Origin of the sequence: Pantoea rwandensis, assembly GCF_002095475.1 — a bacterium.
GTDB lineage: Bacteria > Pseudomonadota > Gammaproteobacteria > Enterobacterales > Enterobacteriaceae > Pantoea > Pantoea rwandensis.
In genome coordinates this window covers 1-50,371 of sequence record NZ_MLFR01000036.1, presented here as the reverse complement: position 1 = coordinate 50,371, position 50,371 = coordinate 1, and the positions used below count along the sequence as shown (strand labels likewise).

Sequence of the window (50,371 nt, the reverse complement as noted above, 5' to 3'; positions counted from 1 at the left end):
CGATAGACGAGTATCTGCACGCCAGATTGGGCATTGGGTCGATAGACGAGTATCCGCACGCCAGATTGGGCATCGGGTCGATAGACGAGTATCCGTGCACCACATTTTTCATCGGATCGAGAGGCCGTTTTCCGTAGGGTGCGCATTCATGCGCACCGGGAAATCAACCTGGTCCACTCACCGAATGGCGTCTTACCAACGTCGGGCTAAACATGTTGGTCACTTCCGGCATTTCGGTGCCGTTGGCTAGCGCCAGTGCCAGCTGTGCCGCCTGCTGTGCCATGGTGACGATTGGATAACGCACCGTGGTCAAACGCGGGCGCACATACCGCGACACCAGCACATCATCAAAACCAATCAGCGACATCTCTTCCGGCACACGAATGCCATTATCGCTTAACACCGCCAGCGCACCGGCCGCCATTGAATCGTTGTAACAGGCCACCGCTGTGAACTGTTTACCGCGCCCCAATAATTCAGTCATCGCCTGCTCGCCACCCACTTCATCCGGCTCGCCCCACGCCACTAAACGATCGTTAGACGGCAGTCCGTGCTCTTTCAGCGCATCGTAATAGCCTTGCAAGCGGTCTTCGGAGTCGGAAATCGGGTGAGTCGAGCAGATAAAGGCGATTTGCGTGTGCCCTTGCTGAATCAGGTGGCGTGTCGCCAGCCAGGCTCCGTAACGGTCATCAAGCGCAATACAGCGTGACTCAAAGCCTTTCAGCAGACGATTGAGCAGCACCATACCGGGCACCTGCTTCATCAGTACTTCTAAATCCGCATCAGGGATTTTCTTAGCATGCACCACTAAGGCGTCGCAACGATGGCGCATCAGTTGCTCAATCGCCTGGCGCTCTTTTTGCTCGATGTGGTAACCGTTACCAATCAGCAGGAAGTTGCCGGTGGCACCTGCCACTTCATCGACCGCTTTCACCATCGCGCCGAAAAACGGATCGGAAACGTCACCCACCACCAGCCCGAGCGTTTCGGTGGATTGCTGCGCCAGGGCGCGTGCGTTGGCGTTCGGGTGATACTGCAACTGCTCCATTGCCTGGGTCACGGCGAGGCGTGAACTCTCGCTGGCTTTGGGCGAATTATTGATGACACGGGAAACGGTCGCGACCGATACCCCTGCCATGCGGGCAACATCCTTAATGGTAGCCATGCGATTACTTGCATCCGGGAAAACGTTTACACATCCCCCCAGTGTTACGGAAAACACTACCTGTAGCAACCCGTCAGAATGCCAGCGCTGTCGCAAAAGCGCGGAAATTAAGGGGATTCAGCCAGCCTTTAGCACGCCAACCCCCTCATGGTATGCTGCTATCCATTATTACACCTGTCTGCCGGATCCATAACCATGAAAACTCGCGTGCCGCACCTGGCGCACTGGGGCGCTTTTACTGCCGTCACTGAAAATGATCGCCTGATTGGCTGCGATCCCTTTTTTGCTGACGCCGACCCTTCACCGATGCTCAATACCATCCCGGAACTGGTCTACTCGGATAAGCGTATCCGCCAGCCAATGGTGCGTCGTTCATGGCTTAAATCCCGCGAGAACAGCGACCGCACGCTGCGTGGACGTGAAGATTTTGTGGCCGTGGATTGGGATACCGCGCTGGACCTGGTGGCTGAAGAGAATCGCCGTGTGCGCGATCGCTATGGCGCTTCCGGTATTTTCAACGGTTCTTATGGCTGGTCTTCAGCGGGCCGCGTTAACCATGCACGTACTTTGATTCGCCGTTTCTATTTTCAGGGGGGCGGCGGTGTTGATCAGCAGGGTAACTACAGCTGGGGCGCGGCGCAGTTCTTCCTACCGTATGTGATTGGCACTTATATGCCGCTCACCGGCCGCGTTACCGATTGGCCAGATGTGGTTGAACATGCGGATATCTTTATCGCCTTTGGTGGGCTGGCCCTCAAGAATGCCCAGGTGGCTTCGGGCGGCGCTGGGCAGCACAGCCTGAAACCAGCACTGGAGCAGCTCACCGCCAAAGGCACACCGATTATCAACATCAGCCCGATGCGCGATGACTGCCCAGCCTTCGTCAATGCCGAGTGGATTCCGATTCGCCCGAATACTGATGTGGCGCTGATGCTGGCGCTCGGTTTTGAGATTACGCGTCGCAATGCGCTGGACGAAAGCTTCCTTGCCAGCCACTGCACCGGTTGGCCGCAGCTGCGTGAATATCTATTAGGTGAAAACGACGGACTCGCCAAAACGCCGGAGTGGGCGAGTGCCATCACCGGGATTCCGGCGGCGCGTATTGCGTTGCTGGCACAACAGCTGATTGGCAAACGCAGCTTTATCACCTGTTCTTACTCGGTACAGCGTGCCCATCGCGGTGAACAGCCGTACTGGATGATGATTGCGCTCTCCTCAATGCTCGGACAGCCAGGCTTGCCGGGCGGCGGCTTCTCCTTTGGTCACGGTTCGATGAACAGCGTCGGCAATCCGCGTCAGGAAGGGCCCGCGCCGATGATGAGTACCGGGCCAAATCCCGGCAACTTCTCGATTCCGGTGGCGCGCATCAGCGACATGCTGCTTAATCCCGGTCAGCCCTATAACTTCCAGGGCGAAACCCTGCACTATCCCGATATCCACCTGGTGCACTGGGCAGGCGGCAATCCTTTCCACCACCATCAGCAACTCAATCGCTTAGTTGAAGGCTGGCAGCGCCCGGACACCGTGATCGTGCAGGATATTGTCTGGACCCCGGCGGCGCAGATGGCGGATATCGTTTTACCGGCCACCACCACGCTGGAACGCAATGACATCGGTGGCTCCTCGCGTGATCGCTTTGTCTTTGCGATGCATCAGGCGGTGAAACCTCAGCATCAGGCGCGCAATGATTTCGATATTTTCGCGGATATTGCCGATCGTCTCGGTTATCGCGATGTGTTCACTGAAGGGCGCAATGAGATGCAGTGGATTGAACACCTGTATCAGCAGTGCGCGGTGGCCCATGCGCGCAAAGATATTCACTTCCCGGAGTTCGGTGAATTCTGGGAGCGCGGCTTTGTTGAGATCCCGGAAGGCGGTAAACCGTATGTATTTATGGACGATTTCCGCGCTAACCCGATCGCGCATCCGATCCAGACCGCCAGCGGAAAAATTGAGCTGTTCTGTCAGACTATTGCCGATTACCAGTTGGACGATTTCGCCGGTCACCCTGAGTGGCGTGAGCCGCAGGAGTGGTTAGGTGCGCCGCTGAGCGAAGATTTCCCGCTGCATATGATCTCAATACAGCCTTCAGATCGTCTCCATAGCCAAATGGACGCTACGGCGACGGTGCAGGCAAATAAAACCGCCGGGCGTGAAACCCTGTATATGCATCCGCAGGATGCGAGCGTGCGTAACATTGTGGATGGCGATGAAATTGAAGTCAGTAATACGCGTGGTCGTATGTTGGCAGGGGTACGGCTTACCGATGGCTTAACACCCGGCGTGGTGATTATCTCCACCGGCGCCTGGTTTGATCCCGGATTCGGCCGCGCATGGCAACCGTGGGACCGCGCGGGCAACCCGAACGTGCTGACGCTGGACATCGGCACCTCATCGTTAACCCAGGGACCTAACGCCATGAGTTGCCTGGTGGAAATCAAAAAACACCTGATGTGAATGGGGTGCTAACAATCTCACTGCTGGTTACATTTTGCGGGTAACTGTTGCGTTTGAGAGATGGTTTCCCATCGTGCCACCTTGCTAAAGTCAGGGTCCCAGAGGTATTGATGGGTGAACATCAAAAAGTTTTCTTGATTACACCGACCTGCGCAGATGCGCAGGTTTTTTTTGCCCGCACGTTTCGCTAACGAACTGATACACAGTTTTCCTGTCATCACGTCGTACCTTTCTTTATAACTGCAGTTAATAAGCTTGGATTACTCCTCTACCGCAGCGGAATGCTATGCCCCCGATTAAAAAATTTCTGGGAAAAGACCAGATTAAAGCCCCGTTTAACCCTTTTCGTTTTCGCCTGATTTGTCTGGGTGTGTTGAGCTGCATGGTCGTGTTGCTGATCTTCGTCGGTGACCTGCAACTGATTAAGCATCCGATGCTGGAACATGAGGCCGATCAGCGTTCGTTGCGCACCGTCACGTTGCCGACCAGTCGTGGCACATTGCTGGACCGTGACGGCCAGGCATTGGCGCTGAGCGTGCCGGCGCGAGACATCATTGCTGACCCCATGCGTGTGCTGGAAGCTAACCCCGATTTCAGTAATGCCAAGTGGACTTACCTTGCATCGGCGTTGAATTTGCGCCCGGAAGAGTTGCGCGATCAAATCACCGCGAATCCCAAGAAGCGCTTTCTTTACCTTGGCCGGAAAATTGAACTGGGCATTGCAAAAGATATTGCCGAGTTGCACCTCAAGGGCATCAGTTCGGTCTATAACGACAGCCGTTTCTACCCAATGAGTGAAGCGGCCGCGCCATTAATTGGCATTGTCGGTGCTGACAGTACCGGTCTGAATGGGCTGGAGAAAGGCTTTGATCATGTGCTGCAAGGCGAGCCGGGCAAAGAGGTTTATCGCCAGGACAAAGAGGGCAATATCGTGGCGATGCTGGATTATGAGCCGCCCAAACAGCCACCAACCGTTCAACTGAGCATTGATAAGTTTGACCAGTTCACGCTCTACAGCAAACTGCGTGATGGTGTATTGCTGAACAAGGCTGATTCGGGTGCGGCGGTGTTGATCAAAATTGATACCGGCGAAATTCTGGCGATGGCGTCCTATCCTTCGTTCAACCCTAACAACTACGAGAATGCCACACCCGCCCAGATGCGTAACACCGCGATCAATGACAGCTACGAGCCAGGATCGACGGTAAAACCTTTGGTGGTGTTAGAGGGATTGGAGCGTCATTTAATCCGCCCCGACTCCGTGCTGGATACCTCGCCTTACACGGTAAACGGCCACCTGATCCGTGACGTCGGCCATTGGCCGCGACTGACGGTGACCGGCATCCTGCAAAAATCGAGTGATACCGGCGCCTCACATATTGCGCTGGCAATGCCCGCCGACGCGCTGGTGAATACCTATCAGGCCTTTGGTTTGGGTAAACCCACGGGATTAGGCCTGACAGGCGAAAGCGTGGGGTATTTCCCGCTGCACCGTCAACGCTGGGCGGATATCGAACGTGCGACCTTTGCTTTTGGTTACGGCTTGCGTGTGACGCCGCTGCAAATCGCGCGTGAATACGCCACTTTAGGCAGCTATGGCATATACCGTCCTCTCTCGATTACCAAAGTGACACCGCCAGTGGTGGGCACCCAGGTGGCGAATCCAGTGACGGCAGAAATCGTGGTACATATGATGGAGAGTGACGTACTGCCGGGGGGATCTGGTTTACGTGCCAATGTGCCGGGCTATCGTCTGGCGACTAAAACCGGTACCGCTGAGAAAATGGGCACCACCGGCAAATATGATGGCGGCTACGTCAACTACACCGCCGGTGTTGCGCCGGCCAGCCATCCTGAAGTGGCGCTGGTGGTGCTGATTAACCATCCTACTGCGGGTGACCACTTCGGTGGTACGGTGGCGGCACCGACCTTTGGCAACATTATGGGGCCGGTGCTGAAGCATATGAACATCGCGCCAGATGCGATCTATAGCAAGCCACCTTCGGATAAATCTTAATAAAATCAGTGTGTAACTTTACAGTCGTGCTTTTCACACCTCGTTGCATTTCGCCGAATTCCGTTGCGATTTGCCGCTGTTATCTCTGATGGCTTTGAGCGACGATAAAAGTCCCAGAGGTATTGATTGGTGTGAAGATCGGCTGCTGCGGCAGCGATACCTGTCTTCAGGTATTCACCCTGTTCGGTTGCACCGACCCACGCAGATGCGTGGGTTTTTTTACCTGAAATTTACCGCTGAGCGAACTCGCTCACACCTCTTGTCTGAGTCTTAACACTTCCCCGCCAACATAAAAATATCTTGCCGTGTAACCTGCATGTAACGCACCGCGATGCCGCATTCCATTTCGGTTCGCCAGCCCCTGGCTGTGTTGGTAGCACGGCTTTGGGGCGTTTTTTATTGTCATTCGTTGAGGTTTGTCCCGATGCCAAAAACCAAAGACCGAACGCCTAAAGGCGAGGGCCGCTCCTCGGCGTTCCAGTTGCGTATTCATCCGGAGCTGCACGATCAGCTGCGTGAAGTCACCGAGGATGAAAACATCACGCTATCGTGCTGGTTGAAAGATCTGGCGCGCCGTGAACTGCGCCGAAGAGGGATTGAGCCTAAAGGTTAACGGTATCGCTAAAAATTTCGTCATGAATCCTGTGCGGTAATCCGGCGGTCGCCATAAATGGCGACCCTACAGACGACGTAGGGTGCGCATTTATGCGCACCATCGATAAAAACCCGCGAAAAGCTAAATTTCACAGCCATTTATGGCACGAAAGGTTTACCATTTTCCTTTGGAAAATATATTTTACGCAACCTTAACAACCGCCGTCTTGCTCCCTCCCTACAATGATTTTTTGCATGCCATCACATCAGAATTATTCCTCCTTCTATCCAGAGAAAAATTATGCGCCTGAAACTTCTTTCTGCCAGCGTGGTATTTTTACTGGCAGCCTGTGACCAGGGTGGAGCAAAGCCCGCTGCATCCGCCACACCCCAGGTGGGTGTCATTGCCCTAAAATCTGAGCCCGTTACGCTGGTGACTCAACTGCCCGGGCGCACCACTGCGGTTCGTACCGCGCAGGTGCGCCCGCAGGTCAGCGGCGTCATCGAGAAAATCCTGTTTACCGAAGGCGGTGAAGTGAAAGCGGGCCAGCCGCTGTATCAGATTGATCCGGCGACCTATAAAGCCGCTTATGACAAAGCCATGGCGACCTGGCAAAACGATGCCATGGTGGCAAAACGCTATCAGCCGCTGGCTTCTGCCCATGCCATCAGCCAGCAAACCTATGACGATGCGGTGGCCGCAGAACGTGAAGCGCAGGCCGATGTGGAAACTGCCAAGGTGAATTTGGATTACACGCTGGTGAAAGCGCCAATCTCGGGCCATATCAGCCGCTCGCTGTATACCGCTGGTGCGCTGGTGACCAACGGACAGACCGACTATCTCGCGACCATTACCCAACTTGATCCGATCTATGTCGATGTCAGTGAATCCTCCACCGATCTGCTGCGTCTGCGCCGTGCGTTGGCCGACGGCAAGATTGCCAAAGTGGATGACAATACCGCTGCGGTTGGCCTCTCTCTGGAAGACAACAGCCAGTATGGCCAGCAGGGAAAACTGGCGTTCTCGGAAGTGAACGTGGATACCGCCACGGGCACCGTGGTACTGCGTGCGGTGTTCCCAAATCCACATGACGAACTGCTACCAGGCATGTACGTACACGCCAGTTTCCCGCAGGGCATTCAGCAGCAGGGGATTCTGGTGCCGCAGGAGTCGATCATGCATGACTCGAAAGGCCAGCCGTATGTGTATGTGGTGAAAGGCGACAACACCATTGAGCAGCGCAGTATTCACACCGGTGAAATGATCAAAGGCGAATGGCTGGTGACATCCGGGTTGAGTGAAGGTGAAAACGTAGTGGTGAATAATCTGCAAAGCGTACGTGCTGGCGTTAAAGTCACCACCACTGCGGCAAACACCAATGACACCCCATCCGCGAGCGCGGTCAGTCTGTCGATGACTGACGCAGCGGCACAATAAGGGGGCGGTATGTCTAAGTTTTTTATTGAACGCCCGATATTTGCCTGGGTTATCGCGATTATCGTGATGCTGGTGGGCGGGATTGCGGCCATCAGCTTGCCGGTCAATCAGTATCCCAATATCTCACCACCGGCGGTGTCGATCTCGGTGACCTATCCGGGAGCCAGCGCCGAAACCACGCAGAACACCGTGGTGCAGGTGATTGAGCAGCAGCTGAACGGCCTGGATGGCTTGCGCTATCTGGAGTCAAGCAGTGCTTCGGACGGCAGTGCGCAGATCATCGCCACCTTTAACCAAGGCATTAATCCCGATATCGCTCAGGTACAGGTGCAAGACCGTGTATCGCTGGCGGAGTCACAGTTGCCCACCGACGTGACCCAACAGGGTATCCGCATCCGTAAGTACCAGAAGAACTTCATGATGGTCATCGGGCTGATCTCCAAAGATGGCAAGCTCACCAACGGCGACCTCGCCGACATGCTAGTGTCGAAACTGGAAGACCCGATCTCCCGTACGCCAGGCGTCGGTGACTTTATGGTGCTGGGCTCGGAATATGCCATGCGCATCTGGCTCGATCCCGCCAAGTTGTACAAGTACAACCTGATGCCGAGTGATGTCTCCACCGCCATTGATAACCAGAACGTGCAGGTGTCATCCGGTTCACTCGGTGGGTTACCGACCATTCAGGGCGCGAAAACTCAGGCCACGGTACTGGGTAAAACACGCTTCACCACCGTACAGCAGTTTGAGAATGTGCTGCTCAAGGTGAACAGTGACGGCTCACAGATTCGCTTGAAAGACGTTGCCAGCGTGGCGCTCGGTCCGCAAGCCTATGGCATTGACGCGACCATGAATGGTCAACCGGCGGCAGGTATAGCATTGCGTCTGGCCACCGGCGCTAATGAGCTGGATACCGCCAAAGCGGTGCGACAGACCATTGCCGATCTCAAAGACTCACTGCCGGATAATGTTGAAATTCAGTATCCGTATGACACCTCCCCGGTGGTCAGCGCCTCGATTGAAGAAGTGGTGAAAACGCTGATCGAAGCGGTGGTGCTGGTGTTCTTCGTGATGCTGCTCTTCCTGCAAAACCTGCGCGCCACCCTGATTACGACCCTCGTGGTCCCCGTGGTGCTGCTCGGCACTTTTGGCATCCTGTCAGCCTTCGGTTACAGCATCAACACCCTGACGATGTTCGGCATGGTGCTGGCAATAGGGCTATTGGTGGATGATGCCATCGTGGTGGTGGAGAACGTCGAGCGTGTGATGCATGAAGAGCACCTCGATCCGAAAACCGCCACCATCAAGTCGATGCAGCAGATACAGGGCGCACTGTTTGGTATCGCGCTGGTGCTGTCGGCGGTACTGCTGCCCATGGCGTTCTTCTCCGGCTCGACCGGGGTTATCTACCGCCAGTTCTCTATCACCATCGTTTCGGCGATGGCGTTGTCGGTGATCATGGCGCTGATTTTCACTCCTGCGCTGTGCGCTACCTTACTCAAACCTGCAGCGGCGGAGCATAAGACCACCGGTTTTGCCGGTTGGTTTAACCGTAAGTTTGATAGCGGCGCGATGCATTACACGCGCGGCGTCAGCAAAGTCATTTCCCGTCGCGGCCTGTTCCTGGTGATCTACCTGGTGATCGTCGGCGTGACGGGCTTTTTGTTCACGCGTGTACCGACCACCTTCCTGCCCGCAGAAGATCAGGGTTTGATGATGGTGCAGATGACGCTGCCGGTTAACTCTTCTTCACAGCGTACCCAGCAGGTGATCAACGACCTTAATGCGTATCTGCAGAAGAACGAAGCCTCGGTGGTCACCACCACCTTCGGTGTCGCGGGCTTTAACTTTGCCGGTCGTGGCCAGAGTAACGCCATGGCGTTTGTGCGTCTGAAGGATTGGGGCGATCGTACCCACAGCGGACAGAGTGTGCAGGATCTGGCAAATCGCGTGATGGCGCACTTTGCCAATTACAAAAACGCCAAAATCTTTGCCATGGTACCGCCTGCGGTCATGGAGTTGGGTAACGCCACCGGTTTCGATCTCTATCTGCAGGATACCGGCGCGCATACCCACCAGCAGATGATGGCTGCCACGCACCAGTTAATCGATCTGGCCAATAAAGATCCGCATCTGGCGCAAGTACGTATGAACGGGCTGGAAGATGAGCCGCAGTATCAGCTGGAAATTAATGACGAGAAGGCCAGCGCACTGGGTCTGAGCATGACCGATATCAACAACACGCTGTCGGTAGCGTGGGGTTCCAGCTATATCGATCAGTTTATGTATAACGGCCGTGTGAAAGAGGTGTACCTGATGGGGAAAGCCGATTCGCGCGTCACGCCGTCCGATCTCAATAAGTGGTACTTCCGCAATACCAGCGGCACCATGGTGCCATTTTCCGCCTTCGCCAGCGGCAAGTGGGTTTATGGCTCGCCACACTTCGAACGCTTTAACGGCCTGACCTCCGAAGAGATCCTTGGATCGCCAGCGGCCGGACAGAGTACTGGTGAAGCGATGAAAGCGGTGGAACAGTTAGCGAAGCAGTTGCCAAAGGGCTTCCGTGTGCAATGGTACGGCATCTCTTATGAGGAGCAGGCGTCAGGCAACCAGACCACGCAGCTATATATCATCTCGATTCTGGTGGTGTTCCTGTGTTTGGCAGCGCTGTATGAGAGCTGGTCGATACCGTTCTCGGTGATCATGGTGGTGCCGCTCGGTATTCTCGGGACTATCAGTGCCGTTCTGCTGCGAGGGTTGCAAAACGATGTGTTCTTCCAGGTGGGCCTACTCACCACGGTCGGACTGGCGGCGAAAAACGCCATTCTGATTGTGGAGTTTGCTAAAGAGTTGCATGAACGTGAAGGCAAAACGCTGGTTGAGGCGGCGGTGGAAGCAGCCAGACTGCGCATCCGTCCAATTATCATGACCTCGATGGCGTTTATCCTCGGCGTGTTGCCGCTCACCATCTCTAACGGCGCAGGTGCCGGTAGCCAGCACTCGATTGGTACGGCGGTGGCGGGCGGTATGATCACCGCCACCTTCCTCGCCATCTTCTTTGTGCCGATGTTCTACGTGGTGGTGTCGCAGTTCTTCGCCCGTAAGAAAAAAAACGCGATCGTCGCCGAAGAGAAACCGTAAGCCGCTGATTGGTCGCCATAAATGGCGACCCTACATGTGTAGGGGGCGCATTTATGCGCCCCTTGCTGATGGCCGCAGAGAGTGGATGACGCATTTATGCGCTCCTTGCTGATGGCCGCAGAGAGTGGATGACGCATTTGTGCGCCCCTTGCTGATTACCGCAGAGAATAAACATGAACACTAAAACTTTCCGTATGGCGCTGCTGCCGCTGGCCATGGTGCTGGCGGGCTGTACGCTGGCACCGCATTACAGTCGCCCATCAATGCCAGTGGATGCGAAATACGATCAGCCTACGCCAGTGGGCAACGTGGCAGATTTGCCGTGGCAGAACTTCTTCAGCGACGCCACGATGCGCAATCTGATTCAGCTGTCGCTTGATAACAACCGCGACCTGCGCGTCGCGGCATTGAATGTCGAAGAAGCCCAACAGAGTGTGACGGTGCAGCGCGCCGCGTTAATGCCGTCGATCAACGCCACGGCGAGCCAGACTTCGGCGCATGAACCGGCTAACCTCTATAACACCAAAACCACCGGGGCGGTGACCTATCACGAGTTGAACGCCGGACTGGGCGTCACCTCGTGGGAGCTGGATTTCTTTGGCCGTCTGCAGAGCCTGCGTGATGAGGCGCAGGAGACCTACCTGTCTACGGCGGCCACTGAACGCGCCACCCGCATCTCGCTGATTTCGGAAGTGGCGACGGCCTGGCTGACCTTGAGTTCTGATAACGATCTGCTGCACCTGGCGCAAAACACGGCGAAAAGTCAGCAGGAGTCCTATCGTCTGACGCAACTCAGTTATAACGGCGGCGCCAGTAGCGATCAGGATCTGGCCCAGGCAGAGAGCACCGTGCGGGCTGCTCAGGCGGATGTAGCGAGCTATACACGTCAGGTACGTCAGGACGTGGATGCACTGCGCTTGCTGGTGGGCACCGATCTCCCCGCCACCTTGCTGTCTCACGCTACGCTCGATGCCAACTGGCAATTCCCGGCCACGCCTGCGGGCTTGCCGTCGGACCTGTTAACGCGCCGTCCGGATATCATGGCGGCGGAACACAGCCTCAAAGCAGCGAATGCCAATATCGGCGCGGCGCGTGCCGCCTTCTTCCCGAGCATCACGCTGACGGCCTCCGGTGGTTCCACCAGTAGCTCGCTCGGCAGTTTGCTGGGCGGCGGCACGGGTGCCTGGTCGTTCGTGCCATCGATAAATCTACCCATCTTTGACGGCGGCAAAAACGAGGCTAACCTCAACATAGCGCACATCGAGAAACGCATTGAAATTGCTGACTATGAGAAGGCGATTCAAACCGCATTCAAAGAGGTGAATGATGCGCTGGCCGGTCAGGATACCTGGCGGGATCAGCTGACAGCGTTGCAACAGGAGGTCGGCGCGAATCAGCGCGATTACGACTATTCCGAAATGCGCTTTAAGCAAGGCGTAGACAATTATCTCAATGTATTAGTGGCCCAGCGATCGCTTTACAGTTCGCAGCAGTCGCTGATCAGTGCGCATCTGGGCCAGCTGAGCCAGAAAATCACCTTGTATAAAGCGTTGGGAGGCGGTTGGAAGGCCTGAAAGCCTTAACGTTACCCTTACGGTTTCTCCATGGAAATTCCATGGCACTTCAGCTGATAATACAAGCAGTGATGATTTCCTTTGAAATAATCCCCTGTCATTGCAGGGGATTTTCCTTTTTCCTGTTTATCTGAAGAGTCCGATGACAATTAATTCTCCTCGCAGATCGCGTTTCCACTGGCTTAAATGGCTACTCATTTTACTTGTTGTATTGGTCGTGGCTGGCGTGATTTGGCGCGTGGTGGGAGGACATGGCGGTGCGCCAGGTGGCATGCCGCCAGGGGGAGGCAAAGGGGCTCGTGGTGGTCACCGTGGTGGAGCGGGGGGGCCTCCGGGTATGGCAATGATGGGCGGGGGGGCCACGCTGGTGCACAGCGGTGTGGCGACAACAGCCGATGTACCGGTATATCTCAATGCGCTGGGTACGGTGATCCCCAATGCTAGCGTCACCGTTACCAGCCGTGTTGCAGGTCAATTGGAAAAAGTGTTCTTTAGCGAAGGGCAAAAAGTGCAGGCCGGTCAACTGCTGGCACAGATTGATCCGCGTAGCTACCAGGCGACACTGGCGCAGTATCAGGGCGATCTCAATCAGAACCAGGCGCTGCTCAAAAGCGCTGAACTAACACTGGCACGCTATAAAAAGCTGGCGGCGCAGGATTCGTTGTCACGTCAGGATCTCGACACCCAGACTGCCACCGTCGGCCAGTACAAAGGCGCCGTGGCGGCCGATCAGGCGCAGATTGCCAGCGCCAAGTTGGATATTGAGTATGCGCGCATCACTTCGCCGGTCAGTGGCCGCGTAGGGTTGCGTCTGGTCGATCCCGGTAACATGGTACAAACCACCGACACCACCGGGATTGTGGTGGTGACGCAGATGCAGCCTGCGGCGGTGACTTTCAGCGTGCCGCAGAGCAACATCTCACAGTTGACCAAAGCCTTGCACAATGGACAGAGTTTACCGGCTGTCGCCTTTGATCAGGACAACAGCATCCAGCTGGCCCAAGGTGCCGTCCAGTTCATCAGCAACCAGATTGATACCAGCACGGGAACCATTGAGCTGAAAGCTACCTTCCCAAATGAAGATGAGTCACTCTTTGCTAACCAGTTTGTTAACCTGCGCCTGCAAACCAATATCCTGAAAGGTGCCACGGTCATTCCTGCGCAGGCGTTGCAGCTGAGTAGCGACGGCAGCTTTGTGTTTGTGATTAGCAAAGACAATACCGTCACGCGTAAAGCCGTCACCACGGGTCCAGCGTTTGGTGAAGATCAGCAGGCGATCCTCAAAGGCGTTGAGCCGGGCGATCGTCTGGTCACCGAAGGTATCGATCGCCTGACCAACGGCAGTAAAGTGTCGCTGGCTGATGACAGTAAAACCGCTACAGCGACGCAAAAATGAATCCGTCTCGCCTCTTTATCCAGCGTCCCGTTGCCACCATCTTGCTGATGGTTGGCGTGCTGATTGCCGGGATCTTTGCTTATAAATTCCTCTCCACCTCGGCGCTGCCGCAGGTGGATTACCCGACTATTCAGGTCACCACCTTGTATCCAGGCGCCAGTCCGGATGTGATGGCCTCGTCAGTGACCTCACCGCTGGAACGTCAGCTGGGGCAGATGGCCGGTTTAAGCCAGATGACGTCCACCAGCTCCGGCGGTTCTTCGATCATTACCCTGAAGTTCAGCCTCGATCTGTCGCTGGATGTTGCCGAGCAGGAAGTGCAGGCGGCGATCAATGCCGCTAATAACCTGTTGCCGACCGATCTACCCAATCCGCCGACCTATAAAAAGGTCAATCCGGCAGACACGGCGGTGATCACCCTGGCGGCCAGTTCCGATAACCTGCCGCTTACGCAGGTGCAGGATCTGGTGAATACCCGCGTGGCGTTGAAGCTCTCACAGATCAACGGCGTAGGCATGGTGACACTGGCGGGTGGTCACCAGCCTGCCATTCGGGTGCAGATGGACCCGAAAGCGCTGGCGGCGCATAACCTGTCATTGGAAGACGTCAATACGTTGATCAGTAACAGCAACGTCAATGGCTCTAAAGGTGGCTTCGATGGCAAATACCACTCCGTTACGATCGACGCCAACGATCAGCTGCGCACCGCCGATGAGTACGGCAACCTAATCATCACCTATCAGAACGGTGCCGCACTGCGCCTGAAAGACATCGCACACATTGAACAGGGACCGGAAAACAGTTTCCAGTCAGCCTGGGCTAACAACAGCCCGGCGATTGTGATCAGCGTGCAGCGCCAGCCGGGTGCTAACGTGATTCAGGTAGTGGATAGCATCAAAGCGCAGTTGCCGACCTTGCAGGCCGCGCTGCCCGATGGCGTGAAGATGACGATTTTGTCGGACCGAACTCAAACCATTCGTGCCTCAATCAGCGATGTGCAGTTCGAACTGATGCTGTCGGTGGCGCTGGTGGTGATGGTCACCTTCCTGTTCCTGCGTAATGTGGCGGCCACACTGATTCCGAGCGTGGCAGTGCCACTGTCGTTAATTGGTACTTTCGGCGTGATGTACCTCGCTGATTTCAGCCTGAATAACCTGTCGCTGATGGCCTTAACCATTGCCACGGGCTTCGTGATTGATGATGCGATTGTGGTGGTGGAAAACATTTCACGACGGCTGGAAGAGGGTGAAACCCCGATGCAGGCCGCGTTGAAAGGTTCGCAGCAGATTGGCTTCACCATCATCTCTCTGACCTTCTCGCTGATTGCGGTGCTGATCCCGCTGCTGTTTATGGGCGATGTGGTGGGGCGCTTGTTCCGCGAATTTGCCATCACGCTGGCGGTGTCGATTTTAGTGTCGATGGTGGTGTCACTGACGCTCACGCCGATGCTGTGCGCCTATCTGTTGCAGCATATCCCGGAAGAGAAGCAGTCGCGCTTTTCACGCAAAGGCGGCGAGATATTCGATAAACTGGTGCGCGGCTATGACCGTCTTCTGACCGTGGTATTGAACCATCAGAAGTTGACGCTGCTCGTGGCGCTGGCGACCTTCGCGCTGACGGCGCTGCTGTATATTGCCATCCCCAAAGGTTTCTTCCCCACTCAGGACACTGGCCTGATCCAGGGCGTCACCGTGGCCTCGCAGGATGTGTCGTTTAGCGAGATGTCGAAGCGTCAGCAGGCGCTGGCGAAAGTGATTTTGCAGAACCCGTCGGTGGACAGCCTGTCATCCACCATTGGCATCGATGGCAGTAACACCAGCCTCAACAGCGGCCGCATCCAGATCAACCTCAAGTCGTTTGATGAGCGCGATGACAAAGCCGATGTGGTGATCAAGCAGTTACAGCAAGCGGCGGCGCAGGTGGCGGGCATTCAGCTCTACTTGCAACCGGCGCAGGATTTGACGGTCAACGATCAGGTCACGCCGAGCCAATATCAGTTCACTCTTGATGATGCTGACAGTGAAAATCTGGTGAACTGGACGCCGAAGATGGTGGCTGCGTTGCAAAAGCGTCCGGAATTCAATGGCGTGGTGAGTAACCTGCAAGATCAAGGACGCGTGGCCTATGTGGAGCTGAATCGGGATAAAGCCGCACGCTATGGTATTACCGCCTCTGACGTCGATACCGCGCTCTACAACAGTTTCGGTCAGCGCTTGGTCTCCACGATATTTACCCAAGCCAACCAGTACCGCGTCGTGCTCGAGGTGGCGCCGCAGTATCAGCAGTCTCCAGCCTCGTTTGATGATGTTTATTTGCCGGTGAGCAGCAGTAGTTCAACCTCGTCTACCAGTAGCACCAGCACCAGCTCGACCACCAGCAGCTCAAGCACGGATTCGGACAGCGATACGACCACCACCACCGGCATGGTGAAACTGACCTCGATTGCTACTATCCACGAGCGTACGGGATCGCTGATGCACATGCGCCTCAATCAATTCCCCGCGGTGATGGTGTCGTTTAACCTCAACAGCGGCTATTCACTGGAAGATGGACAGAAAGCGATTGCGGAAGTGACGCAACAGTTGAATCTGCCGTCCAGCATCACGCTGCGCTATCAGGGGGAAACCTCGGCGTTCCAGAGCGCGACCGGCAACACGCTGTGGCTGATTCTGGCGGCGCTGATCACCATGTATGTGGTGCTGGGCATTCTTTACGAGAGCTTTATCCACCCCGTCACTATTCTTTCAACGCTGCCGTCGGCGGCCGTGGGCGCACTGTTGACGCTGCTGCTGGCGGGCACCGAGTTCAGTTTGATTGCGCTGATCGGGGTGATCCTGCTGATCGGTATCGTGAAAAAGAACGCGATTATGATGATCGACTTCGCGCTTGAGGCTGAAAACAAGCAGGGCATGAGTGCGCGTGATGCGATTCATCAGGCCTGTCTGCTGCGCTTCCGTCCGATTCTGATGACCACCATGGCAGCACTGCTTGGTGCGCTGCCGCTGATGCTGGCTTCAGGCTCGGGTGCAGAGCTGCGTCAACCGCTCGGTCTGGTGATCGTCGGGGGTTTGATTGTCAGCCAGGTCCTGACGCTGTTCTCCACGCCGGTGATTTATCTGTGGTTTGATGGCATCGCACAGCGCGGCAAGCGCTATATGCAGCGTAAACAGCAGCAGGCGCGGAGCGAGGAATGAACTTAACAAGGCTGTTTATCTTCCGCCCGGTCACCACGTTGTTGTTAACGTTGTCGATCATGCTGCTGGGTTTGCTGGGTTATCGGTTATTGCCGGTAGCCCCGCTGCCGCAGGTGGATTTCCCGACCATTATGGTCAGCGCCAGCTTGGCCGGTGCCAGTCCAGAGACCATGGCAGCGACCGTCGCCACGCCGCTGGAGCGCTCACTGGGGCAGATTGCGGGCGTCACCGAAATGACCTCGACCAGTTCGCAGGGTTCCACCAGCGTGATTTTGCAGTTTGATCTCGACCGCGACATCAACGGTGCGGCACGAGATGTGCAGGCGGCGATCAACGCCGCGCGCAGCCTGCTGCCGAGCGCCATTGAGTCGCTGCCGACCTATCGCAAAGCCAACCCGTCCGATGCGCCGATAGTGATGCTGGCGCTCACTTCAGCCACCCGCACGCCCGGCGAACTCTACGATCTGGCTGAAAGCAAAATCGAGCAGGCGATGGGGCAGGTGAAAGGTGTCGGTGAAGTATCACTGATGGGCAGTGCGCTGCCCGCCGTGCGCATCGATCTGCAACCGCTTCAGCTGACGCAGTACGGCCTCTCGCTCGATACCGTGCGTGAAGCCATCGCCAATAGCACCACGAATAAACCGAAAGGTATCCTGGAAGGCAGCACCCAGTCATGGGTAGTGGACAGTAATGGCCAACTGGATAAAGCCGCGCAGTATCAGAACTTGATCGTGACCTATAAGGATGGCAAAGCGGTACGTCTGCACGATGTCGCGACGGTGTATGACTCGGTAGAGGATCAGTATCAGGCCGGTTTCCTTAACTCGCAGCCGTCGGTGATGGTGGGCATTAAGCGCCAGGCCGGGGCCAATATGCTCGACACTATTGATGCCATCAAGGCGCAGCTTCCGGCGCTGGAAAAAGACCTGCCTGCTGATACCCAGCTGAAAGTGGTGGTGGACCGTTCGCCCACGGTGCGCGAATCGCTGTACGACACAGAAGAAACGCTGCTGATCGCCATGTTACTGGTGATCGCGGTGGTGTTTGTGTTTCTGCGCAACGTGCAGGCGGTGGTGATCCCGGCGCTGGCGCTGCCGGTGTCGTTGATTGGCACCTGTGCGGTGATGTATCTGCTCGGCTACAGCCTCGATAACCTGTCACTGATGGCGCTGATTATCGCCACAGGCTTTGTCGTCGATGATGCCATTGTGGTGCTGGAAAATATTACGCGGCATATCGAAGAGGGCTTAAGCCCGTTGCGCGCGGCGCTGAAAGGCGCGCAGGAAGTCAGTTTCACCGTACTGTCGATGACCATGTCGCTAATCGCGGTGTTTATTCCGATTCTGTTGATGGGCAGTATTGTCGGGCGTCTGTTCCGCGAGTTTGCGGTGACATTGACCATCTCGCTGCTGATCTCGATGTTTGTTTCACTCAGCCTGACGCCCATGCTGTGCGCACGGCTGCTGAAGCCAAAACCTAAAGTCAGTAAACGCCCACACCCGGTTTACCAGTTTATCGAAAACCAGCTGAATGGATTGCTGGCGGCCTATTCGCGCGGTCTGGCGTGGGTGATGGCGCACCAGAAGATCACGATGTTTAGTCTGGTGTTGACGGTGTTGTTGAATCTGTTTCTGTTCTCGGTGGTGCAGAAAGGCTTCTTCCCTAATCAGGATACTGGGTTGCTAATGGGCGCTCTGCGCGCCGATCAAAACATCTCGTTCCAGGCGATGAAGCCGAAGATGTTGGAGTTCACCAAGATCATTCAGTCTGATCCCGCAGTGGAAAGCGTGATGTCCTCAATGGGCAGCGGCATGTTTGGCTCACGTAACAGCGCCAACTTCTTTGTGCGTCTGAAAGATTTCAGCGATCGTGATGCCACGGCCACCGAAGTCGCTAACCGCCTGAGCATAAAAACCAGCCACATTGCCGGGGCGCAGATGTTCCTGATGGCGGCGCAGGATCTGCATATTGGCGGGCGCAGTGCCAATGCCACTTATCAGTACAGCTTACAGGCAGACGATCTCGATCTGCTGCGTGTCTGGACACCGAAAGTACAGGCCGCGCTGGCGGCGATCCCAGAACTCAACAGCGTGGATTCCGATTCGCAAACCGGTGGGCAGGAAGTGGTGATCAATATCGATCGCGATCGTGCTAAACAGCTTGGCGTGAATGTACAGATGCTGGATACGATGCTGAATAACGCTTTCAGCCAGCGTCAGGTCGCTACGCTTTACCACACGCTCAATCAGTATCACGTGGTGATGTCACTGCAGAGTAGCTACACGCGTGACCCTGACATCCTGCAACAGCTGTATGTGATTAATGACAGTGGCGATCGCGTGCCGCTGTCAGCCTTCACCAGCTTCAAAGGGGGGAATGCGCCGCTGTCGGTCGCGCATCAGGGCCAGTCAGCCACCAGCACCGTGGCGTTTAACCTCAACGATGGCGTATCACTGGAGCAGGCGCAGGCGCTGATCAAGCAAGCGATGGCGAAACTGGGTTTACCGTCCACCATTCAGGCTGGATTTGCCGGTACCGCGGCAGCCTTCTCGGCACTGACGGCAACCATGCCGTGGTTGATTATTGCTGCACTGGCTGCGGTGTATATCGTGCTCGGCGTGCTGTATGAGAGCTATATCCATCCCATTACCATCCTGTCGACCTTACCGTCGGCGGGGGTAGGCGCGCTGCTGTTATTGCTGCTGACCAATACTCAGCTCACGGTGATCGCCCTGATCGGCATCATTCTGCTGATCGGCATCGTGAAGAAGAACGCCATCATGATGATCGACTTCGCTATTCACGCTGAACGCACGCAAGGTATGTCGCCACAACAAGCGATCACCCAAGCCTGTTTAATGCGTTTCCGTCCGATCATGATGACCACGCTGGCGGCCTTTTTTGGTGCCTTGCCGCTGGCATTAGGCAGCGGCGGCGATGCGGACTTACGAAGCCCGCTGGGCATCGCGATTGCGGGTGGTCTGGCGCTGAGCCAACTGTTGACCTTATTTACTACGCCGGTTGTTTATCTCTGGCTTGATCGTTTAAGCCGTGCCACCAAACGTCAGTGGCAGCGGTTGCGTCATGTGGAATCCTGATCGATGAAAAATGTCCTGAAATTTACCCCAATGGTGGTGGCACTTTTGCTGGCGGGGTGTGCGGTGGGCCCGGATTATCAGCGTCCCACCATGGCGATGCCGACCCATTTTAAAGAAGCCAAAGGCTGGCAGCAGGCCACGCCGCAGGATGAGCAGAGCAAAGGCGACTGGTGGTCGGTGTATCACGATGCCACGCTGAGTAGTTTGCTGAGCCAGGTGAGCATCTCTAACCAGAACGTGGCGAGCTATGCGGCGCAGTACCGTGAAGCTCAGGCGTTGACCTCACAATCACGTGCGGCACTGTTCCCGTCGGTGAGTTATGACGCCAGCAGCACCCGCAGCGGCAGCCGTTCCAGCGCCACGGGGCAGCGCAGCGTCAGCAACGCACATGCTGCCGATCTCAGCGCCAGCTGGGAATTGGACTTATGGGGCAAGCTGCGTCGTACCCTGGAAGAGAACAAGGCCAGCGCACAGGCGAGCAAGGCGGAATTAGCCAATATCACGTTGAGCGCGCAATCAGAGCTGGCGCAGGATTACTTCCAGCTGCGCATCCTTGACGAGAAAATTGCCCTGTATCAGCGCAGTATTGATGCTTATCAGCGTTATATGACGGTGATCCAGAACAAGTACTCTGCGGGCAGCGAATCGCGTGCCACTTTGGCGCAGGCGCAGATGCAGCTGGAGAGCGCGCGTGCTTCCGCGCAGGATTACCAGTGGCAGCGTGCGCAGTCGGAACACGCGATTGCGCTGCTGCTGGGCCGTGCACCGGCTGATTTTTCTCTGCCAGTGGCGAAGCTGGATGCGACACTGCCCGCCATTCCCAACAGTCTGCCTTCTGCGTTGCTGCAGCGTCGTCCGGACATTGCCTACGCTGAGCGTAATGTGGCATCGGCCAATGCGGCGGTTGGCGTGGCCATTGCCGGTTACTATCCAGATTTAACCTTGAGTGCCAGCGGCGGGGTGAGTTCATCGGCCATTAATAGCCTGTTCTCACTGCCCAATCGTGTCTGGTCGCTGGGGCCGGAGCTGAGCGGTACGCTGCTGGACTTCGGCGCCACCTCGGCAAAAGTGGAGCAGGCACGCGCCGCCTATGACGCGAGCGTGGCGGATTATCGCCAGTCAGTGCTGACGGCGATGGGGGAAGTGGAAGATTATCTGGTGCAGTTGAACACCCTGCAGGGCGAGATTGCCTCGCAGCAGCTGGCGACCAGCGCCGCGCAGGAATCAGCGCGTGTGACGCGTAACCAGTATGACGCCGGCATGATTGATTACCTTGATGTCGCCACCACCGAAAACAGCAGCCTGAGCGAGCAGCAGAGTTTGCTGTCACTGCAGAGTACGCAGTGGGTGAGCAGCGTTGAGTTGATCGCCGCATTGGGCGGGGGCTGGCAGGGGTAATAGCGTACCATTATCTCTGGTGGCGCGGTTTATCGCGCATCGATCAACATCACCGTTGTTCAGGCATGCGCGATAAATCACGCGGCTGGATATTTGTGGGGGTTTTCTCCCGCTCGCCACTTGTCGAAAATCGCCAGATCCTGCAAGGTAAGCGCCATATTTTAACGCTGCTAAGGAGCTGGCATGCTATTCACTGTTCTGCGTTTCCTGTTTCGCCTGTTATGGCGGGTGGAACTGCGTGGCGATCTCACTGCCCTTTATAAAGAGAAAGTGCTGATCACCCCTAACCACATGTCATTCCTGGATGGCGTGCTGGTGGCACTGTTTCTGCCCATCAGACCGGTGTTCGCCGTTTACTCGTCGATCAGCGATCAATGGTTTATGCGCCTCCTTAAGCCGATCATTGATTTTGTCCCACTCGATCCCACTAAACCGATGTCAATCAAGCATCTGGTGCGCATGATCAACGAAGGGCGTCCTGTAGTGATCTTCCCGGAAGGGCGTATCACGGTGACGGGCTCGCTGATGAAGATCTACAGTGGGGCCGGTTTTGTGGCGGCGAAATCGGGTGCCAGCGTCGTGCCGATGCGTATTGAGGGGGCGGAATACACGCCGTTTGGGCGTCTGGCGGGGGTGTTCAAACGTCGCCTGTTCCCACGCATCACCTTAAGCATCTTGCCCGCTACCGTCATCCCAATGCCGGAAGCCAAGCGTGCGCGCGATCGCCGCGTACTGGCGGGTGAGCACTTACATCACGTGATGATGGAAGCGCGCATGGCAGTACGTCCACGTGAAACCCTGTTCGAAGCATTTCTCAATGCGCGTCAGCGCTATGGACTCACCAAACCCTGCATTGAAGACGTCAATTTTAAAACCGACAGCTACACCGGGTTGCTGAAGAAGTCGCTGGGAGTGGGCCGAATTCTGGAGCGCTACAGCCAGCAGGGCGAATATGTGGGCCTGTTACTGCCCAATGCCACCGTCACGGCGGCGGCAATTCTCGGTGCTTCGCTGCGGGGCCGCATCCCGGCGATGCTGAACTACACCGCGGGCGTCAAGGGTATGCGCGCCGCACTCACCGCTTCCCAGGTCAAAACGGTGTTTACCTCGCGTCAGTTTTTGGAGAAAGGCAATCTGTGGCATCTACCGCAGGGCTTAACCGAGGTGCAGTGGATTTACCTCGAAGACCTCAAAGATACCGTCACGCTCAAAGATAAACTCTGGATTCTGGCACACCTGTTAATGCCGCGCCGCGCGCAGGTGCAGCAGCAGCCAGAAGATGCGGCGATGGTGCTGTTTACCTCGGGCTCGGAAGGCAATCCCAAAGGTGTCGTCCATTCACACAAAAGCCTGCTGGCTAACGTCGAGCAGATTCGCACCGTGGCAGATTTTACCCCACGCGACCGCTTTATGTCGGCACTGCCGCTGTTCCATGCCTTCGGCCTGACGGTCGGGCTGTTTACGCCGCTGTTAACGGGCGCTCAAGTGTTCCTTTATCCCAGCCCGTTGCATTACCGCATTGTGCCGGAGCTGGTGTATGACCGTAACTGCACCGTGCTGTTTGGCACCTCGACCTTCCTGGGTAACTATGCCCGCTTTGCCAGCCCGTATGACTTTGCACGCTTGCGCTACGTGGTGGCGGGTGCGGAGAAATTGCAGGAAGGCACGCGCCAGATTTACATGGAGAAGTACGGTATTCGCATTCTCGAAGGCTACGGCGTCACCGAATGTGCACCCGTGGTGGCGATCAACGTGCCGATGGCAGCGAAAAGCCACACTGTGGGCCGTATCCTGCCAGGTATGGATTCACGTTTGATCTCCGTACCGGGCATTGAGCAGGGCGGGCGTCTGCAACTGCGTGGGCCTAACGTGATGAACGGCTATCTACGTGTTGAGAATCCCGGTGTGCTGGAGAAACCGGTGGCGGACAACGGCGAAGGTGAGATGGAGCCTGGTTGGTACGATACCGGTGATATCGTCAGCTTCGACGAAGGCGGATTCTGTCAAATTCAGGGGCGTGCGAAACGCTTCGCTAAAATCGCCGGTGAGATGGTGTCACTGGAGATCGTCGAGCAGATCGCGCTGAAAGCCTCAGCCGAGAAGCAGCATGCCGCGTCATTACGTCCTGACGGTCATCGTGGTGAAGCCTTGGTATTGTTTACTGGCGACAGCGAACTGACCCGCGATCTGCTGTTAAAAGCGGCACGCGAAATCGGTGCGCCAGAACTGGCGGTGCCACGTGATATCCGCTTTATGAAACAACTACCGCTGCTGGGTAGCGGTAAACCCGATTACGTTAGCCTGAAACAACTGGCAGAAGAGGAACAAGCATGAGTCAGGCGGTCAATTCTAATGCACCGTTGCTGTCGCGTAATATGATGGCGGTGATCGTGGCACAGTTTTTCTCCGCTTTTGGCGATAATGCGCTGCTGTTTGCTACCCTGGCCGTGCTGAAAAACCAGCTCTATCCCGACTGGAGCCAGCCGATCCTGCAGATGATGTTTGTCGCTACATACATCCTGCTCGCGCCTTTTGTCGGACAGATGGCCGACAGCTTTGCCAAAGGTCGGGTAATGATGTTCGCTAACAGCCTGAAATTGTTCGGTGCATTGGTTATCTGCTTCGGCTTCAATCCGTTCCTGGGTTACACGCTAGTGGGCATTGGTGCAGCATCTTACTCACCGGCTAAGTACGGCATCCTTACCGAGATCACCAGCGGTGAGCGACTGGTGAAAGCCAACGGTTTGATGGAGTCATCGACCATTGCCGCGATTCTGCTGGGTTCGGTTGCCGGGGGGATTCTCGCCGACTGGAATCTGCTGGCCGGACTGATTGTGTGTGCACTCACTTACGCGCTGGCGGTGGTAGCCAACATCTTTATTCCAAAATTACGCGCAGCACGGCCTGGACAGAGCTGGAAGTTTGGCGCGATGTTTCGCAGTTTCGCTGACTCGGGATTGCTGCTATGGCGCAATGGCGAGACGCGCTTCTCGCTGCTGGGTACCAGCATGTTCTGGGGCGCGGGCGTGACGCTGCGTTTTCTGTTGGTGCTGTGGGTGCCGGTGGCGCTCGGTATCACCGATAATAAAACGCCCACGACGCTGAATGCCATGGTCGCGATTGGCATCGTGATGGGTGCAGCAGCAGCGGCAAAACTCGTCACACTGGAGACCGTCCGCCGTTGCATGCCAGCTGGGATATTGATTGGTGTGATGGTGGTGGTGTTCTCACTGCAAACCAGTTTGTTGAATGCTTATCTGGTGCTGATGCTGATCGGTGCACTGGGCGGCTTCTTTGTGGTGCCGCTCAATGCATTATTGCAAGAGCGCGGCAAGGATTCGGTGGGGGCGGGCAATGCCATTGCGGTGCAGAACTTCGGTGAAAACATCGCGATGTTGGTGATGTTGGGGCTGTACACCCTCGCCGTGAGATTGGGTGCGCCTGCGGTGGCAACCGGTATTGGCTTCGGTGGGATTTTCGCCGTGGCGATTGCCGTGCTGTGGTGGAAATCACGCAAGTAATTAAAGCAGAATGCCGTAGCGGCGCAATTTATTGCGCGCCTGTCAGCAGCGATGCCGCTTCAGGTCAGCGCGATAAATCGCGCCGCTACGGTGAAGCACCCGTTAAGGTGAAACACCCCTTAAGGTGCTGGATACGTGTATTGGCGATGAATCGCTTCCAGTTCCTCTAACACCTCGGCGCTCAGCGTCAAATTGAAACTCTCCACGTTAATCTTCAGCTGTTCCATGGTGGTTGCGCCCAGCAGGGTGCTGGCCACAAATGGCTGCTGGCGCACATAGGCTAATGCCATCTGCGACGGATCCAGATTGTGCTTCTTCGCCAAATCCACATAAGCGGCAATCGCATGATTCGACTGCTCACCGCTGTAGCGGGTGAAACGGCTGAAAAGGGTATTACGCGCACCCGCAGGTTTCGCGCCATTGAGATATTTGCCGCTCAGCGTACCAAAGGCGAGGCTGGAGTAAGCCAACAGCTCCACACCTTCATGCTGGCTGATCTCGGCTAAGCCCACTTCAAAGCTGCGGTTCAGCAGGCTATACGGATTCTGGATAGTCACAATACGCGGCAACTCGTGCTTTTCAGCCAGTTGCAGATAGCGCATCACGCCCCATGCGGTTTCGTTCGACACGCCAATGTAGCGGATCTTACCGGCGCGCACCTGTTCGGTCAGCGCTTCCAGCGTCTCCAGCAGCGTCACGTTGGCGGTGGCTTCACTATACTGATAGCCCAATTTGCCAAAGTAGTTCGTCTGACGCTGAGGCCAGTGCAGCTGATAGAGATCGAGGTAATCGGTGTTCAGGCGTTTTAGGCTGGCATCCAGCGCTTCGCGGATATTTTTACGATCCAGTGCCTGGTGAGGGCGAATCGACGCATCTGCGCCGCGCACCGGCCCGGCCACTTTGCTGGCCAGAATGATTTTGTCACGGCTGCCGCGCTTCTTCAGCCAGCTGCCAATGTACTGTTCGGTTAATCCCTGAGTTTCCGGGCGCGGTGGCACCGGATACATTTCAGCAGTATCAATTAGGTTGATGCCACTGCTAATGGCGTAATCGAGTTGCGCATGGGCGTCGGCTTCGCTGTTTTGCTCACCAAACGTCATGGTTCCTAACCCCAGTTGGCTAACTTCCAGCGTACTGTGGGGGATGCGGTGATAATGCATTGCCGGCTTCCTTTTTTCATTATGAAATGGAATGTTGTGTCCTCTGGGACTATAGCCTGTGAAGCAGCGAGGAAGGAAGGGGGGAAAGTTCGGGAAATCGCCTGCACGGGGGAAAAAAGGGTGCAGGCAATGGAATTTGGCACTTAACGCTCAATGATGGTAGAAACTTCATCACCATTGATCTGCATCTCATGGCCTTTCTCATCGGTGTATTGCACCAGACCGGTCTCTTTATCGATGGACGGTTTGCCATCAGTCATGATCATACGGCCATCTTTGGTCGCCATCACATAGTCACTGCTGCAACCACTCAACGTTAGCGCGACCAACATCAAACCCACTGCACTTACCAACCCTTTCATTCTTAGCTCCATCAACCTACTTCAACTGCAAAAGTGTAGTAATAAATGCTTTTGCTGGCTGACGTAATCGCATCATTCCTAAAATTAAAGGGCGAGATACGTTCGCCCTTGACAGTCTCAAGCCGCGCTTTTCTTGCTGCGCATGAGGTTTAAGCACTCCACAGCCATCGAGAAGAACATGGCAAAATAAATGTAACCTTTTGGTACATGGATGCCAAAGCTCTCAAGAATCAGGGTAAAGCCGACCAAAATCAGGAACGCCAATGCCAGCATTTTGACTGAGGGATGACGCTCAACAAACTCACCAATCGAGCGTGCGGCAAACATCATCATCAGCACCGCAATCACCACTGCCGCCATCATAATGAAAAGATGATCGGACAAGCCCACGGCGGTAATCACCGAATCGAGGCTGAAAATGATATCCAGCAACATGATCTGTACGATAGCGCCAAAGAAGGAGTGGACGTTGGTTTTGTGCTCACCCTCGGCGCCTTCAATGGTCTCATGAATCTCCATGCTGGATTTCCACAACAGGAACAGACCACCAAACAGCAGAATCAGATCGCGTGCAGAGAAGCTGTGATCCATTAGGGTAAACAATGGGTTAGTGAGGCGTACTACCCAAGCGATGGACGCCAGCAGGCCCAGTCGCATCAGCATGGCACCCATCAAACCGAGGCGGCGTGCTTTATTTTGTTGATGTTTTGGCAGCTTAGCGACAACCAGCGACAGGAAGATAATGTTGTCGATACCCAAAACCACTTCCAGAATGGTCAATGTTCCCAGTGCCAGCCAGGCATTGGGATCAGCAATCCAGTCAAACATGAATCATTCAATCCTAAACGAAAATTAAACGACGATTATACACGTCCCGGTTCGGGTCCCCTAATGGGGCCTACTGTTGGTGCAGCTGCGTTGGCTGCTCACGTTCACCCCAGTCACTGACTTATGCAAGCTCCTGAGGATTGGCGTGCTTGCCGCAAACCGAACCGGTCGTGTAACGAGTTCAGTTAATGAATTGTGTAAGTTCCCGAGGACTTAATAGCTTGCCGCTTGGTTGCACCAAAAATAGGCCGCTTAGGGGAACTGAACGAGTCGAGTCATCTATAGTAAAAAATGGCGTGCCAGCAGCGGGCCGGTGAAACTTTTCTTAAGATAAAAGCCGCGCGGTAGCGTCATTATAGGTTCTCCATGCTCACCAATGGCTTCGGTGAGCGCTTTACTGTTGGCAGCTTTGGGACGAATTTGTAGCCAAGCTCCATGACGTGCGGTGATGCGCTCCACTTGCCCGAGCACAATCATGTCCATTAACTCTTCCCAATCCTCACGCAATTGCTGATCTTCTTCTTCACTGGGGTGCCATAACAGCGGTGAACCAACATGGCGTTCCGCCAGTGGCAGTGCGCGATCACCTTCAATGGGGATCCACAATACGCGTGCCAGTTTATGACGCACATGGCTGGTTTCCCAAGTCACGCCGCTAGTGCCAGTGAGGGGGGCGACACAAACGAAGGTCGTCTCCAACGGTTTACCTTGGGCATTCACAGGAATGGTTTTGAGTTCGATGCCAAGGTGTGCGAAATCCTGTTCTGCCTTACTGCCTGCACTGGCACCAAGGTGCAGCTCAATCAACATACCGACCCAGCCTTTATCACGTTTTAAATTAGCTGGCACCGGTAACCCTAACTGCGCAGCCAGTGCGGCAAACGTCTGGCCGGCCAGCAGCTGTGCTCGTTGCAGCAGCTCGGCTTCATCTTGCGGCGGGGTGGGCAGTAAAGCAGGGGCATTCATGGGAAAACTCATATTGGTTAAAGGATGAACAGCGCTGGCAGACAAAGGTTTTCCACATCTCAGCGGCGTGAATAACCCTGATAATAGCATGATTCAGCATGCTTTTTTTACGGGATTGTCCAGTGACTGTGGATGCTATGGCCAGGTTATCCCAGTTTGTTATCGACAATGAACAGGATCTTAAACCTAGTTATCCACAGAAAGGTGGGATAACCTCGTCTTTTGCCACCACTGTTTCCATTTACAGCCTTGACTTTAACGATTTGAACGCTTTTTTTCCTTTATTTGTCCAGGTTTAGGGCATTCTCTGTGGATAAAAGAGTCTGTGGTTAATATTTAAGCAGAAGATTAAACGGCGTAGTTAATCACACTGGATCTTCTTCATAATTGCACTGTTGGTTTAGTCTATCGCTATGATAAATGGTGGTTTTAGTGCTATTCTCCTTTTGGTGTATAAGATTTTTCTGAAGCGGTTATTCAACTCATTCCCGTGTTCTTCACAAAGCTATCCACAGAAAAGGTGAATAAGATCGCCCTAAAACACCCTTCGCTGTTTATAACTTGGCTAATCTCTGTGAGTTATCCTGTTTTTATTCTGCTATCACCCCGGATATCCAGTGGTTTACCGCCTGTAAGGAGTGTGAAACAATCAGCCTATTCAAATTTAGCTTTGAGGTAGTCCAGTGATCGATGATGATGCTACCGCCCGAATGTTGGTATCGTAATCTGTAACAGGCAAGGACAAGTGTTATGGGCCAGGCGCTTTGGACAGCACTCCTGGCAATTTCCTCAGGGAGGCATCAATCCGGGTGAAACTGCTGAACAGGCGATGTATCGCGAACTGTTCGAAGAAGTGGGTTTACACCGCAAAGATGTTCGAATACTTGCTTCAACCCGTAACTGGTTACGTTACAAGTTGCCAAAACGTTTGGTGCGTTGGGACACTAAGCCGGTGTGTATCGGCCAGAAACAAAAGTGGTTTCTTCTGCAGTTGATGTGCAGTGACGCGGAGATCAATGTGCAACACAGCAGCACGCCGGAATTTGACGGTTGGCGCTGGGTTAGCTTCTGGTATCCGGTGCGTCAGGTTGTCTCTTTCAAACGCGATGTGTATCGCCGCGTGATGAAAGAATTCGCTGGCGTGGTGATGTCTATGCAGGAGAGTGCGGGGCAGCGTAATAATAATGCCGCCCATCGACGTAAAAGAGGATAGGCCACGCCCTTTATGCTCACTCAGTTGCGCGAAATAGTAGAAAAAGTGGCGAGTGCACCGCGTCTGAATGAAGCACTCGACATTCTGGTAAACGAAATATGCCTTGCGATGGAAACCGAGGTTTGCTCAGTTTATCTCGCGGATCACGACAGGCGTTGCTACTACCTGATGGCGACGCGCGGCCTCAAAAAGCCGCGCGGTCGCACCGTCACGCTGGCATTTGATGAAGGGATTGTCGGGCTCGTCGGACGTTTAGCCGAGCCAATTAACCTTGCTGACGCGCAGAGCCATCCCAGTTTTAAATATATCCCCTCGGTAAAAGAGGAGCGTTACCGCTCCTTCCTCGGCGTACCCATTATCAGCCGTCGCCAGCTACTGGGCGTGCTGGTGGTACAGCAGCGCGAACATCGCCAATTCGACGAAAGCGAAGAGTCATTCCTTGTCACGCTGGCCACGCAAATGGCTGGATTACTGTCGCAGTCGCAACTCGGTCAGCTATTTGGTCAATTCCGCCAGACGCGTGTTAAAGCGATAGCTGCCGCGCCGGGCGTGGCTGTGGCACCGGGATGGGTCGATGAAACTCAGCCGCTGCTCGATCAGGTTTCGGCCGCGTCAACGCTGGATGTGCAACGTGAACGTGAGCGCCTCAGCGTGGCGATGGGCGAGGCCAGCAATGAGTTTCGCCGTTTCAGTAAGCGATTTGCCGCCAGCGTGCAGAAAGAGAGTGCGGCCATTTTCGATCTCTACTCTCACCTGTTAACCGATGCACGCCTCAAAAAAGATCTGTTTGCCGAGATCGATCGCGGATCGGTTGCCGAATGGGCCGTAAAAACCGTCATTGAGAAGTTCGCCGAACAGTTCGCCAACCTACAAGATCAATACCTGCGCGAGCGCGCGGGTGATCTGCGTGTGTTGGGGCAACGTCTGCTATTCCACCTTGATGACTCGCTGTCCGGCACCAATGCCTGGCCGGAGCGCTTTGTGTTGGTCGCAGATGAACTCACCGCTACCACCCTGGCGGAACTGCCGCAGGAGCGCATAGCCGGTGTGGTGGTGCGTGACGGTGCCGCCAACTCGCATGCAGCAATTTTGACTCGCGCGATGGGCATTCCCACCGTGATGGGCGCCGATATCATTCCGGCACAGCTTAACAAGCGTGTGTTGATCGTTGATGGCTATCGCGGTGAGGTGCTGATCGATCCTGAGCCGGTTTTGGTGCAGGAGTATCAACGCTTAATCAGCGAAGAGAACGCGCTAAGTAAAATGGCAGAAGGGGTGGTAGAACAGCCCGGCGAGTTGAAAAGCGGGGAGCGCGTGCAGGTGATGTTGAATGCCGGCCTTAGCCCCGAGCATGAACAGAAGTTAGATAATTGGGTCGATGGCATTGGCCTGTATCGCACTGAAATCCCGTTTATGTTGCACAATGGTTTTCCGTCAGAAGAGGAGCAGGTGGCGCAATACCAAGGCATGCTGCAACTGTTCTACGATAAACCCGTCACGCTGCGTACGCTGGATGTGGGCGCGGACAAACAGCTGCCTTATATGCCCATCAGTGAGGAAAACCCGTGTCTGGGCTGGCGTGGCATTCGTTTGACCCTCGACCAACCGGAAATCTTCCTTGTGCAGGTACGTGCGATGCTGCGTGCCAACGTGGCATCGGGCAACTTAAGCATTCTGCTGCCGATGATCAGCCACATTGATGAGATCGACGATGCGCGTCGACTGATCGATCGTGCCGGTCGCGAAGTGGAAGAGATGCTCGGTTATGTGGTGCCGAAACCGCGTATTGGCGTGATGATCGAAGTGCCATCCATGTTGTTCATGATTCCGCATCTGGCCGATCGTGTGGACTTTGTTTCCGTTGGCACCAATGATTTGACCCAGTATCTGTTAGCGGTAGATCGCAACAATACGCGCGTGGCGAATCTCTACGATCCGCTGCACCCTGCGATGATTCGTGCGCTACAAAGCATTGCGCACGAAGCCCGTCAGGCCAAGCTGGAGCTGTGCCTGTGTGGTGAAATGGCCGGCGATCCGATGTGCGTTGCGCTGCTGGTGGGGCTGGGTTATCACCACCTCAGCATGAACGGTAAGAATATCCCGCGCGTGAAATATTTGCTGCGTCATCTCGATCATGAGGAGACCCAGAAGTTGAGCGAGCAGGGTGCGGCTGCGCATACCGCTTCTGAAGTGCGGCATCTGGTTTCCGCCTTTATGGAGCGCCGTGGTTTGGGCGGCCTGATTCGCGGCGGTCGTTAACGGCGTTTACATTTCCACGCCATTTGTGAAAAGCGGCTGTGCTATCATGCGCAGCCTTTTATTATATGACCCCCTTAGCCAGACCCGTTTTCAGGGCAGAAAAATCGATGGTGAAAGATGACTAACGGCTACATTTCGTTTCCCCAATTCGATCCGGTAATTTTCTCTATCGGACCGATTTCGCTTCACTGGTACGGCTTGATGTATCTGGTGGGCTTTGTATTTGCCATGTGGCTGGCGGTACGCCGGGCCAATAAACCAGGCAGCGGTTGGAAAAAAGAGGAAGTGGAAAATCTGCTGTATGCAGGCTTCCTGGGTGTGTTCCTTGGCGGTCGTATCGGCTACGTGCTGTTCTACAACCTGCCGTTGTTCCTCGACAATCCACTCTATCTTTTCAAAGTGTGGGATGGCGGTATGTCGTTCCATGGCGGTTTGATTGGTGTGATCGTGGTGATGTTGGTGTTCGCGCACCGTACCAAGCGTACCTTCTTCCAGGTATCCGATTTCATTGCACCGCTGATTCCCTTTGGCTTGGGTGCGGGTCGTCTGGGTAACTTCATCAACGGTGAACTGTGGGGTCGCGTCGATCCTAACTTCAAATTTGCCATGTTGTTCCCAGGCTCGCGCAGCGAAGATATCGCGCTGGCTGCCAATAATCCGCAATATCAGCAGCTATTGAACACCTATGGGGTGCTGCCGCGTCATCCGTCGCAGCTGTATGAGCTGTGCCTGGAAGGTATCGTGCTGTTCATCATCCTTAACCTGTTCATTCGCAAACCGCGTCCGATGGGGAGCGTCTCTGGCTTGTTCCTGATTGGCTACGGTGCGTTCCGCATTATCGTAGAATTTTTCCGCCAGCCAGACGCGCAGCTGGGCCTGTTTGAAGGCGGCATCAGCATGGGGCAGATCCTCTCTATTCCTATGATTCTGGCCGGCGTGATTATGATGATTTGGGCGTATCATCGTCGTCCACAGCAACACACTCGTGAGGTAAAATGAAACAGTATCTGGACTTAATGCAGCATGTGCTGAATGAAGGCGCAGAGAAGGCCGACCGCACTGGCACCGGCACCCTGTCCATTTTCGGCCACCAGATGCGTTTCAATTTGCAGGATGGTTTTCCGCTGGTCACCACCAAAAAGGTCCACCTGCGCTCTATCATTCATGAGCTGCTGTGGTTCCTTAAAGGCGAAACCAATATCGGTTACCTGAAAGACAACAAGGTGACCATTTGGGACGAGTGGGCTGATGAGAATGGCGATTTAGGCCCGGTTTATGGCAAGCAGTGGCGTAGCTGGGGCAGTGCGTCAGGCGCAGAAATTGATCAGATCAGCAAAGTGATTGAGCAGCTTAAACGCGACCCCGATTCACGCCGCATCATTGTATCGGCATGGAACGTGGGTGAGCTGGATCAGATGGCGCTGGCTCCGTGCCATGCCTTCTTCCAGTTCTATGTGGCGAACGGCAAGCTCTCTTGTCAGCTGTATCAGCGCTCATGCGATATTTTCCTTGGCCTGCCGTTCAATATCGCCAGCTATGCGTTGCTGGTGCACATGGTGGCGCAGCAGTGCGATCTGGAAGTGGGTGATTTTGTCTGGACCGGTGGAGACACCCATCTGTACAGCAACCACCTTGAGCAAGCGCAGTTGCAGCTCACGCGTGAACCACGTCCGTTGCCGAAGCTGGTGATCAAACGTAAACCGGCCTCAATCTTCGACTACAACTTCGAAGATTTTGAGATTGAAGGCTACGATCCGCATCCGGCCATCAAAGCGCCAGTCGCGATATAATCGTACCCGCTATATCCCGAAGCCCTGCCACTGTGCAGGGCTTTTTTATGTGCCGCCTCGCAAAAAACGGTATCGACCTGTACGTCATAAAATAATCCTTCGCGATCTCTTCCATCCTGCCGCTGGCTTGCTTGTTACCTGTGAGCCTGAAGCGCACAGTGCCCGCTATGAAAAAACATCCTAACGCCGGTTTCACCTTGCCAGAACTGCTGTGGGTGATGGTGATCGCCGGCATACTCAGCCTTGGTGCCTTACATAGCTGGCAGCGCTGGCAACAACATCAACAGCTGCGAGACAGCGTGCAGCAATTGCAGGGATTTCTGCTGCGGTTGCGCGCTCACGCAAACTGGCATAACAACGACCTCAGCCTGTGGTTCATACCCGGCGGCAGCGGTTGCCTGGGCGTGGGTAGCAAGCCGCCGGATGGGTGCTTGCTCTCCTCGCGCTGGTGGTTCAAGCCGCCCCATAACGGTGTGCGGCTCACGGGCTTGGTCGGTGAGCCGGGTTTTTATGGGCGGCGTGATGTTGCGCGACCAGGCAGTGTGAACATGGAGAGTGATGCCGGCCAATGGCGGCTGATCATCTCTGCGCGCGCCCGCATTCGTGCCTGCCCTTTGGGGGAAAAGGGATGCGAATAGCCGAGAGCGGTTTTAGCCTGCTGGAGATGCTGATTGCCATGGCAGTGGGTGCGATATTAATGGTTAGCGTTGGCCGCTTTTTACCGCTACTGCTGGCGCAAAACCTGCAATTACAACAGCGTGTGCAATTGCAGCAGGAGCTGCAGCAACTCTCGCATACGTTGCAAAAAGCCTTGCAGCGTGCAGGTTATTGTCGTGGTCAGTGTAGTGGTCCCGCGCTAACTCTTGCCGCAGGGGGCAGCTGTCTCTTACTGCGTTGGGATGAGAACAGCAATGGGCGCTGGGAAGGGGTGGCGAGTAGCGACAGTGATTATTACGGTTATCGACTGCGCAATGGGCAAATAGAGATGCAACGCGGCGTGGATAACTGCAGTGGGAGCGGTTGGGAACGCATGACAGACCCCGCATTTTTGTCGATTGATATCTTCCGGCTGGAGCGGCAGAACAAGCGCCTGATGTTGTCTCTCGTTGGCCGGGCGGGCAAACAGCGCGTTCAGCAGGAGACATGGATTGAGGGAGGGAATCTGTGAATCAGCGCGGTAATAGCACATTGGGTATGGTGCTCATGCTGCTACTACTGGGGAGCCTGACACTGCATGCTTCACGCACTCAGCTTGCACTGGGCATGGTATTGGTGGCTGATGAACAGCAGCATCACAAAGACTTTTGGCAAGCACAGGCTGCGTTGCAGTGGGGATTAACACAGAGCTGGCCAGCGGTGGTGGGGTGGCAGTGCCAGACATGGGCGCCTCAGCAGTGGCGCAGCTGTTTATTACGCATGGAGGAGGGTAATGCCGTGTTATCAGGACAAGGAGAAGGCCGTGAGCTTCGGCTCTGGCAATGGGTGTCGCCACAGGGTCAGACGGTGCAGCCGCAGCGACACGGTTGGCTCGACTTCTGCCCGCTGGGAAAGCCGGAAAACTGCCAACCACAGACCGAATCAGCAGGGCTTTAGTCTGGCGGAAACCTTAGTGGCGATGCTGCTGCTGGCGGTGACGGTCAGCACGCTGTTGAATTATCACCGTGCCTTAACGCTGGGATTTAGCCAGCAGTGGCAGCAACGCCAGGCATGGCAGGTTGCCGGTCAGGCTTTACTCGGACGGGAGGTTGAAGGCTGGCAGATTCAGCGACAGCAACGAAGTATAACGTTGGGATGTGTACTCGAACATGTCACCGTTAACGGGCCTCAGCAACGCACGGCTAGTCTGGCACGGCTCAATTGTCACTAAGGTGACCTCCGCGATAGGCATCCCCGGCGATACAAGGTAGAGTGACCTGGCTGCGCTGTTTTACCTCTCACAAGGAGACTTATGTTCCGGGTTTACCACTCCAACCAGCTTGATCTGTTGAAAAATCTGGCGGGTATTTTGATTGAAAATCAACCGCTAGGCGATGCGTTCGCGGCCGAGCAGGTGCTGGTGCAAAGCCCCGGCATGGCACAATGGCTGCAGATGGAGCTGGCTAACAGTTTTGGCATTGCAGCGAACATTGATTTCCCGCTGCCAGCCACATTTATCTGGAACATGTTCGTGAAGGTGCTGCCCGGCATTCCTGAAGAGAGTGCGTTTACCAAAGCCAGCATGAGCTGGAAGCTGATGCATCGTTTGCCCACATTACTGGAGCAGGACGCCTTCCAGCCGTTGCGCCACTATCTCAGCGATGATGATGACAAACGTAAGCTCTATCAACTTAGTGCGCGCGTTGCCGATCTGTTTGACCAGTATCTGGTCTATCGATCCGACTGGCTTAACAGTTGGGAGCGTGGAGAGCAGATCGAAGGCGTGGGCGATGCTCAGCAGTGGCAGGCGCCGCTGTGGCGCGATCTGGTCGAGTTTACGCAGCAGTTGGGCCAGCCGATGTGGCACCGTGCCAATCTTTACGCGCGATTTATCCAGGCGCTGGAACAGGCGCAGACGCCACCACCGGGCCTGCCGCAGCGCGTGTTTATCTGTGGCATTTCTGCACTGCCGCCGGTCTATTTACAGGCGCTGGAGGCACTTGGCCGTCACATCGACATTCATCTGCTCTTTACCAACCCCTGCCGGCACTATTGGGGCGATATTCAGGATTATGCCTTCCTGGCGAAGCTACAAAGCCGCCAGCGCCGCCGAGTGCAATCTGATGAGTTGCAGCCGCTATTCCGCCAACCTGAAACCGCTGCTGCACTGTTTAACGATCTCGGCGAGCAGCAACTGACTAACCCGTTGTTGGCCTCATGGGGCAAGTTAGGGCGCGACAACCTGTTTTTACTCAGCCAGATGGAATCTGCAGCCAACGATATCGATGCCTTTGTTGAGATCCCGCAAGACAACCTGCTGCACAGCTTGCAGGCCGATCTGCTCAATCTGGATGATAAGGCGGTCATCGGCCTGAATGCCGATGAGTTGGGTAACAGCAGCAATAAGCGCTTGCTCGATCCTCAAGATCGCTCTATCACGCTGCAGGTATGCCATAGCGCTCAGCGTGAAGTGGAGGTCTTGCAGGATCACTTACTGGCGCTGATGGAAGCCGATCCCAATCTTAGACCACGCGACATCATTGTGATGGTGGCTGATATCGACAGCTACGCGCCCTTTATACAGGCCGCCTTTGCCAGCGCCCCCGCTGACCGCTATCTCCCCTTTGCTATTTCGGATCGTCGAGCCAGTCAGGCACACCCGGCCATTCTGGCGGCGCTCAGCTACTGACGCTTCCTGAAAGCCGCTTTGCCTCTGAAGCAGTGCTGGCTTTGCTTGAAGTGCCCGCGCTGGCGCAGCGCTTTTCAGTGGATGAAAGTGGGCTACGATTGCTGCGACGCTGGGTGATGGAGTCGGGTATTCGCTGGGGATTGGATGATGCCAGCGTTGAAGCACTAGCGCTGCCGGTCACCGGTCAGCACACCTGGCGCTTTGGTCTACAACGCATGCTGTTGGGCTATGCACTGGAGAGTCGCAACGGAGACTGGCAGGGCATTTTGCCCTATGACGAATCCAGCGGATTAATCGCCGAATTGGCTGGGCATCTGGCTGAATTACTCTCGCGCCTTGAAACATGGCGTAGGCGTCTGACGGAAGAGAGGACGTTACCTGAATGGCTCCCGCTGTGCCGTGAATTGCTTGATAGCTTCTTTGCTGGCGATGCCGAAAGTGAAGCCGCGCTATTGCTGGTGGAAACGCAGTGGAAGCTGATCATTGAGCAGGGCATGCAAGCAACGTATCAGCAACCTATTCCTGTCACGTTATTACGTGATGAACTGCATTCGCGCCTTGACCAGCAGCGTATCAGCCAGCGTTTTCTGGCTGGCCCCATCAACTTCTGTACGCTGATGCCGATGCGTTCCATCCCCTTCAAAGTGGTGTGCCTGCTGGGCATGAACGATGGTGTTTACCCGCGCACGCTGGCACCCCTTGGCTTCGACCTGATGCAGCAACGGGCGCGCAAAGGCGATCGCAGCCGTCGGGATGATGACCGCTACTTGTTCCTCGAAGCGCTGATTTCTGCGCAGCAGCAGCTCTATATCAGCTATATCGGTCGTGCCATTCAGGACAACACCGAACGTTATCCCTCCGTGTTGGTCACGGAGCTGGTCGACTATCTTGGACAGAGTTTCTGCCTGCCGGGCGATGAACAGTGTGAACCGGATATCAGCGAGCAAAGAGTGCGCGATCATCTGCAAATACTGCATAGCCGTATGCCCTTTGCTGCGGAAAATTTCCAGCCCGGGGCCTATGGTCAAAGCTTTGCTGCGGAATGGCTACCTGCCGCCACGGGCAGCGGTGTGGCTCAGCCAGCTTTCGTGCAAAAGCTGGAACCCCAGCCACTAGACACGCTCTCTCTGGAGCAACTGCTGCGTTTCTGGCGCCATCCGATTCGTGCCTGGTTCCAGCAGCGATTGGGTGTCGCCTTTTGGATGGAGGAGAGTGAACTGCCGGACAGCGAGCCTTTTGCGCCAGATAGTCTGGAGCGTTATCAGATCAATGCGCAGTTACTCAATACCTTGGTCAACGGTGACGATCCTGCTCTGCTTTATGCCCGGCATCGTGCCGCAGGCAATCTGCCTTATGGCGCTTTTGGGGAACTTTTTTGGCAGAGTCAGACCGAAGAGATGCAGGAAGTGGCGGCTGAAGTCAGTGGGCAACGTCAGATCGCGGAAAGTTGGGAGGTCAATCTGGCCTTGGGCGGTGTGCAGTTGACCGGCTGGCTGACACAGGTGCAATCTGATGGCCTGTTACGCTGGCGACCGGGCGTGCTGAATATGAATGATGGCCTGCTGCTTTGGCTGGAACATCTGGTCTACTGTGCGCTGGGCGGCACAGGTGAGAGCCGCATGTACGGACGTAAACAGAGCGACTGGCGTTTTAAGTCGGTGAGCCGGGAGCAGGCGCTGTCATGGCTGGGGGACTATGTTGAAGCCTACCGGTTAGGTATGACGGAACCCTTGTGGCTCCTGAATAAATCTGGCGGTGCCTGGCTTGATGCCAGCTTCGATAGCAAATCACGTCAGCTGTTAGAAGACGAAGCAACACAGAAAAAGGCACTTAACAAACTGCTGCAAGCCTGGCAGGGTGGTTTCCAGGTTGAAGGCGAGGGGAGCGATCCTTATCTGCAACGGTTAAGCCGGACGCTGGATGACGATGCGGTGCAGGCCATCACTGCCGCTGCACGCCAATGGTATTTACCGGTGCGGCTCGCCCACCAAGATGATGAATAGCAATCGGGTAACGACAGCCTTTGCTGTTGTTCTCAAACCATAAAAAAGTTTGTTTATTTCTCCGCTGGGCACACAGCCAGCGGTAAAGGGTAACGTAAGGGGTTTAAATGCGGATTTACGCACGCTGGATAGGAGCGCTGCTGCTGAGTATGCTGGCGCTGAGTGCCTTTGCCGATACCGATCGCGGCTGGCAGCCCATCAATGAAACCATTCGCAAAAGCGATCACGATCCACGCAATTACCAGGCTGTCACGCTCTCCAACGGCATGACCGTACTGCTGGTTTCTGATGCCGCTGCGCCAAAATCACTGGCGGCGATCACCTTGCCTATTGGTTCGCTTGACGATCCTAATCAGCAACTTGGCTTAGCGCACTACACCGAACACATGGTGTTGATGGGATCGAAACTTTATCCGCAGCCGGATAATCTGGCCGAGTTTCTGAAAAAGCACGGGGGTAGCCACAACGCCAGTACCGCGTCCTATCGCACCGCATTTTATCTGGAAGTGGAGAATGATGCGCTGCAACCGGCGGTGGATCGCCTTGCTGATGCGATTGCCGAACCCTTGCTCGACCCGGTCAATGCCGATCGCGAACGCCATGCGGTGAATGCTGAATTGACTATGGCACGTTCACGTGATGGTTTGCGTATGTCTCAGGTCGGCGCAGAGACCCTGAATCCGGCGCATCCAGGTTCGCGTTACTCAGGGGGTAACCTCGAGACGTTGCGTGATAAACCGGACAGTAATTTGCATCAGGCACTGACCGAGTTTTATCGCAGCCACTATTCCGCCAACCTGATGAAAGCAGTGATTTATAGCAACAAATCGTTGCCGGAAATGGCTGACATCGCAGCGAAAACCTTTGGCCGAGTTGCCAATCATCAGGCTATTGTCCCGAAAATTGAAGTGCCAGTTGTCACTGATGCGCAGAAAGGCATCATCATTCATTACGTTCCCGCGCAGCCACGTAAACAACTGAAAATTGAATTCCGCATTGCCAACAATAGCGATCAATTTCGCAGCAAAACCGATACCCTGATCAGCTACATCCTTGGCAACCGCAGTAAAAATACCCTGAACGATTGGCTGCAAAAGCAGGGACTAGCCGATGGCGTGAATGCCGGGGCAGATCCCATGACCGAACGTAATACCGGTGTGTTCGCGATTTCAATCTCATTGACGGATAAAGGGCTGGCGCAGCGTGATGAAGTGGTTGCCGCCGTGTTCAGCTATCTGGATATGCTGCGTACTAAGGGCATAGATAAGGGATATTTCGACGAAGTCTCGCACGTGCTGGCGTTAGATTTTCGTTATCCTTCCATCACCCGTGATATGGATTACATCGAATGGCTGGTTGACACCATGCTTCGGGTGCCGGTGGATCACACGCTGGATGCTCCCTACCTGGCCGATAACTTCGACCCTGCGGCCATCAAGTCGCGTCTTGATGAGATGACGCCGCAAAACGCCCGCATCTGGTACATCAGCCCGAATGAGCCCCACAACAAAGAAGCCTATTTCGTTAACGCGCCTTATCAGGTCGATAAAATCGCCTCTGATCAGCTCAGTGACTGGCAGCAGCGCGGTGCGCAGATTCAACTGTCGATGCCAACGCTCAATCCGTATATCCCGTCGGATTTTGCTCTGATCCCTTCAGACGGCAAAACTTATTCCCATCCGGTGCCGCTTACCAACGGCGACAGCATGCGTATCTATTGGATGCCAAGCCAGTACTACGCCAGTGAACCTAAAGCGGCGATCACGCTGGCTTTGCGCAATAAAGCGGCCATTAGTGATGCTCGGCAACAAGTCCTGTTTGGCCTGAATGACTACCTCTCTAGCGTGGCGCTGGATGAGCTGAATTCACAGGCTTCGGTAGGAGGGATTAGCTTCTCGACCGGCGAAGATGACGGCATTGTATTCAACGCCAGCGGCTTTACTCAGCGTTTGCCCGAGTTGCTGCAAAAACTGGTTGAAGGCTATGCCAGCTTCCAGCCAGATGCACAGCAGCTAGAACAAGCCAAATCCTGGTATCTGGAGCGTCTGGAAGCCGCAGAGAAAGGTAAAGCCTTTGAACAAGCGATCCAGCCGATGCAGATGTTGTCACAACTGCCTTACACCCAACGTGAAACGCGCCGTAAGCTGGTCAAAGATCTGACGCTGAAAGATGTTACTGACTATCGCGATGCGTTGATTCGCCAGGCCACGCCGGAAATGATGGTGGTGGGTAACCTGTCTGCCGATCGTGTGAAACAGTTGGGTGCCGATCTCCAGCAGCAGTTACACAGTGATGGCCACAGTTACTGGCACAGTAAATACGTTGTGATTGATAAAGCCATGAAGGCCAACTTGCAAACGGCTGGCAGCAGCACCGATTCCGCGCTGGCTGCGCTCTATGTCCCACTCGGCTATGACGAGTACCAAAGTATGGCCAATAGCACCATGCTGAGCCAGATTGTGCAGCCCTGGTTCTACAACCAACTGCGTACCCAGGAACAGCTCGGTTATGCCGTGTTCTCTTACCAAATGCCGATTGGACGTCAGTGGGGAATCGGTTTCTTGCTGCAAAGTAACAGCAAGCAGCCTGCCTACCTGATGCAGCGCTTTGAGGCCTTCTACCCGCAGGCCGAAAAACGGCTGCGTGACATGAAGCCAGAAGATTTCGCTCAGTACCAGCAAGCGTTGATCAACGATTTGAAACAGCGCCCACAAACGCTGGATGAAGAAGCGAACCGCTATAACCGTGACTTCAATCGCCAGAACTTTGCCTTTGATACCCGTGAGAAAGCGGTTGAGCAGATCCAAAAACTAACGCCGGTAGGCTTAGCTGATTTCTTCCACAAGGCGGTGTTGGAACAGCAGGGTATGGCAATGATTTCACAAATTGGTGGCAGTCATGATGGCGCAACCAAAGATGATTACGCGCCATTACCTGGCTTCACAACCTGGGATCAAGTTGAGAAGCTGCAGCAATCGTTGCCTGTTCAGAGTGATGCGCAATGAGTCAGCTTCAACCGCCTGAATCGCTCAATCCGCTGACGCTGCCGTTACGGGGCGAGCGTTTGATTGAGGCTTCTGCCGGAACCGGTAAAACGTTCACCATTGGGTTGCTCTACCTGCGGTTGTTGCTGGGGTTGGGCGGTACTCATGCTTACTCGCGTCCGCTATCGGTCGAAGAGATTCTGGTGGTGACCTTTACGGAAGCCGCCACGGCGGAACTGCGTGGACGCATCCGCGCCAACATCCATGAGCTACGCCTGGCCTGTATTAGGGGGGTAAGCCGCAACCCGATGCTGATGCAATTGCTGAGCGAGATGCCGCAACCCGCTGAGGCGGCGTCGCTGCTGCTGGCGGCCGAGCGTCAGATGGATGAAGCGGCAATCTTTACTATCCACGGCTTCTGCCAGCGCATGCTTAATCTGAATGCGTTTGAGTCAGGCATGTTGTTTGAGCAGCAGTTGATTGAAGATGAACAACAACTGTTGCGGCAGGCTACCGCCGACTTCTGGCGTCGCCATTGCTATCCGCTCTCGCTGGATATCGCTCGCGTGATTGTCAGTGAATGGAGTGGCCCGGAACAGCTGCTTGCGACGTTACGCCCTTGGTTGCAGGGGGAAGCACCCAACTTACGGCTGCCGCCTGGTGATGCAGAAACACTGAGCACTCGCCACCATGACAATCTGACGCGTATTGACGCGATGAAAGCTCAGTGGCTTGCAGTCGGCGAAGAAGTGCTGTCGTTAGTTGGCCAGTCTGATGTGGATAAACGCAGCTACAGCAGCAAAAACTTGCCGGTCTGGGTCAGCAAGGTGAGTTTATGGGCGCAGAGTGAAACCGGAGATTATCAGGTGCCGCCTGAACTGGCGCGTTTTGGTCAGCAGATGCTTGATGAAAAAACCAAGAAGGGCAATCCCCCACAGCATGCGCTGTTTGCGGCCATTGATGCCTTCCTCGCCCAGCCGATTTCACTGCGCGACCTGGTGATTGCGCGTGCGTTAGTCGAAGTCCGTGCTGCGGTGCGGAAAGAGAAGCGCCAGCAGGCGCTGCTCGGTTTTGATGACCTGCTCAGTCGTTTAGATGACGCGCTTCAGCAGCCCGGTGGAGAACAGCTCGCGCAAGCGATTCGTCAGCGCTTTCCGGTGGCGTTAATTGATGAGTTTCAGGATACCGATCCGCTGCAATATCGCATTTTCCGCACGCTCTACATCAATCAGCCCGAACATGCCCTGTTGCTGATTGGCGACCCTAAACAGGCTATTTATGCGTTTCGTGGTGCGGACATTTTTACCTATATCCGTGCGCGTAATGAAGTTCAGGCGCACTACACGCTGGACACCAACTGGCGTTCTTCACCGGCCATGGTCGAGAGCGTCAATCAACTGTTCTCACGCCTTGAGTCGCCCTTCCTGTTTGAGGCCATCCCGTTTCAGTCCGTGCAATTCGCACCGCCGAATCAAAAACTGTCACTCAGTATTGATCAGCAGGAACAAGCTGCACTGCGCTTTTGGTTGCAACCGGGCGCGGGCTGCAGCGTAGGGGAGTACCAGCAAGCGATGGCACAACAGTGTGCCGCCGATATCAGCCATTGGTTACAGGCAGGACAGCAGCAGCGGGCGCTGTTGGGCACTGCCTCAGCGCAACGCCCTGTGGAAGCATCGGATATGACGGTGCTGGTGCGAAGTCGTAATGAAGCCAACCTGATTCGTGAATCGCTCAATCAGCTTGGCATTCCGTCGGTCTATCTTTCAAACCGAGACAGTGTTTACACCACGCCGGAAGCGCACGAACTGTTGTGGCTGCTTCAAGCGGTGCTGGCACCTGAACAAGAGCGTATGCTGCGCACGGCGCTGGCCACTTCACTGTTTGCTTTTGATGCCGCTCAACTGGACGCGCTGGATCAGGATGCGCGCGGCTGGGATGAGCTGGTGGATACCTTTGCCCGTTGGCAGTTACTGTGGCAGCAGCGTGGGGTGTTACCGATGCTGCGCCAGCTGATGCAGGAACGTCAGTTGGCTGAAAATCTGTTAGCGTCAGAAAACGGCGAACGGCGTCTGACCGATCTGTTGCACTTGGGCGAGTTGTTGCAGGAGGCCGCCGCACAACTGGATAGCCCGCACGCGCTGGTGCGTTATCTCGCCCAACAGATTGCCAATCCTGATAGCCAGTCTTCCAGTCAGCAACTGCGTCTGGAGAGCGATCGCCATCTGGTGCAGATTGTCACCATCCACAAATCCAAAGGGCTGCAATATCCGCTGGTGTGGTTGCCGTTTGCAGCGGGTTTTCGGGAAGCCGATACCGCGCTTTACCACGATCGTGAAACCTTCTCTGCGGTGCTCGATCTGCAAGCCGACGACGCGAGCCTGGCGCTGGCGGAGCAAGAGCGGCTGGCAGAGGATTTGCGTCTGCTGTATGTGGCGCTGACGCGCTCGGTTTATCACTGTAGCGTGGGCGTCGCACCGCTGTTCCGCGGCACGCGTAAGAAAGAGGGAGAAAGCGATTTTCACAAAAGTGCGCTGGGTTTCCTGTTACAGCGTGGTGAAGCGGCCACGGCCGAGCAGTTGGAAGTCCTGTTGAATGACATGCAGGTGGTGGGCACCGAAGTGTTGCGCGTACAGGAACAGCCTGCTTCACCCTGGCAAGAACCTGTCGCCAATGAGGGGGCGCTCGCCGCGCGATCAGTCTCGCGTACGCTGATTGAACCCTGGCGCGTGACCAGTTATTCCGGCTTACAGCAACACGGTAGCCAACGACTGCTGGATGTCATGCCGAACTTTGATATTGAAGCCGCAGGTGAGGATCGCGAGGAAGAGGAAACGGATCGTGCACTGACGCCGCATCATTTTCCACGTGGTGCAGCACCCGGAACCTTTTTGCACGAACTGTTTGAATCGCTCGACTTCCCGCAGCCGCCTGTCGCTGAAAAGCTGGAACAACATCTGCAGCAGAATGGCTACCCACTTTACTGGCAGCCGATGCTGAGTGAGTGGATCGCGCGAGTGGTGAACACCCCGCTTAATGCGCAGGGCATTCAACTTGGTAGCGTGCAGGCCAGTGAACGTTTGGTTGAGATGGGCTTTTATCTGCCGATTGAAGGGCTACTGACGGCGAATGCGCTCGATAGCCTGATACGCCAGGATGCACTCTCTGCTGGTGCTCCGCCACTCGAATTCCGTCAGGTTCAGGGGATGTTGAAAGGTTTTATCGATCTGGTTTTCCGTTGGCAGGGAAAATATTACCTGCTGGATTATAAATCCAACTGGCTGGGCGACAGTCACGACGCCTATACGCCAGAGGCGATGAAACAGGCGATGATCGACCACCGTTACGATTTGCAGTACCAACTCTATACGCTGGCGTTACACCGATATCTCAAACATCGTCTGGCGGATTATGACTACGAGCAGCACTTTGGCGGGGTATTTTACTTGTTCTTACGCGGTATGGATGGGACTTCACCTGCCAATGGGGTGTTTCATACCCGGCCAACCCTCGATTTTGTTACACAACTGGATTGCCTGTTTCGCGGGCAGGGAGTGGTAGCATGAGCAGCATGACAACGCTGTTAGCACAGGCGGTTGACTTGCGGTTATTGCGCCCTTTGGACGTGCAGTTCGCACAGCTACTGGCAGATGATAGCCAACCCGCACGGCTATTGGCTGCCGCTTGCCTCAGTGCAGAGGTGGGAGAAGGGCACGTTTGCTTGCCTCTGTCTCAGCTCAACCAGAATCAATTGTTTAAGGGACGCCATCCCGAGTTGGCTCAGGAGATTTGGCAAACGGCTGGAGAACCTGAGGCGTGGCATACTGTCTTCGCAGATTGGCCTGCACTCAGCAGTAGCGAACACGCTGCGCCGATCGTAATGAGCGAACGCCGCCTTTATTTGCATCGTTTCTGGCATAACGAGGGGCAGGTGGCAAACTTCTTCCTCGCACAGTCGGCACCGCAGCAATTCCAGGCTGAAAAGGTACGTGCAGTGCTGGATGCGTTGTTTGGCACCCAGCCTGATGACTGGCAAAAAATCGCTGCAGCGGTGGCGCTGACGCAAAAAACCGCGGTGATATCCGGCGGTCCCGGCACCGGTAAAACCACTACCGTAGCAAAATTGCTGGCGGCACTGATTCGTTTGAGTGAAGGGGCGCTGCGCATTCAACTCGCCGCGCCTACCGGGAAAGCGGCGGCACGCTTGACGGAATCGCTGGGCAAGGCGCTACAGGCGCTGCCCGTGAGCGAGACTGAACGGCTGCGTTTCCCGGCCGAAGCCACCACGCTGCACCGTCTGCTGGGCGCTCAGCCTGAAACGCAACGCTTACGCTATCACGCCGGTAATCTGCTGCATCTTGATGTGCTGGTGGTCGATGAAGCCTCGATGGTCGATTTAGGGATGATGGCCAATCTTATCGCTGCATTACCGCCACAGGCACGGGTGATTTTTCTGGGTGACCGCGACCAGCTGGCCTCAGTGGAAGCGGGAGCCGTGCTGGGTGATATTTGTCGTTGTGCGGAGTCGGGTTACAGCCCGGCACGTGCAGCCCAACTCAGTGCTTTAACCGGTTGTGAAATTGTCGGGAATGATGACGACAGCGCGCCAGCAGTGCGTGACGCCATCTGCCTGCTGCGCAAAAGCTATCGCTTCGATGCCAATTCGGGCATTGGTAAACTGGCGGCAGCAGTGAATGCGGGTAATCCTCAAGCGGTTGAAGCCGCTTTCATGGCCGGGTTTACCGACATTGCTCGCCAGCCGCTCAACGACGGTGAAGCCTATCAGGCTATGTTGGCTGACATTGCTGAGGGTTATCGCCCGTTTCTTCGCTTGGTGGGTCAACACGCCGCACCCGGCGAAATCATTGCCGCATTTGGCCGCTATCAGTTGCTGTGCGCCTTACGCGAGGGGCCTTTTGGTGTACAGGGGTTGAATCAGAGAATTGAACAGAAGCTGATGCAGCTGCAGTTGATTCGTCGTCCGCAAGGCGGAAGTCGTTGGTATCAGGGCCGTCCGGTGATGGTGACGCGCAATGACAGCGCACTGGGGCTGTTTAACGGCGATATTGGTATTACGCTGCTGGATGAGGAAGGGCTGCTGAAAGTGTTCTTTCCGTTGCCGGATGGCAGCATCAAAGCGGTACAGCCGAGTCGCCTACCGGCGCACGATACAGCATGGGCGATGACGGTACACAAATCACAGGGGTCGGAGTTCGAGCATACCGCGCTGGTGATGCCTGCGCAGTTCTTACCTGTGTTGACGCGTGAGTTGATCTACACCGCGATTACCCGCGCCCGCAAGCAACTTACCTTATACAGCGATGAAGGTGTGTTTCGTCGCGCGGTGCAGCTTCGCACTCAGCGCCGGAGTGGATTACTGGATCGTTTGGGCGGCGAAAAATAATGCTTTTTGGTAGGAGCGCGATTTATCGCGCCCCTTCTAGCCGCGTAATGGCTGCTGAAACGCACGATAAATCACGCCGGCTTCCCTTGCTCTAACGTAAATCCGCCATCAGCACTTTCGAACGGCGCTGATAGTTATACATCTGCTTCTTACTCTCTGGCAGTGATTCAATATCAACCGGCGTAAAGCCCCGTTCCTGGAACCAGTGAATACTCCGGGTGGTCAGCACGAACAGTTTCTTCAGGCCCATCTGGCGTGCCTGCAGCGCCACGCGCTCCAGCAACAGTTCACCGCGTGAGGAACTGCGATAATCGGGATGCACGGCCACGCAGGCCATTTCGCCAATCTGCTCATCCGGGAAGGGATAGAGCGCGGCACAGGCGATGGTCAGGCTGTCGCGCTGAATAATGGTGAATTTGTCGATTTCCATCTCCAGCTGCTCGCGTGAACGACGCACCAGAATGCCTTGCTGCTCCAGCGGACGAATCAATTCGAGAATGCCACCAATATCGTTGATGGTGGCGCGGCGAATCTGCTCAGCAGACTCCATCACAATCTGCGTACCAATACCGTCACGCGAGAACAGCTCCTGAATCAGTGCGCCATCTTCCTGATAACTGATCAGGTGGCTACGACGCACGCCGCTGCGGCAGGCTTTGACCGCGCCACGCAGAAAACGCACGGTGCCCGACAGGAAATCGCCGTCGCTTTCCATTTCATCGATACGCGTCTGCGCTTCGTTAGGGAACAGCTCAGAGATAATCGTACCTTCGCGATTGGTCACGCCCTGCTCGGAGCAGAAGCCAATCATCTTTTCAGCTTTTAGCTTTATCGCCAACTGCGTCGCCACTTCTTCCGACGTCAGATTGAAGCTTTCGCCTGTCACTGATACGGCAACCGGACCGAGCAGCACAATGGCGTCATTATCCAGCTGGCGGTGGATCGCCTCTTCATCAATACGGCGAATACGACCACTGTGGCAGTAATCCACACCATCATCGACACCCAGCGGTTGGGCGATAATAAAGTTACCGCTGACAACGTTGATGTGCGCGCCTTGCAGCGGCGTATTATTCAGGCTCATCGACAGGCGTGCGGTGATATCCAGCTGCAATCGGCCAGCCGCTTGCTTCACCAGTTCCAGTGATTGCGCATCGGTAACACGAGTGTGTTTGTGATAAATCGGTTCCAGCTGTTGCTGTGCCATGCTGGCATCAATTTGTGGGCGGGCACCATAGACAACCACCAAGCGAATGCCGAGGCTATGCAACAAGCCAATGTCGTTAACGATACTGGAAAAGTTCTCATGCTCGATGGCCTCACCACCCAGCATAATGACAAAGGTCTTGTCACGATGGGCATTTATATAGGGAACGGTATGGCGAAAACCTTGAACCAATTCAGTACTACGTTCCTTCACGGCAAACCCTCTGTGAATGTTTATTCGTAATTTCTGTATTTTTATGCTCTTTTGCCTGCCATTGCAAGCGTCGGACCTGACGTTACTTTACGATTTTCCTGATGCAACCCTCGCTAACAGCCTGCATTATCTGGTTTTTCCGGCAAAACAAGACACGGCTTGCTAAGCAAAGTTTTCGCCTTCCTTTCGTCGACTGACGATATTTTAGACACTACACAGCAGTTGGAGCGGCATGTCCGAAGCTTTTACACGACGACGATTAATACAGGGCGCAGGTGCGTTATTCCTGTTAAGCGTCACACGTACCGGGGCTGCAGCCAGCCAGCATATTGTGGCGGTGCGCATCTGGCCTTCATCGACGTACTCTCGCGTGACGCTGGAGTCGAATGTTCCCCTCAAGTATAAACAGTTCACCTTGAGCAATCCCGATCGCCTGGTGATCGACATCGATAACCTGCATATCAATCCGGTCCTGAAAGGGGTGGATAAGCAAGTGCGCGTTGACGATCCCTATATCAAAAATGCACGTGTCGGTCAGTTTGATGCCAACACGGTGCGTGTCGTGCTGGAACTTAAACGCCATGTCGCACCGAAGATCTTCACGCTGACGCCGGTGGCCGGGATTAAACACCGTCTGGTGGTCGATCTCTATCCGAGCCAGTCGTCGCCGGAAGAGGATCCGCTACTGGCGTTACTGAACGATTACAACCAAGGTGAACTTGATCGCGACCAACCTGCGCAAGCGCCGTTACCGGGTAAGGCAGGGCGGGATCGTCCGATTATCATCATGATCGATCCTGGTCATGGCGGTGAAGATCCCGGTGCGCACGGTAAATACAAAACGCGGGAAAAAGATATCGTGCTGAAGATTGGCCGCTATTTGAAAGCGTTGATCGATAAAGAGCGCAACATGAAGGCCTATATGACGCGCAATGAGGATGTGTTCATCCCACTGCGCGTACGTGTCGCTAAGGCGCGCAAGCAGCGCGCCGATCTGTTCGTGTCGATTCACGCTGATGCGTTTACCAGCCGAGCCGCTCGTGGTTCATCAGTGTTTGCCTTGTCTACCAGTGGCGCAACCTCAACCGCCGCACGCTTTCTGGCACAGACACAGAACGAATCAGATCTGATTGGTGGCGTGAGTATGAGTGGCGACCGCTATCTGGATCACACCATGTTCGACATGGTGCAGCGACAGACCATCAGCGACAGCCTGAAATTTGGCAAAGAGGTGTTATCGCGTATGGGTCACATCAACCATCTGCATAAACGCACGGTAGATCAGGCCGGCTTTGCCGTACTGAAAGCTCCGGATATTCCGTCGATTTTAGTGGAAACCGCGTTTATCAGTAATGTGGAGGAGGAGCGCAAGCTGCGGACGGCGCGTTATCAGCATCAGGTGGCTGAGGCTATCCTGCATGGCATCAAAGCCTATTTCGAGAAAGGGGCGGTGCTTGCGCATCGTTGAAGGGAAGGCGGCAGCAATGCCGCTTTTTTACCGGGTGCCAAAAACAAAAAAACACCCGTTAAGGTGCTTATTTGTAATTGGTTGCGGGGGCCGGATTCGAACCGACGACCTTCGGGTTATGAGCCCGACGAGCTACCAGGCTGCTCCACCCCGCGTCCGTCTGCCGCGTTAGCGACTTTTCACATTGTATTCTTCTTTA

29 protein-coding genes, 1 tRNA gene and 2 pseudogenes are annotated in these 50,371 nt (G+C 55.2%); 25 read left to right on the top strand and 7 right to left on the bottom strand.

What is annotated here, in order from left to right; all coding sequences use genetic code 11:
• Positions 1–163: 163 nt before the first annotated feature.
• Positions 164–1,165 (bottom strand): HTH-type transcriptional regulator GalR, encoded by a 1,002-nt coding sequence (galR, locus tag HA51_RS23705; RefSeq protein ID WP_034823157.1) that lies wholly within the window; start codon positions 1,163–1,165, stop codon positions 164–166.
• Between the two features lie 195 nt (positions 1,166–1,360).
• Between galR and HA51_RS23700 the strand changes: the two genes are divergently transcribed.
• From HA51_RS23700 to lplT, 12 genes are all read left to right on the top strand, one after another.
• Positions 1,361–3,622 carry a molybdopterin-dependent oxidoreductase gene (locus tag HA51_RS23700; protein ID WP_084937579.1) on the top strand — a complete coding sequence of 754 codons (2,262 nt, stop codon included), beginning with the start codon at positions 1,361–1,363 and terminating at the stop codon, positions 3,620–3,622.
• Positions 3,623–3,908: 286 nt separating this feature from the next.
• Positions 3,909–5,639 (top strand): penicillin-binding transpeptidase domain-containing protein, encoded by a 1,731-nt coding sequence (locus tag HA51_RS23690; protein WP_084937573.1) that lies wholly within the window; start codon positions 3,909–3,911, stop codon positions 5,637–5,639.
• A 424-nt stretch (positions 5,640–6,063) separates the two neighbouring features.
• Positions 6,064–6,252: a hypothetical protein gene (locus tag HA51_RS23685; RefSeq protein WP_038645063.1), complete on the top strand. Its 189-nt coding sequence runs from the start codon at positions 6,064–6,066 to the stop codon at positions 6,250–6,252.
• A 282-nt stretch (positions 6,253–6,534) separates the two neighbouring features.
• Positions 6,535–7,671, top strand: a complete 1,137-nt coding sequence (locus HA51_RS23680) for an efflux RND transporter periplasmic adaptor subunit (protein ID WP_084937570.1) — start codon at positions 6,535–6,537, stop codon at positions 7,669–7,671.
• A 9-nt stretch (positions 7,672–7,680) separates the two neighbouring features.
• Positions 7,681–10,812 (top strand): efflux RND transporter permease subunit, encoded by a 3,132-nt coding sequence (locus HA51_RS23675; protein ID WP_084937567.1) that lies wholly within the window; start codon positions 7,681–7,683, stop codon positions 10,810–10,812.
• A gap of 173 nt (positions 10,813–10,985) precedes the next feature.
• On the top strand, positions 10,986–12,386 hold the full coding sequence (locus HA51_RS23670; RefSeq protein WP_084937564.1) for an efflux transporter outer membrane subunit: 1,401 nt from the start codon (positions 10,986–10,988) through the stop codon (positions 12,384–12,386).
• A 142-nt stretch (positions 12,387–12,528) separates the two neighbouring features.
• Positions 12,529–13,782: an MdtA/MuxA family multidrug efflux RND transporter periplasmic adaptor subunit gene (locus HA51_RS23665; RefSeq protein ID WP_084937561.1), complete on the top strand. Its 1,254-nt coding sequence runs from the start codon at positions 12,529–12,531 to the stop codon at positions 13,780–13,782.
• Positions 13,779–16,976: an efflux RND transporter permease subunit gene (locus HA51_RS23660; protein WP_084937559.1), complete on the top strand. Its 3,198-nt coding sequence runs from the start codon at positions 13,779–13,781 to the stop codon at positions 16,974–16,976. Before HA51_RS23665 ends, HA51_RS23660 begins: the two co-directional genes overlap by 4 nt.
• Positions 16,973–20,074, top strand: a complete 3,102-nt coding sequence (locus HA51_RS23655; RefSeq protein WP_084937557.1) for an efflux RND transporter permease subunit — start codon at positions 16,973–16,975, stop codon at positions 20,072–20,074. The genes HA51_RS23660 and HA51_RS23655 overlap by 4 nt, the downstream gene beginning before the upstream one ends.
• A 3-nt stretch (positions 20,075–20,077) precedes the next feature.
• On the top strand, positions 20,078–21,472 hold the full coding sequence (locus HA51_RS23650) for an efflux transporter outer membrane subunit (protein ID WP_084937555.1): 1,395 nt from the start codon (positions 20,078–20,080) through the stop codon (positions 21,470–21,472).
• Between the two features lie 183 nt (positions 21,473–21,655).
• Positions 21,656–23,806, top strand: coding sequence for a bifunctional acyl-ACP--phospholipid O-acyltransferase/long-chain-fatty-acid--ACP ligase (gene aas / locus HA51_RS23645; protein ID WP_084937552.1), 2,151 nt, complete (start codon positions 21,656–21,658; stop codon positions 23,804–23,806).
• A complete protein-coding gene (lplT, locus tag HA51_RS23640) occupies positions 23,803–24,993 on the top strand; it encodes a lysophospholipid transporter LplT (RefSeq protein ID WP_084937550.1) in 1,191 nt (396 codons plus the stop codon). The genes aas and lplT overlap by 4 nt, the downstream gene beginning before the upstream one ends.
• Before the next feature lie 119 nt (positions 24,994–25,112).
• On the opposite strand, the gene HA51_RS23635 is transcribed toward lplT, so the two are convergent.
• The 4 genes from HA51_RS23635 to mutH all read right to left on the bottom strand — a co-directional run bounded on the left by HA51_RS23635 (position 25,113) and on the right by mutH (position 28,309).
• Positions 25,113–26,153 (bottom strand): NADP(H)-dependent aldo-keto reductase, encoded by a 1,041-nt coding sequence (locus HA51_RS23635; protein ID WP_084937547.1) that lies wholly within the window; start codon positions 26,151–26,153, stop codon positions 25,113–25,115.
• A 143-nt stretch (positions 26,154–26,296) separates the two neighbouring features.
• Positions 26,297–26,515 carry a YgdI/YgdR family lipoprotein gene (locus HA51_RS23630; protein ID WP_084937544.1) on the bottom strand — a complete coding sequence of 73 codons (219 nt, stop codon included), beginning with the start codon at positions 26,513–26,515 and terminating at the stop codon, positions 26,297–26,299.
• A 117-nt stretch (positions 26,516–26,632) separates the two neighbouring features.
• A complete protein-coding gene (locus HA51_RS23625) occupies positions 26,633–27,343 on the bottom strand; it encodes a TerC family protein (protein WP_084937541.1) in 711 nt (236 codons plus the stop codon).
• A gap of 279 nt (positions 27,344–27,622) precedes the next feature.
• Complete coding sequence (gene mutH, locus HA51_RS23620) at positions 27,623–28,309, bottom strand: DNA mismatch repair endonuclease MutH (RefSeq protein WP_084937538.1); 687 nt, start codon at positions 28,307–28,309, stop codon at positions 27,623–27,625.
• A gap of 683 nt (positions 28,310–28,992) precedes the next feature.
• Here mutH and rppH point away from each other — a divergent pair.
• The 12 genes and pseudogenes from rppH to recD all read left to right on the top strand — a co-directional run bounded on the left by rppH (position 28,993) and on the right by recD (position 47,284).
• Positions 28,993–29,522: pseudogene (gene rppH / locus HA51_RS23605) on the top strand (RNA pyrophosphohydrolase).
• Between the two features lie 12 nt (positions 29,523–29,534).
• On the top strand, positions 29,535–31,781 hold the full coding sequence (ptsP, locus tag HA51_RS23600) for a phosphoenolpyruvate--protein phosphotransferase (protein ID WP_084937530.1): 2,247 nt from the start codon (positions 29,535–29,537) through the stop codon (positions 31,779–31,781).
• A 117-nt stretch (positions 31,782–31,898) separates the two neighbouring features.
• Positions 31,899–32,780 (top strand): prolipoprotein diacylglyceryl transferase, encoded by an 882-nt coding sequence (gene lgt / locus HA51_RS23595; RefSeq protein WP_084937525.1) that lies wholly within the window; start codon positions 31,899–31,901, stop codon positions 32,778–32,780.
• On the top strand, positions 32,777–33,571 hold the full coding sequence (gene thyA / locus HA51_RS23590) for a thymidylate synthase (RefSeq protein WP_084937522.1): 795 nt from the start codon (positions 32,777–32,779) through the stop codon (positions 33,569–33,571). Before lgt ends, thyA begins: the two co-directional genes overlap by 4 nt.
• A 167-nt stretch (positions 33,572–33,738) precedes the next feature.
• A complete protein-coding gene (locus tag HA51_RS23585; protein WP_084937519.1) occupies positions 33,739–34,209 on the top strand; it encodes a prepilin-type N-terminal cleavage/methylation domain-containing protein in 471 nt (156 codons plus the stop codon).
• On the top strand, positions 34,200–34,739 hold the full coding sequence (locus HA51_RS23580; RefSeq protein ID WP_084937516.1) for a prepilin peptidase-dependent protein: 540 nt from the start codon (positions 34,200–34,202) through the stop codon (positions 34,737–34,739). Before HA51_RS23585 ends, HA51_RS23580 begins: the two co-directional genes overlap by 10 nt.
• A complete protein-coding gene (locus HA51_RS23575) occupies positions 34,736–35,164 on the top strand; it encodes a DUF2509 family protein (RefSeq protein WP_084937514.1) in 429 nt (142 codons plus the stop codon). Before HA51_RS23580 ends, HA51_RS23575 begins: the two co-directional genes overlap by 4 nt.
• Position 35,165: 1 nt before the next feature.
• A complete protein-coding gene (locus tag HA51_RS27610; protein WP_245840260.1) occupies positions 35,166–35,438 on the top strand; it encodes a prepilin-type N-terminal cleavage/methylation domain-containing protein in 273 nt (90 codons plus the stop codon).
• Between the two features lie 81 nt (positions 35,439–35,519).
• Positions 35,520–38,899, top strand: a pseudogene (gene recC / locus HA51_RS23565) (exodeoxyribonuclease V subunit gamma).
• A gap of 107 nt (positions 38,900–39,006) precedes the next feature.
• Complete coding sequence (gene ptrA / locus HA51_RS23560; protein ID WP_084937511.1) at positions 39,007–41,904, top strand: pitrilysin; 2,898 nt, start codon at positions 39,007–39,009, stop codon at positions 41,902–41,904.
• Positions 41,901–45,446, top strand: a complete 3,546-nt coding sequence (recB, locus tag HA51_RS23555) for an exodeoxyribonuclease V subunit beta (RefSeq protein WP_084937509.1) — start codon at positions 41,901–41,903, stop codon at positions 45,444–45,446. The genes ptrA and recB overlap by 4 nt, the downstream gene beginning before the upstream one ends.
• The gene (gene recD, locus HA51_RS23550) at positions 45,443–47,284 is read left to right on the top strand and encodes an exodeoxyribonuclease V subunit alpha (RefSeq protein ID WP_084937507.1); all 1,842 of its coding nucleotides are present in this window, start codon (positions 45,443–45,445) and stop codon (positions 47,282–47,284) included. Before recB ends, recD begins: the two co-directional genes overlap by 4 nt.
• Before the next feature lie 91 nt (positions 47,285–47,375).
• On the opposite strand, the gene argA is transcribed toward recD, so the two are convergent.
• Positions 47,376–48,704, bottom strand: a complete 1,329-nt coding sequence (gene argA / locus HA51_RS23545; RefSeq protein ID WP_084937505.1) for an amino-acid N-acetyltransferase — start codon at positions 48,702–48,704, stop codon at positions 47,376–47,378.
• A gap of 232 nt (positions 48,705–48,936) precedes the next feature.
• Between argA and amiC the strand changes: the two genes are divergently transcribed.
• Positions 48,937–50,172, top strand: coding sequence for an N-acetylmuramoyl-L-alanine amidase AmiC (gene amiC / locus HA51_RS23540; protein ID WP_139810727.1), 1,236 nt, complete (start codon positions 48,937–48,939; stop codon positions 50,170–50,172).
• 78 nt (positions 50,173–50,250) lie between these two features.
• Here the strand turns inward: amiC and HA51_RS23535 are convergent.
• Positions 50,251–50,327 (bottom strand) — tRNA-Met (locus HA51_RS23535).
• Positions 50,328–50,371 lie beyond the last annotated feature (44 nt).

Excerpts from the sequence above, each read along its gene's own strand:
- galR (WP_034823157.1), bottom strand. The coding sequence starts at position 1,165 with ATGGCTACCATTAAGGATGTTGCCCGCATGGCAGGGGTATCGGTCGCG.
- HA51_RS23700 (WP_084937579.1), top strand. The coding sequence starts at position 1,361 with ATGAAAACTCGCGTGCCGCACCTGGCGCACTGGGGCGCTTTTACTGCC.
- HA51_RS23690 (WP_084937573.1), top strand. The coding sequence starts at position 3,909 with ATGCCCCCGATTAAAAAATTTCTGGGAAAAGACCAGATTAAAGCCCCG.
- HA51_RS23685 (WP_038645063.1), top strand. The coding sequence starts at position 6,064 with ATGCCAAAAACCAAAGACCGAACGCCTAAAGGCGAGGGCCGCTCCTCG.
- HA51_RS23680 (WP_084937570.1), top strand. The coding sequence starts at position 6,535 with ATGCGCCTGAAACTTCTTTCTGCCAGCGTGGTATTTTTACTGGCAGCC.
- HA51_RS23675 (WP_084937567.1), top strand. The coding sequence starts at position 7,681 with ATGTCTAAGTTTTTTATTGAACGCCCGATATTTGCCTGGGTTATCGCG.
- HA51_RS23670 (WP_084937564.1), top strand. The coding sequence starts at position 10,986 with ATGAACACTAAAACTTTCCGTATGGCGCTGCTGCCGCTGGCCATGGTG.
- HA51_RS23665 (WP_084937561.1), top strand. The coding sequence starts at position 12,529 with ATGACAATTAATTCTCCTCGCAGATCGCGTTTCCACTGGCTTAAATGG.
- HA51_RS23660 (WP_084937559.1), top strand. The coding sequence starts at position 13,779 with ATGAATCCGTCTCGCCTCTTTATCCAGCGTCCCGTTGCCACCATCTTG.
- HA51_RS23655 (WP_084937557.1), top strand. The coding sequence starts at position 16,973 with ATGAACTTAACAAGGCTGTTTATCTTCCGCCCGGTCACCACGTTGTTG.
- HA51_RS23650 (WP_084937555.1), top strand. The coding sequence starts at position 20,078 with ATGAAAAATGTCCTGAAATTTACCCCAATGGTGGTGGCACTTTTGCTG.
- aas (WP_084937552.1), top strand. The coding sequence starts at position 21,656 with ATGCTATTCACTGTTCTGCGTTTCCTGTTTCGCCTGTTATGGCGGGTG.
- lplT (WP_084937550.1), top strand. The coding sequence starts at position 23,803 with ATGAGTCAGGCGGTCAATTCTAATGCACCGTTGCTGTCGCGTAATATG.
- HA51_RS23635 (WP_084937547.1), bottom strand. The coding sequence starts at position 26,153 with ATGCATTATCACCGCATCCCCCACAGTACGCTGGAAGTTAGCCAACTG.
- HA51_RS23630 (WP_084937544.1), bottom strand. The coding sequence starts at position 26,515 with ATGAAAGGGTTGGTAAGTGCAGTGGGTTTGATGTTGGTCGCGCTAACG.
- HA51_RS23625 (WP_084937541.1), bottom strand. The coding sequence starts at position 27,343 with ATGTTTGACTGGATTGCTGATCCCAATGCCTGGCTGGCACTGGGAACA.
- mutH (WP_084937538.1), bottom strand. The coding sequence starts at position 28,309 with ATGAATGCCCCTGCTTTACTGCCCACCCCGCCGCAAGATGAAGCCGAG.
- ptsP (WP_084937530.1), top strand. The coding sequence starts at position 29,535 with ATGCTCACTCAGTTGCGCGAAATAGTAGAAAAAGTGGCGAGTGCACCG.
- lgt (WP_084937525.1), top strand. The coding sequence starts at position 31,899 with ATGACTAACGGCTACATTTCGTTTCCCCAATTCGATCCGGTAATTTTC.
- thyA (WP_084937522.1), top strand. The coding sequence starts at position 32,777 with ATGAAACAGTATCTGGACTTAATGCAGCATGTGCTGAATGAAGGCGCA.
- HA51_RS23585 (WP_084937519.1), top strand. The coding sequence starts at position 33,739 with ATGAAAAAACATCCTAACGCCGGTTTCACCTTGCCAGAACTGCTGTGG.
- HA51_RS23580 (WP_084937516.1), top strand. The coding sequence starts at position 34,200 with ATGCGAATAGCCGAGAGCGGTTTTAGCCTGCTGGAGATGCTGATTGCC.
- ptrA (WP_084937511.1), top strand. The coding sequence starts at position 39,007 with ATGCGGATTTACGCACGCTGGATAGGAGCGCTGCTGCTGAGTATGCTG.
- recB (WP_084937509.1), top strand. The coding sequence starts at position 41,901 with ATGAGTCAGCTTCAACCGCCTGAATCGCTCAATCCGCTGACGCTGCCG.
- recD (WP_084937507.1), top strand. The coding sequence starts at position 45,443 with ATGAGCAGCATGACAACGCTGTTAGCACAGGCGGTTGACTTGCGGTTA.
- amiC (WP_139810727.1), top strand. The coding sequence starts at position 48,937 with ATGTCCGAAGCTTTTACACGACGACGATTAATACAGGGCGCAGGTGCG.